Annotated in this window: 54 protein-coding genes (2 of these 54 only partly in view); 20 read left to right on the top strand and 34 right to left on the bottom strand. The window is 69.5% G+C overall.

Features of this window, described 5'->3' with window-relative positions; all coding sequences use genetic code 11:
- The 7 genes from AC07RV_RS06210 to hmpA form a co-directional block, all read left to right on the top strand.
- Positions 1-417 carry the 3' end of a branched-chain amino acid ABC transporter permease gene (locus AC07RV_RS06210; protein ID WP_296786529.1) on the top strand. Its footprint begins 531 nt before the window's first position, so 417 of the gene's 948 nt are visible here — the last part of the coding sequence; the start codon falls outside the window, past its left edge; it ends in the stop codon at positions 415-417.
- Entirely contained in the window at positions 417-1,064 is a 648-nt protein-coding gene (locus tag AC07RV_RS06205; RefSeq protein WP_296786526.1) for a TetR/AcrR family transcriptional regulator, read from the top strand. The genes AC07RV_RS06210 and AC07RV_RS06205 overlap by 1 nt, the downstream gene beginning before the upstream one ends.
- Complete coding sequence (locus AC07RV_RS06200; RefSeq protein WP_296786523.1) at positions 1,061-2,269, top strand: ABC transporter substrate-binding protein; 1,209 nt, start codon at positions 1,061-1,063, stop codon at positions 2,267-2,269. Before AC07RV_RS06205 ends, AC07RV_RS06200 begins: the two co-directional genes overlap by 4 nt.
- Entirely contained in the window at positions 2,266-3,087 is an 822-nt protein-coding gene (locus tag AC07RV_RS06195; RefSeq protein ID WP_296786521.1) for an SDR family oxidoreductase, read from the top strand. Before AC07RV_RS06200 ends, AC07RV_RS06195 begins: the two co-directional genes overlap by 4 nt.
- On the top strand, positions 3,084-4,631 hold the full coding sequence (locus AC07RV_RS06190) for an AMP-binding protein (protein ID WP_296786518.1): 1,548 nt from the start codon (positions 3,084-3,086) through the stop codon (positions 4,629-4,631). The genes AC07RV_RS06195 and AC07RV_RS06190 overlap by 4 nt, the downstream gene beginning before the upstream one ends.
- Before the next feature lie 109 nt (positions 4,632-4,740).
- Positions 4,741-5,721 (top strand): NAD(P)H-dependent flavin oxidoreductase, encoded by a 981-nt coding sequence (locus AC07RV_RS06185; RefSeq protein ID WP_296786516.1) that lies wholly within the window; start codon positions 4,741-4,743, stop codon positions 5,719-5,721.
- Positions 5,722-5,925: 204 nt separating this feature from the next.
- Entirely contained in the window at positions 5,926-7,122 is a 1,197-nt protein-coding gene (gene hmpA, locus AC07RV_RS06180) for an NO-inducible flavohemoprotein (protein ID WP_296786513.1), read from the top strand.
- 12 nt (positions 7,123-7,134) lie between these two features.
- On the opposite strand, the gene norR is transcribed toward hmpA, so the two are convergent.
- Positions 7,135-8,703, bottom strand: coding sequence for a nitric oxide reductase transcriptional regulator NorR (norR, locus tag AC07RV_RS06175; protein ID WP_296786511.1), 1,569 nt, complete (start codon positions 8,701-8,703; stop codon positions 7,135-7,137).
- Between the two features lie 71 nt (positions 8,704-8,774).
- Between norR and pdxR the strand changes: the two genes are divergently transcribed.
- The 3 genes from pdxR (at position 8,775) to AC07RV_RS06160 (ending at position 11,574) form a co-directional block, all read left to right on the top strand.
- Complete coding sequence (gene pdxR, locus AC07RV_RS06170; protein WP_296786508.1) at positions 8,775-10,178, top strand: MocR-like pyridoxine biosynthesis transcription factor PdxR; 1,404 nt, start codon at positions 8,775-8,777, stop codon at positions 10,176-10,178.
- A 119-nt stretch (positions 10,179-10,297) separates the two neighbouring features.
- Positions 10,298-11,041, top strand: a complete 744-nt coding sequence (locus tag AC07RV_RS06165; protein WP_296786504.1) for an NAD-dependent epimerase/dehydratase family protein — start codon at positions 10,298-10,300, stop codon at positions 11,039-11,041.
- A complete protein-coding gene (locus AC07RV_RS06160; protein ID WP_296786502.1) occupies positions 11,038-11,574 on the top strand; it encodes a cupin domain-containing protein in 537 nt (178 codons plus the stop codon). Before AC07RV_RS06165 ends, AC07RV_RS06160 begins: the two co-directional genes overlap by 4 nt.
- Here the strand turns inward: AC07RV_RS06160 and AC07RV_RS06155 are convergent.
- From AC07RV_RS06155 to AC07RV_RS06135, 5 genes are read right to left on the bottom strand one after another with little or no spacing between them, the layout of a single operon-like run.
- The gene (locus AC07RV_RS06155) at positions 11,531-12,454 is read right to left on the bottom strand and encodes an EamA family transporter (protein ID WP_296786500.1); all 924 of its coding nucleotides are present in this window, start codon (positions 12,452-12,454) and stop codon (positions 11,531-11,533) included. The two genes, AC07RV_RS06160 and AC07RV_RS06155, sit on opposite strands and share 44 nt — an antisense overlap.
- Complete coding sequence (locus AC07RV_RS06150) at positions 12,451-13,068, bottom strand: nitroreductase family protein (RefSeq protein WP_296786496.1); 618 nt, start codon at positions 13,066-13,068, stop codon at positions 12,451-12,453. Before AC07RV_RS06150 ends, AC07RV_RS06155 begins: the two co-directional genes overlap by 4 nt.
- Before the next feature lie 31 nt (positions 13,069-13,099).
- Positions 13,100-13,573, bottom strand: a complete 474-nt coding sequence (locus AC07RV_RS06145; protein WP_296786494.1) for an SRPBCC family protein — start codon at positions 13,571-13,573, stop codon at positions 13,100-13,102.
- The gene (locus tag AC07RV_RS06140; RefSeq protein WP_296786492.1) at positions 13,570-14,127 is read right to left on the bottom strand and encodes an SgcJ/EcaC family oxidoreductase; all 558 of its coding nucleotides are present in this window, start codon (positions 14,125-14,127) and stop codon (positions 13,570-13,572) included. The genes AC07RV_RS06145 and AC07RV_RS06140 overlap by 4 nt, the downstream gene beginning before the upstream one ends.
- Positions 14,124-14,705 (bottom strand): DUF6506 family protein, encoded by a 582-nt coding sequence (locus AC07RV_RS06135; protein ID WP_296786490.1) that lies wholly within the window; start codon positions 14,703-14,705, stop codon positions 14,124-14,126. The genes AC07RV_RS06140 and AC07RV_RS06135 overlap by 4 nt, the downstream gene beginning before the upstream one ends.
- Positions 14,706-14,807: 102 nt before the next feature.
- Between AC07RV_RS06135 and AC07RV_RS06130 the strand changes: the two genes are divergently transcribed.
- Positions 14,808-15,713, top strand: a complete 906-nt coding sequence (locus tag AC07RV_RS06130; protein WP_296786487.1) for a LysR family transcriptional regulator — start codon at positions 14,808-14,810, stop codon at positions 15,711-15,713.
- Between the two features lie 13 nt (positions 15,714-15,726).
- On the opposite strand, the gene AC07RV_RS06125 is transcribed toward AC07RV_RS06130, so the two are convergent.
- Entirely contained in the window at positions 15,727-16,284 is a 558-nt protein-coding gene (locus AC07RV_RS06125) for a DUF308 domain-containing protein (RefSeq protein ID WP_296786484.1), read from the bottom strand.
- Between the two features lie 126 nt (positions 16,285-16,410).
- On the opposite strand from AC07RV_RS06125, the gene AC07RV_RS06120 reads away from it, so the two are divergent.
- A complete protein-coding gene (locus AC07RV_RS06120; protein WP_296786481.1) occupies positions 16,411-17,886 on the top strand; it encodes an HD domain-containing phosphohydrolase in 1,476 nt (491 codons plus the stop codon).
- Between the two features lie 18 nt (positions 17,887-17,904).
- Here AC07RV_RS06120 and AC07RV_RS06115 read toward each other — a convergent pair whose 3' ends face one another.
- The 9 genes from AC07RV_RS06115 to hydA form a co-directional block, all read right to left on the bottom strand.
- On the bottom strand, positions 17,905-18,666 hold the full coding sequence (locus tag AC07RV_RS06115; protein ID WP_296786478.1) for an SDR family NAD(P)-dependent oxidoreductase: 762 nt from the start codon (positions 18,664-18,666) through the stop codon (positions 17,905-17,907).
- On the bottom strand, positions 18,663-19,580 hold the full coding sequence (locus AC07RV_RS06110; protein ID WP_296787044.1) for an allantoinase PuuE: 918 nt from the start codon (positions 19,578-19,580) through the stop codon (positions 18,663-18,665). The genes AC07RV_RS06115 and AC07RV_RS06110 overlap by 4 nt, the downstream gene beginning before the upstream one ends.
- 5 nt (positions 19,581-19,585) lie before the next feature.
- Positions 19,586-20,077: an ureidoglycolate lyase gene (locus tag AC07RV_RS06105; protein WP_296786475.1), complete on the bottom strand. Its 492-nt coding sequence runs from the start codon at positions 20,075-20,077 to the stop codon at positions 19,586-19,588.
- Positions 20,074-21,015 (bottom strand): NAD-dependent epimerase/dehydratase family protein, encoded by a 942-nt coding sequence (locus AC07RV_RS06100; protein ID WP_296786472.1) that lies wholly within the window; start codon positions 21,013-21,015, stop codon positions 20,074-20,076. The genes AC07RV_RS06105 and AC07RV_RS06100 overlap by 4 nt, the downstream gene beginning before the upstream one ends.
- Positions 21,012-22,676 carry an ATP-binding cassette domain-containing protein gene (locus tag AC07RV_RS06095; protein WP_296786469.1) on the bottom strand — a complete coding sequence of 555 codons (1,665 nt, stop codon included), beginning with the start codon at positions 22,674-22,676 and terminating at the stop codon, positions 21,012-21,014. Before AC07RV_RS06095 ends, AC07RV_RS06100 begins: the two co-directional genes overlap by 4 nt.
- Positions 22,673-23,518, bottom strand: a complete 846-nt coding sequence (locus AC07RV_RS06090) for an ABC transporter permease (RefSeq protein WP_208510769.1) — start codon at positions 23,516-23,518, stop codon at positions 22,673-22,675. Before AC07RV_RS06090 ends, AC07RV_RS06095 begins: the two co-directional genes overlap by 4 nt.
- On the bottom strand, positions 23,515-24,555 hold the full coding sequence (locus AC07RV_RS06085) for an ABC transporter permease (RefSeq protein WP_203206714.1): 1,041 nt from the start codon (positions 24,553-24,555) through the stop codon (positions 23,515-23,517). The genes AC07RV_RS06090 and AC07RV_RS06085 overlap by 4 nt, the downstream gene beginning before the upstream one ends.
- Before the next feature lie 73 nt (positions 24,556-24,628).
- On the bottom strand, positions 24,629-26,245 hold the full coding sequence (locus AC07RV_RS06080; protein WP_296786464.1) for an ABC transporter substrate-binding protein: 1,617 nt from the start codon (positions 26,243-26,245) through the stop codon (positions 24,629-24,631).
- Between the two features lie 62 nt (positions 26,246-26,307).
- Positions 26,308-27,741 (bottom strand): dihydropyrimidinase, encoded by a 1,434-nt coding sequence (hydA, locus tag AC07RV_RS06075; protein WP_296786461.1) that lies wholly within the window; start codon positions 27,739-27,741, stop codon positions 26,308-26,310.
- A gap of 353 nt (positions 27,742-28,094) precedes the next feature.
- Here hydA and AC07RV_RS06070 point away from each other — a divergent pair, with 353 nt between their 5' ends.
- Positions 28,095-28,802 (top strand): GntR family transcriptional regulator, encoded by a 708-nt coding sequence (locus AC07RV_RS06070; RefSeq protein ID WP_093346649.1) that lies wholly within the window; start codon positions 28,095-28,097, stop codon positions 28,800-28,802.
- 25 nt (positions 28,803-28,827) lie between these two features.
- Here AC07RV_RS06070 and AC07RV_RS06065 read toward each other — a convergent pair whose 3' ends face one another.
- The 4 genes from AC07RV_RS06065 to AC07RV_RS06050 all read right to left on the bottom strand — a co-directional run bounded on the left by AC07RV_RS06065 (position 28,828) and on the right by AC07RV_RS06050 (position 32,829).
- The gene (locus AC07RV_RS06065; protein WP_296786457.1) at positions 28,828-30,042 is read right to left on the bottom strand and encodes a GAF domain-containing sensor histidine kinase; all 1,215 of its coding nucleotides are present in this window, start codon (positions 30,040-30,042) and stop codon (positions 28,828-28,830) included.
- Positions 30,043-30,223: 181 nt separating this feature from the next.
- Positions 30,224-31,279, bottom strand: a complete 1,056-nt coding sequence (locus AC07RV_RS06060) for a serine hydrolase domain-containing protein (protein ID WP_296786456.1) — start codon at positions 31,277-31,279, stop codon at positions 30,224-30,226.
- Entirely contained in the window at positions 31,280-32,371 is a 1,092-nt protein-coding gene (locus AC07RV_RS06055; RefSeq protein ID WP_296786455.1) for an extracellular catalytic domain type 1 short-chain-length polyhydroxyalkanoate depolymerase, read from the bottom strand. It abuts the gene before it with no gap.
- Positions 32,372-32,403: 32 nt separating this feature from the next.
- Positions 32,404-32,829, bottom strand: coding sequence for a CopG family transcriptional regulator (locus tag AC07RV_RS06050; RefSeq protein ID WP_296786453.1), 426 nt, complete (start codon positions 32,827-32,829; stop codon positions 32,404-32,406).
- Between the two features lie 253 nt (positions 32,830-33,082).
- On the opposite strand from AC07RV_RS06050, the gene AC07RV_RS06045 reads away from it, so the two are divergent.
- Positions 33,083-33,643: a hypothetical protein gene (locus tag AC07RV_RS06045; RefSeq protein ID WP_296786450.1), complete on the top strand. Its 561-nt coding sequence runs from the start codon at positions 33,083-33,085 to the stop codon at positions 33,641-33,643.
- 69 nt (positions 33,644-33,712) lie between these two features.
- On the opposite strand, the gene AC07RV_RS06040 is transcribed toward AC07RV_RS06045, so the two are convergent.
- The 10 genes from AC07RV_RS06040 to AC07RV_RS05995 form a co-directional block, all read right to left on the bottom strand.
- Positions 33,713-34,354 carry a glutathione S-transferase family protein gene (locus tag AC07RV_RS06040; RefSeq protein WP_296786447.1) on the bottom strand — a complete coding sequence of 214 codons (642 nt, stop codon included), beginning with the start codon at positions 34,352-34,354 and terminating at the stop codon, positions 33,713-33,715.
- A 22-nt stretch (positions 34,355-34,376) separates the two neighbouring features.
- Entirely contained in the window at positions 34,377-35,294 is a 918-nt protein-coding gene (locus AC07RV_RS06035; RefSeq protein ID WP_296786442.1) for a helix-turn-helix transcriptional regulator, read from the bottom strand.
- 90 nt (positions 35,295-35,384) lie between these two features.
- On the bottom strand, positions 35,385-35,888 hold the full coding sequence (rraA, locus tag AC07RV_RS06030; RefSeq protein ID WP_296786439.1) for a ribonuclease E activity regulator RraA: 504 nt from the start codon (positions 35,886-35,888) through the stop codon (positions 35,385-35,387).
- Complete coding sequence (locus AC07RV_RS06025; RefSeq protein ID WP_296786436.1) at positions 35,885-36,724, bottom strand: SDR family NAD(P)-dependent oxidoreductase; 840 nt, start codon at positions 36,722-36,724, stop codon at positions 35,885-35,887. Before AC07RV_RS06025 ends, rraA begins: the two co-directional genes overlap by 4 nt.
- Positions 36,721-37,503, bottom strand: coding sequence for an SDR family NAD(P)-dependent oxidoreductase (locus tag AC07RV_RS06020; protein WP_296786433.1), 783 nt, complete (start codon positions 37,501-37,503; stop codon positions 36,721-36,723). Before AC07RV_RS06020 ends, AC07RV_RS06025 begins: the two co-directional genes overlap by 4 nt.
- Positions 37,500-39,134, bottom strand: coding sequence for an AMP-binding protein (locus AC07RV_RS06015; RefSeq protein WP_296786429.1), 1,635 nt, complete (start codon positions 39,132-39,134; stop codon positions 37,500-37,502). The genes AC07RV_RS06020 and AC07RV_RS06015 overlap by 4 nt, the downstream gene beginning before the upstream one ends.
- 3 nt (positions 39,135-39,137) lie before the next feature.
- On the bottom strand, positions 39,138-40,373 hold the full coding sequence (locus AC07RV_RS06010) for a thiolase family protein (protein WP_296786426.1): 1,236 nt from the start codon (positions 40,371-40,373) through the stop codon (positions 39,138-39,140).
- Between the two features lie 55 nt (positions 40,374-40,428).
- On the bottom strand, positions 40,429-41,427 hold the full coding sequence (locus AC07RV_RS06005) for a tripartite tricarboxylate transporter substrate binding protein (RefSeq protein ID WP_296786424.1): 999 nt from the start codon (positions 41,425-41,427) through the stop codon (positions 40,429-40,431).
- A gap of 56 nt (positions 41,428-41,483) precedes the next feature.
- Positions 41,484-42,188 (bottom strand): TetR/AcrR family transcriptional regulator, encoded by a 705-nt coding sequence (locus AC07RV_RS06000; RefSeq protein ID WP_296786422.1) that lies wholly within the window; start codon positions 42,186-42,188, stop codon positions 41,484-41,486.
- 329 nt (positions 42,189-42,517) lie between these two features.
- The gene (locus AC07RV_RS05995) at positions 42,518-43,477 is read right to left on the bottom strand and encodes a hypothetical protein (RefSeq protein WP_296786419.1); all 960 of its coding nucleotides are present in this window, start codon (positions 43,475-43,477) and stop codon (positions 42,518-42,520) included.
- A 144-nt stretch (positions 43,478-43,621) separates the two neighbouring features.
- Here AC07RV_RS05995 and AC07RV_RS05990 point away from each other — a divergent pair, with 144 nt between their 5' ends.
- The 3 genes from AC07RV_RS05990 (at position 43,622) to AC07RV_RS05980 (ending at position 47,052) form a co-directional block, all read left to right on the top strand.
- Positions 43,622-44,530, top strand: a complete 909-nt coding sequence (locus AC07RV_RS05990; RefSeq protein WP_296786415.1) for a LysR family transcriptional regulator — start codon at positions 43,622-43,624, stop codon at positions 44,528-44,530.
- A gap of 78 nt (positions 44,531-44,608) precedes the next feature.
- Entirely contained in the window at positions 44,609-45,967 is a 1,359-nt protein-coding gene (locus AC07RV_RS05985) for an MFS transporter (protein ID WP_296786412.1), read from the top strand.
- Complete coding sequence (locus tag AC07RV_RS05980) at positions 45,964-47,052, top strand: M14 family metallopeptidase (protein ID WP_296786409.1); 1,089 nt, start codon at positions 45,964-45,966, stop codon at positions 47,050-47,052. Before AC07RV_RS05985 ends, AC07RV_RS05980 begins: the two co-directional genes overlap by 4 nt.
- 24 nt (positions 47,053-47,076) lie before the next feature.
- Here AC07RV_RS05980 and AC07RV_RS05975 read toward each other — a convergent pair whose 3' ends face one another.
- The gene (locus AC07RV_RS05975; RefSeq protein ID WP_296786406.1) at positions 47,077-47,784 is read right to left on the bottom strand and encodes a Crp/Fnr family transcriptional regulator; all 708 of its coding nucleotides are present in this window, start codon (positions 47,782-47,784) and stop codon (positions 47,077-47,079) included.
- Positions 47,785-47,853: 69 nt separating this feature from the next.
- Here AC07RV_RS05975 and AC07RV_RS05970 point away from each other — a divergent pair, with 69 nt between their 5' ends.
- A complete protein-coding gene (locus AC07RV_RS05970; RefSeq protein WP_296786404.1) occupies positions 47,854-48,669 on the top strand; it encodes a crotonase/enoyl-CoA hydratase family protein in 816 nt (271 codons plus the stop codon).
- Here AC07RV_RS05970 and AC07RV_RS05965 read toward each other — a convergent pair whose 3' ends face one another.
- Together AC07RV_RS05965 and AC07RV_RS05960 are read right to left on the bottom strand one after the other, a co-directional pair.
- Positions 48,670-51,051 carry a DNA polymerase II gene (locus AC07RV_RS05965; RefSeq protein ID WP_296786401.1) on the bottom strand — a complete coding sequence of 794 codons (2,382 nt, stop codon included), beginning with the start codon at positions 51,049-51,051 and terminating at the stop codon, positions 48,670-48,672.
- Between the two features lie 41 nt (positions 51,052-51,092).
- Positions 51,093-52,535 carry an aminotransferase-like domain-containing protein gene (locus tag AC07RV_RS05960; RefSeq protein ID WP_444813664.1) on the bottom strand — a complete coding sequence of 481 codons (1,443 nt, stop codon included), beginning with the start codon at positions 52,533-52,535 and terminating at the stop codon, positions 51,093-51,095.
- A 109-nt stretch (positions 52,536-52,644) separates the two neighbouring features.
- Between AC07RV_RS05960 and AC07RV_RS05955 the strand changes: the two genes are divergently transcribed.
- Together AC07RV_RS05955 and AC07RV_RS05950 are read left to right on the top strand one after the other, a co-directional pair.
- Complete coding sequence (locus AC07RV_RS05955) at positions 52,645-53,520, top strand: DMT family transporter (RefSeq protein WP_296786395.1); 876 nt, start codon at positions 52,645-52,647, stop codon at positions 53,518-53,520.
- A 7-nt stretch (positions 53,521-53,527) separates the two neighbouring features.
- Positions 53,528-54,607: an ABC transporter substrate-binding protein gene (locus AC07RV_RS05950; RefSeq protein ID WP_296786392.1), complete on the top strand. Its 1,080-nt coding sequence runs from the start codon at positions 53,528-53,530 to the stop codon at positions 54,605-54,607.
- A 6-nt stretch (positions 54,608-54,613) separates the two neighbouring features.
- Here AC07RV_RS05950 and AC07RV_RS05945 read toward each other — a convergent pair whose 3' ends face one another.
- On the bottom strand, positions 54,614-55,152 hold the 3' portion of the coding sequence (locus AC07RV_RS05945; protein WP_296786389.1) for an alpha/beta fold hydrolase. The gene runs 328 nt beyond the window's last position; the window shows 539 of its 867 coding nt (coding positions 329-867); its start codon lies off the right edge, out of view — the gene reads right to left on this strand; its stop codon occupies positions 54,614-54,616.

Raw genomic sequence — 55,152 nt, 5'->3', positions numbered from 1 at the left:
GCGCGCGGTCGGCTGGGGCTGGAGCTGCGCGCGCTCAGCGACCACACGGTGGCGGCGGCCGCCTGCGGCATCGACGTGTCGCGCAGCAAGGCGCTGGCCTTCGTGCTGAGCGCGGCCTGCGCCTGCGCGGGGGGCGGGCTGTACGCGCTCAACGTCCAGCTGGTCGCGCCCGACAGCTTCACCCTGTTCCTGTCGCTGACCATGGTGGCCGGACTGGTCGTGGGCGGGCTCGGCACGGTGCTCGGCCCCTGGATCGGCGCCCTGTTCGTGCAGTTCGTTCCGTCCCTGGCCGACCGCGTCTCCACCGCGGCGCCCTGGGCCGTCTTCGGCGTGGCGATCCTGCTCGTCGTGTTTCTTCAACCGCGCGGCATCGCCGGGATGCTGCGCCTCGTCCAACGTGCCAAGGGAGGTTTCTGATGCCACGCGCCAAGACACCAGAGGAGCGCCAGGAGATCCGCGATCTCATCTGCCAGGTCGGCGAACGCATGTTCGTCGAGCGCGGCGTGAACGGCGTGAGCATGCGCGACCTGACCGCCGAGCTGGGCCTGAGCCCGATGGCGCCGTACCGCTACTTCAAGGACAAGGCCGAGATCCTGGCCACCGTGCGGGCCGCGGCCTTCTCGCGCTTTTCCGACGCGGTCGAGGCGGCATTCGCCAGCGGCAAGACGCCGGCCGCGCGTGCCCGCGCCATCGGCACGGCCTACCTGGGCTTCGCGCTGGCCGAGCCCAATGCCTATCGCCTGATCTTCGACCTCACGCAGCCTCACGAGGAGCAATACCCGGAGCTGGCGTTCCAGAGCGCGCGCGCCAAGGAGATCCTGTCACGCCAGTCGAAGGACCTGATCGATGCCGGCCTCGCGCCCGACGACGTCGAGGAGGTGACGCATTCGCTGTGGTCGGCCGCCCATGGCGTGTGCGTGCTCTACATGGCCGGCAAGTTTCCCAGCGCGGACAGGGCGCGCGACGCCTACCGCAACACGATGCGCTGGCTCTTCATGGGGCTGCATGCCGAAGCGCAGAAGGCCCCCCGTTCCACTTCCAAATCCGCCAAGGAGTCCCGATGAAACTGAACCGACGCACGGTCGTGCTGGGCGCGCTCGCCTCAATGGCGGCACCGTTGCCCGCCCTGGCGCAGAAGCGCCATGGGCCGGGTGTGAGCGACAGCGAGATCAGGATCGGCTCGACCATGCCGTTCAGCGGCCCGGTGTCGATCCTGGGCACGCTGGGCAAGACCTCGCTGGCCTACTTCAACCAACTCAACGCCGCGGGCGGCATCAACGGGCGGCGCATCAAGCTGATCCAGTACGACGACGGCTACAACCCCGGCAAGGCACTGGAACTGACGCGGCGGCTCGTCGAGCAGGACGAGGTTTCGCTGATCTTCGAGACGGTGGGGACGGCGACCAACAACGCGATCTATCGCTACCTCAACGGCAAGAAGGTGCCGCAGCTTCTGATCTTCAGCGGCGCGAACAAGTGGAACGACGTGGCCAACGCGCCTTTCACGATCTCGGGCATGCCCACCTACAACGCCGAAGGACGCATCTACGCGCGCTGGATCCTTGAGAACATGCCCGGCGCCAGGATCGCCATCCTGATGCAGAACGACGACTTCGGCCGTGACTACCTGACCGGCATCAAGGCCGGCCTCGGCGACAAGGCCAAGGACATGATCGTCGCGCAGAGCACCTACGAGACGACCGACGCATCGGTCGACTCGCAGGTGGTGAGCCTCAAGGGCAGCGGCGCGAACGTGTTCATCTCGCTGTCCAACGGCAAGTTCACCGTGCAGTCGATGAAGAAGGCGCACGACATCGGCTGGAAGCCGCAGGTCATCCTGCCGCTCGGCAGCTCCTCGCTCTCGGCGATCATGCGGCCCGCTGGCGCCGAGGCGGGCAAGGGCGCCATCACGGGCGTCTACAACAAGCCCGTGTCCGACCCGCAGTTCGACAAGGACCCCGGCGTGGTCGGGTTGCGCGAGTTCCTCAAGAAATGGCTGCCCGAAGCGGATCCGAGCGATTCGCTGGTCGGCGGTGGCTACACGGCCGCGCAGGTGCTGGAGAACATCCTGCGCCGCTGCGGCGACGACCTGACGCGCGAGAACATCATGAAGCAGGCCAGCAGCCTCTCGGGCCTCACGACGCCGCTGCTGATGCCGGGCATCACGCTGAGCACGAGCGAGAAGGACCACGAGCTGTATGGCCACCTGTGGCTGCAGCGCTTCGACGGCAACGCCTGGATCCCCTTCGGAAAGGCTCTCTCGGTATGAACGATCCGGCACTCAATGTCTTCGTTGCCGGCGGCACGAGCGGCATCAACCTGGCCATCGCCGAGTCCTTCGCCAGGGCCGGCGCGAATGTCGGCGTGCTGTCGCGCGACAGCGCGAAGGTCGATGCGGCGGTGGCGCGACTCGGGGCGCTCAACGGGCAGCGCGCCGCGGGGTGGCCGGCCGATGTGCGCGAGTTCGAGGCCGTGAAGGCCGCACTGGAAGGATTCCACACGCGCTTCGGCGCCATCGACGTGCTGGTCTCGGGCGCGGCGGGCAACTTCCGCGCGCCTGCGCTCGGCATGTCGCCCAAGGGTTTTCGCACCGTGATCGACATCGACCTGATCGGCACCTTCCACGTGCTTCAGGCCGCGCACGAGTTCCTGCGCAAGCCCGGTGCATCGATCATCAACATCTCGGCCTCCCAGGCCTACGTGCCGATGATGATGCAGAGCCATGTCTGCGCGGCCAAGGCCGGCATCGACATGCTGACGCGCACCCTGGCCCTGGAGTGGGCGGCCGACGGCATCCGCATCAACTCGATCGCGCCGGGGCCGGTGTCGGACACAGAGGGCATGGTCCGTCTCGCGCCGACACCGCAGGCGGCCAAGGAACTGACCGATCTCGTTCCGCTGGGCCGCTGGACGCGCAAGGACGAAGTCGCCGCCGTCGCGCAGTTCCTGGCCTCGCCGGGAGCCGCGATGGTGACCGGCCAGGTGATCCCGCTGGATGGCGGGCTCAACCTCGGGCGCTATTCGCCCAAGCTGGTGGTCGAGGCCGACGCCATGATCGAGGCCCACGGGGCGAGGGCCGCGGCATGAGCTACCCGACCCTGGCTTTCGACGACACGGAGATCCCGGCCAGCGTCGTGCGCGAGTGGGCGCTGAAGGCGGCTTCGGGCCTCGCGGCGCTCGGCGTGGCGGAGGGTGACGTGGTCGCCGTCATGATGCGCAACGAGCCCGAGGCGGTCGTTGCCATCCTGGCCGCCGGCCACCTGGGCGCCTACTGGTGCGGCCTGAACTGGCACTTCAAGCAGGAAGAGGCAGCCTGGGTGCTGCGCGATGCGCGCGCCAAGGTGCTCTTCATCCACGCCGATCTGATTCCCCAGATCGCGGCCGGCATTCCATCCGAGGTCGCGGTGATCGCGGTGCAGCCACGGGCCATGACGCGCGAGATGTATGGCCTGGACGTCCCCCCGGGCTTGCCCGCCGGTGCGCTCGAATGGGAGGACTGGCTGCGCCGGTATCCGGAAAGCACCGCGGCGCCCAAGCGTCCCAAGGGACTGCTGCCCTACACCTCCGGGGTCAGTGGCCGTCCCAAGGGCGTGGTGCGCATCGCGCTGCCGGAAGAGCAGGCCGCGCGGCAGGCGGCCGCCAGCGCCGAGCTCAGCACGCGGGTGCTCGGGGTGACCTCGCAGTCGCGCTGCCTGCTCGCGGCACCGCTGTACCACAGCGCGCCGGGCAACTATGCGGCGGCATGCGCTCGCGTGGGTGCCTGGCTGCGCCTGGAGCCGAGGTTCGATGCGCAGCGGATCCTGCAGCGGGTGAGCGAGGAACGCATCACGCACCTCTACCTGGTGCCGACCATGTATCAACGTCTGCTGAGCCTGCCGTCCGAGCTGCGCAGCCGGTACGACCTGAACTCGGTGCAGTTCGTCGCCTCGACGGGATCGCCCTGTCCGGCCGGCGTCAAGCGCGCCATGATCGACTGGTGGGGGCCTGTCGTCCACGAGGCCTATGCATCGAGCGAGACCGGCTACCTCGCGTTCATCACGGCCGAGGAGTGGTTGCGCAAGCCCGGCTCGGTGGGGCGCGCCGCGGGAGACGCCGTGCTCAGGATCCTCGGTGAAGACGGGCGGACGCTCGGTGCGGGCGAGATCGGCGTCATCTACGGCCGGCAGCCGGCGTCGCCCGACTTCACCTACATCAACAACGCCGAGGCTCGCGCCAGGATCGAGCGAGATGGCCTGGTGACCGTAGGCGACATGGGCTACCTCGACGAGGACGGCTATCTCTTCATCTCGGGCCGGCAGTCGGACATGGTCATCTCCGGTGGCGTGAACATCTATCCCGCCGAGATCGAGGCCGTGCTGTGCCGGATGCCCGGCGTGGCCGATTGCGCGGTGTTCGGCGTGCCCGACGACGAATGGGGAGAAGCCCTGGTGGCCGCCGTGCAGCCCGCAGCCGGCGAGTCCATCGACGAGAAGGCCGTGCGCGAGTTCGTGCGCGAACGCATGGCCGGCTACAAGGTGCCGAAGTTCGTCACGCTCGAGTCCAGCCTTCCGCGCGAGGACACGGGCAAGGTCTACAAGCGGCGCGTACGCGAAGCCTTTCTCGCGCGCAGCGGCACGACCGCCACGCGCTGACATCCGCGCCGGCGCATCGACGAAACGCGGCACCAGGGACGCGTGGCCCTGGCGCGCTCGAACGCTCGGGGCCATCCCGATCTTTTCATCCTTCCAACCCGATCCATCCATGAAGACACGTATCACCGAACTGCTCGGCATCGAGCATCCCATCGTCCAGGGCGGCATGCACTGCGTGGGCCTCGCGCCCCTGGCCGCCGCCGTATCCAATGCCGGCGGCCTCGGCATGATCACGGCGCTGACCCTGCCCACGGCCGACAAGCTGGCCGAGGAAATCCGGCGCTGCCGCGAAATGACCGACAAGCCCTTCGGCGTCAATCTCACCTTCCTTCCGAGCGTGCGGCAGCCGGACTATCCCGGCTATGTGCGCGCCATCATCGAGGGCGGCATCAAGGCCGTGGAGACGGCCGGCAACAACCCCGAGCGGGTGCTGCCCGCGCTGCAGGCCGCGGGCGTGAAGGTCATCCACAAGTGCACCTCGATCCGGCATGCGCTCAAGGCCGAGCGCATCGGCTGCGACGCGGTGAGCGTCGACGGCTTCGAATGCGGAGGCCATCCCGGCGAGGACGACGTGCCCAATTTCATCCTGCTGCCGCTGGCGGCGCAGGCGCTGAAGATTCCGTTTATCGCATCGGGTGGCATGGCCGATGGCCGTTCGCTGGTGGCGGCGCTGGCGCTGGGCGCGGATGGCATCAACATGGGCACGCGCTTCCTGGCCACCGAGGAGGCGCCGGTCCATCCGAACGTGAAGGACGCGATCCTTCATGCGTCTGAACTGGACACGCGCCTCGTGCTGCGCCCGCTTCGCAACACCGAGCGGGTTCTCACCAACGCCGCGGTGGAGCGCCTGCTCGAAAAGGAGCGCGCGCTGGGCGAGAAGATCCAGTTCGCCGACATCGCGCCCGAGGTCGCCGGTGTGTATCCCAAGGTCATGTACGAAGGACAGATGGATGCCGGTGCGTGGAGCTGCGGCATGGTCGCCGGATTGATCGACGACATTCCGCCCGTGGGCGAACTGGTCGAACGGATCATGGGGCAGGCGAACTCGATCATCCAGGAGCGGCTCTCGGGGTTGGTGAGTCGGGTGTGAATGGTCCGTCATGACACGCGAGCGCGACGTGCCGGGCCGCGCTGCGACGGACCGAGTCGATTCGACATGGAAAGTCGAATCGACTGGAAAAACCAGGATGTCGATTCGACATCCAATGGCCTAACCCGTTGATTTGAAAGGCCCTTGCGCATGGCACACCGGTTGCGTTGAAAGCCCCGTCTTTCAACACCCACCCGAGGTCCCATGCTCACCGCCACCCAGCGCGCCATCGTTTCGTCCACCGTGCCCCTGCTCGAACAGGGCGGCGAGGCGCTCACCACCCACTTCTACCGGATGCTGCTGGCCGAGCATCCCGAGGTGCGGCCCTTCTTCAACGAGACCCACCAGGCCAGGGGCGACCAGCCGCGCGCGCTGGCCAACGGCGTGCTGATGTACGCGAAGAACATCGACCGCCTCGAGGCCATGGGCCCGCTCGCGACGCAGATCGTCAACAAGCACGTGGCGCTGCAGGTGATGCCCGAGCACTACCCGATCGTCGGCGGCTGCCTGCTGCGCGCGATCCGCGACGTGCTCGGCGCCGAGGTCGCGACCGACGCGGTGATCGATGCCTGGGCCGCCGCCTACGGGCAGCTCGCCGACATCCTCATCGGCGCCGAGAAGCAGCTCTACGACGCGCAGGCCGCGGCGCCGGGCGGCTGGCGCGGCATGCGCGCGTTCACGGTGGCGCGCAAGCAGGCCGAGAGCGCCGAGATCGTCTCGTTCCACCTGGCGCCGGCCGATGGCGGCGCGCTGATGGACTTCGCGCCGGGCCAGTACATCGGCCTGTGCCTGCGGGTCGAGGGCAAGGACATCCGCCGCAACTATTCGCTGTCGGCCGCGCCGAATGGCCGCAGCTATCGCATCAGCGTGAAGCGCGAGCCCGGCGGCGTGGCCTCGAGCCATCTGCACGACCAGGTGCACGAGGGCGACACGCTGCAGCTGCTGCCGCCCTCGGGCGAGTTCACGCTGGCCGACAGCGCGCGGCCGCTGGTGCTGATCAGCGGCGGCGTGGGCATCACGCCCACGCTCGCGATGCTCGAGCAGGCACTGGCCACGCAGCGCGAGGTGGTGTTCATCCACTGCGCGCGCAATGGCGCGGTGCATGCGTTCCGCGAGCACATCGACGGCATGGCGGCGCGGCATCCGGGGTTGAGCCGCTTCTATTGCTACGACGAGAGCGATGCGAGCGATGCGAGCGATGCCGCGCGCCCGCACGCGGTCGGCCGGCTCGACCGCGAGAAGCTCGCGGCCTGGCTGCCTGCGCACACGCGCGACGTCGATGCCTATTTCCTCGGGCCCAAGCCCTTCATGCAGCAGGTGCGGCGCGAGTTGCGCGCCTGGGGCGTGCCCGATGCGCAGTCGCGCTTCGAGTTCTTCGGGCCGGCCTCGGCGCTCGAGTGAATCGCCCCGCGGTCAGCGGCGCGCGACGCCCAGCCGCTTGGCGGTGCGCGCGAGGTTGGCCGGGTCGACCTGCAAGGCTCGCGCCGCGGCGGCCCAGCTGAAGCCGTGGCGCTCGAGCGCCTGCTCCACCATCGTCCGTTCGAACTGTGCCACGGCCTCGCGCAGGCCGGCCTGTGCGCCGGCCGCATCGCCGCCGGGGCTCGCGGCCGCGGGCTCGATCTTCGGCGCGGCCGCGGCCGGGCTGGCGAGCCCGAGGTCCTCGGCGCTCAGCGTGAGGATGCGCGGGCGCTGCGCGTGCCGGCCCAGCGCCTTGAGCACGCTGCGGCCCAGCAGGTGTTCGAGCTCGCGCACGTTGCCGGGCCAGTCGTAGGCCAGCAGCGCGGCCTGCGCGCCCGCGTCGAGCCGCACGCCGCCCAGGCCCATGCGCACGCGCGCCTCCTCGAGGAAGAAGCCGCCGATCGGCAGCACGTCGCGCCCGCGCTCGCGCAGCGGCGGCACCTGCAGCGGATAGACGCTGAGCCGGTGGTAGAAGTCGGCGCGCAGGCGGCCCGCGCGCACTTCTTCAGCCAGGTTGCGGTTGCTCGCGGCGATCACGCGCACGTCCACGCGATGCTCGCGGTCGGAGCCCAGGCGCTGGATCTGGCCGTTCTGCAGCGCGCGCAGCAGCTTGGCCTGCACGGGCAGCGGCAGCTCGGCCACCTCGTCGAGGAACAGCGTGCCGCCGTCGGCGAGCTCGAACTTGCCGCGACGATCGGTCACCGCGCCGGTGAAGGCGCCGCGCACATGGCCGAAGAGCTCGCTCTCGACCAGGTTGTCGGGCAGCGCCGCGCAGTTGATGCTGACCAGCGGCCGCTTCGCGCGCGGCGAGGCCGCATGCAGCGCCTGCGCCACCAGTTCCTTGCCCACGCCGGTCTCGCCCTGGATCAGCACGCAGAGTTCGCTCGGGCCCGCGAGCGCGATCTCCCTGAGCAGCCGCTTGTGCGCGGCGCCATGGCCGATCAGCTGGCGCGGCGCCTGGCCGCCCGCGCGCGCATAGCTGTCGGCGCGCAGCCGTTCGTCTTCCACGCGCGCCGCCAGGCCGTCCATGCGCGCGGCCACCACCACGGTGGCGGCCGCGAGGCTCGCGAAGGCCTGCAGCACATCGAGCTCGACACGCGAGAAGCGGCCGACCTCGAGCGCGTCGAGCGTGAGCAGCCCCCAGGGCCGGCCGTCGACGCGCAGCGCGCAGCCCATGCAGTCGTGCACCGGCAGATGGCCCTGCACGCCCTCGACCAGTCCGTCGAAGGGATCGGGCAGGCCGCAGTCGGCCGCGAAGCGCACGGGGCCGGGTGCCTCGAGCAGCTGGGCGAAGCGCGGATGCTCGCCCGCGCGAAAGCGCCGGCCCAGCGTGTCGCGGCTCAGGCCGTCGACGGCCAGCGGCACCAGCCACTCGCCCTCGAGCCGCAGCATCGCGGTGGCGTCGCAGGGCAGCAGGGCGCGCAGGGTCTGGAGCAGGCGGCGATGGCGTTCGGCCTCGGGCAGGTCCTGGGCCAGGTCGGCCATCAGGGGCAGCAGGGCGGTGAGCAGGCTGGGAGGCGTCATGAGGTGGCGGCCATTGTCGTGGCGCGTCGATGCACGCAGCGGCCGCAAGGCCACCTGCTTAACATCCGCCCATGTCGAAGTTGCAGATACGAATCGACCGCGCGGCGCACGAGCCGGTCAGCGAACAGATCGCCGCGGGCCTGCGCGCGGCCATCCGAGAAGGCCGCCTCGCGCCGCGCGCGCGGCTGCCGTCGTGGCGCGACCTGGCCTCGCAGCTCGGCGTGGCGCGCGGCACGGTGAGCGCGGCCTACGAGCGGCTGCTCGATGCGCAGCTGATCGTCTCGCTGGGCGCGGCCGGCACCTTCGTCGCCGAGCACCTGCCGCCGTCGTCGCGTCCGCGCGAGGCCGTGGCGGTTCCATCTGCGCCTGTCGGCAGCATCCCGAGTTTTCCTGGCCGCTCGGGCATCTTCCAGATGGCGAACCCGGCGCAGGACCTGTTCCCGGCCAAGGTCTGGGCGCGGATCATGACCGGCGCGGTGCGCGCCACCTCGCATGCGCGGCAGATCAATCCCGATCCGCGCGGCGAGCTCGCGCTGCGCAGCGAGATCGCGGCCTACCTCTCGCTCGCGCGCGGGCTGCCGTGCACGGCAGCGCAGGTCTTCGTCACCACCGGCTATGCCGGTTCGCTCTCGCTCGCGGTGCAGGCGCTCGGGCTGCGCGGCAGCTCGGCCTGGACCGAGGACCCCGGCTATCCCACCACGCGCCGCTGCCTGCAGGCGCTCGGCGTGGAGCCGGTGCCGGTGCCGGTCGATGCCGAAGGCCTGGTGGTCGACGAGGGCGTGGCACGCGCGCCCGATGCGGCGCTGGCCGTGGTCACCGCGGGGCAGCAGGCACCGCTCGGCGTGGCGCTGTCGGCGCGGCGGCGGCAGGCGATCCTGGCCTGGGCCGAGCGCGCGCGGGCCTGGGTGGTCGAGGACGACTACCTCGGCGAGCTGCAGCTCGGCGCCCGCGCCGCGCCCTCGCTCGTGGCCGCGGGCGACGGCGCGCGCGTGCTGCACGTGGGCACCTTCAGCAAGACCATCAGCCCGATGCTGCGGCTCGGCTTCCTGGTCGTGCCGGCGGACCAGGTCGAGCGCTTCGCGCGCCATGCGGCGGTGGTACCGCCGGCGCCGGCGCCGCTGGTGCAACTGGCGGTGGCGGCCTTCCTGCGCGACGGCCATTTCCTGCGCCACCTGCGCCGCACCCGGCAGGTCTATGCGCAGCGGCGCGCGGCGCTGGTCGCCTGCCTCGATGCCGCATCGGCCACCTACATCGCCGCGGGCCTGACCGTGCTGCTGCGCCTCGCGCCGGGCGTGTCGGACCTGGCGCTGGCGCAATCGCTCGCGGCGCACGGCCTGACGCCGGTGCCGCTGTCGCCGTGGTTCGCGCAGCCCGGGCCCGAGAACACGGGGCTGCTGCTCGGCGTGGCGGACCTGCGCGTGGAGATCGCGGCCGAGACCTGCGCGCGGCTGCTGGCGCTGGTGCGGCAAGGCTGAGTGCGCCTCGTGGTGGGCCGCGATGGTCCATCCGATCCACCGATTCTTGGCACTGTGCGCCGGACCATCGGCTGCCTAAGCTGGAGGCTCCAAAGCATCCGTCTCCGAGAAAGAACGCCATGAGCGAAAGAATTTTCCTGGCCGGCGCCACCGGCGCCATCGGCTCGGCCCTGATCCCGCTGCTGCGCGAGGCCGGCTACGAAGTGCACGGCAGCACCCGCCAGCCCGAGCGCGCCGCGGCGCTCGAGGCCCAGGGCGTGACGCCGGTGCTGGTCGACGTGTTCGATGCGCAAGCGCTGAAGGCCGCGCTGGTGCGCATCGCGCCGCACGGCGTGATCCACCAGCTCACCGACCTGCCGCGCGGCCTCGATCCCGCGCGCATGGCCGAGGCCACGGCGCGCAACGCCCGCGTGCGCACCGAGGGCACGCGCAACCTGGTCGAGGCCGCGCGCGCCGCCGGCGCGGTGCGCATGGTGGCGCAGAGCATCGCCTGGGCCTACGCGCCGGGACCCAAGCCGCATGCGGAAGCGCAGCCGCTCGACACCGAGGCCGAAGGCGCGCGCCGCATCAGCGTGGGCGGCGTGGTGGCGCTCGAGCAGGCCGTGCTTCAGGCACCGGGCATCACCGGCACCGTGCTGCGCTACGGCCAGCTCTACGGCCCGGGCACCGGCGCCGACGAGCCCAAGGGTACGAGCCCCGTGCACGTGGAAGCGGCCGCCTGGGCCGCACTGCTGGCCTGGCGCCATTCGGCCGGTGGCGTCTTCAACATCGCCGAGGACAACCCCGAGGTCGACAGCGGCAAGGCGCGGCGCCTGCTGGGCTGGACCCCGTCGATGCGTCTGGGTGCGGAGGCGAGGTCGTGAGCATCGCGGTCCGGTCATGGCCGCGCGCGCCGCGGCATGCGGTCGCGCTGTCGCTCGCGGCGCTCGCCCTCGGCGCGGCCGCGTGGGCCCTGGTGCCGCATACGGGCAAGCAGGCCACCGTCGCATGGCTCGACGACCTCTGCAGCAGCGTGACGCGCCCGATGTTCGCCTCGGCACCCGCGCCCGAGGGCAGCGCCGCGCGACCGCAGACCACCGTGCGGCCGCTGTCGTGCGAGCCGCTGCCGAACGTGCCGGGCAAGTCCATCACCACCGCCATGGTCGAGTTTCCGCCGCTGGCCTACACCCCCGCGCACCGGCACCCGGGCTCGGTGCAGGCCGTGGTGGTCAGCGGCACCGTGCGCTCGCAGATGGCGGGCGGGCCCGCGGTCGACTACCAGGCCGGCCAGACCTGGTTCGAGCCGCCGCGTGCGCTGCATCTGTTCGCGGAGAACCCCGATCCGGTGAAGCCGGCGTCGCTGATCGCGACCTTCATTGCGGATTCGGATTGCGGGCCGTTGGTGTTGCCGCCTTGAGGTCCGTGGTGGTCCGGGCCACTGGAACGGCCCTGGCCTGCGCGCGCTGCGCGAACCAGATGCTGCAGATCACCAGGGCCAGGCCCGCGATCTGCGCCGGCGTCAGCGTCTGCCCCAGGAACGCCGCGCCGAGCACCACGGCCGTCAGCGGGCTGAGGAAGCCGAGCGAGGACACGACCGAACTGTCGAGCCGCGCGATGCCCCTGAACCACAGGATGTAGGTCAGCGCCGCGCCGACCAGGCCCAGCCAGGCCAGGCCGATCAGGTTGGCGGCCGTGAGCGTCGGCAGCGCCGGGTCGAGCGCCAGCGACAGCGGCACCAGCAGCAGGCCGCCCGCCGTCAATTGCCAGGCGGTGGCCGTGAGCAGCGGCACCGGCGGCTGCCAGCGGCGGCCCAGCACCGTGCCGCAGGCCATGGAGGCGGCGCCCGCGAAGCCGGCGGCGATGCCGATGGTGTCGAGGGCCGCATTCGGCGTCAGCACCATCAGCGCGACACCGCAGAGTCCGACCAGCGCCGCGAGCACTGCCAGGAGTCGGATCGGGCTGCCCAGCAGCACGCTGGCCAGCACGATCACCAGCAGCGGCTGCACCGCGCCCACCGTTGCCGCCACGCCGCCCGGAAGCCGGTAGGCGGAGACGAACAGCATCGCCCAGAAGAGCGAGAAGTTGAGCGCACCCAGCACGAAGATGCGCAGCCACCAGATGCCGCGGGGCAGTTGCCGCACGAAGAGCAGCAACAGCAGGCCGGCGGGGAGCGCACGCAGCACCGCGACCGTGAGCGGCGACAGGCCCGGCAGCAGCTCGGTCGTGACGATGTAGGTGCTGCCCCAGATGGCCGGTGCGATGGCGGTGAGCAGCAGGTCGCGGACGCGGGCCTTCACAGGATGTCGAGCACTTCGGCGAGCGGGCGGCGCGGCTTCTGCGGCCAGTTGCCGGGCGCGGCCCGTCCGACCGCCACCAGCAGCACCGGCACCTCGTTCGGCCGCAGTCCGAATTCGCGGCGCACGCCCTCGGGGTCGAACCCGACCATCGGACCCGACACCAGTCCCAGCGCCTCGGCGGCATGGATCAGCGTGGCCGCGCCGAAGGTGGCGCTGCGCACGGCTTCGTCGCGCGCGGTGGTGGGGTCCCGGTATTGCAGCCGCGCGCCTTCGCGCCAGCCGGCCACCGTGTGCGCCGACATGAGGCCGGTCTCGACGAAGGGCCCGAGCCTTTCGGCGAGCGTGTCGTGATCGGGCAGCAGGCCGCAGACGATGAAGGTGACGGCGGCCTCGGTGACCTTGGGCTGGTCCTGGGCGACACGCCGCAGCCGCGCCTTGGTCTGCGGCGTGCGCACGGCAATGAAGCGCCAGTTCTGCAGGTGATAGGCGGTCGGGGCTCGGGTGGCGAGCCGGACCAGTTCTTCGATCTCCGCGCCTTGCAGCACGTGCGCGGGATCGAAGCGATTGGCGGAGACGCGTTGTTCGATCAGGGCCAGGGTCGGGTGGTTCTTCATGGTGTCGGGGTCGATGTCTGATGGGAGCGGGTCAGGCGCCCGCGGCCTGGCCGTCGAGCTGCGCGGCCAGGGTGTCAAGCAGTTCGCGCCAGCCGCCTTCGCGATCGGCCGGGTCGTCGACGCCGTCGAGAAAGGCGCCGTGCTCGGTGTAGACGAGCCGCGTGCCCAGGCCCCGGGCTTCGAACTCGATGCAGACCAGCGACGCCGAGACGCGCTTGCCGCCGAGGGTCATCGTGTAGCCGAGCACGATGCGCTGGTTCGGCACGATCTCGTGATAGACGGTCTCGTTGCTCACGGGCGGCCCGTCGCCGAAACGCGAGCGGCTGCGTTCGCTGCCGCCTTCCACGAAGCGGGACGTGAACTCCTCGGTGGTCCAGCCCTCGGCGTCGATGAACCAGCGGCGCTTGATGGCCGGGTCGGCGAAGGCTTCGAAGACGCGTCGCGGAGGAGCGCGGTAGTCGCGCTCGATGACGAAGTGGGCGTGGTGGATGGATCGCTGGGTCATGAAAGGTCCTGGGTCTTGCCGTTGCGCGGGGCGTTGTCGTCGTTGTTGTTGTTGTTCCTGTTGTTGTCGTGGTTCTCGATCGCCTGTCTTTGCATCGCGATCTCGGTGTCCTGATGGAGGGTGTTCTGGCCGGCGGCAATCAGCCAGCCCTCGCCCTGCCTGCGCATCACGTAGAGAGGCCTGCCTTCCGTGCGCCCTTCGAGAAAGGCTCCGGCGGCGTCGACGGCGCGCTGGCGCACGTTGACGACCGCCACGTCGTCGCCGAGGAAGGTGATGTGCTGCGCCTCGTACACGGCGTATTCGCCGCCGGCCGCGAACAGCGGCAGCATGCTGGCCATGAAGGCATGGATCTGCGTCCAGCCGGTCAGCCGCCGTCCGAATGCGGTGACCCACACGGCTTCCGGTGCGATCAGGCGGGCGAAGCCTTCGGTATCGCAGCTGCGTTGCATCGCCTCGACCTGCGCGACGACGCCGACGATGGCCTCGATGTCCTGGCGGCGCTCGCGCGGCGATGCGCCGGCCTGGGCAATGGTTGGGTGGGCGTCGGGCCTCATGCCGCGTCCCCTGGCAGCGTGGCCTCGAGCGAGAAGCTGCCGATGCCGACCGGCGCGCGCCCCTGCACGGCGTCGATGACGGCCGCCGCGCCCGCGCTGCTGAAGCCGCCATAGAGCTCAATCAGCCCGATGCCATCGGCCGCCAGCGTTCGCGCGACGCGGGCCGCGGTCGCTTCGTCGGGCACCGGCACGAAATGCGTGCGCTGGCGCAGCACGTCCTTCGTGAAGCGGTCGCGGTCCGGATCCGCATCGGGCTCGAGCAGGATGAAGGCGGCCGGCGGTGGCGAGCCATCGGCGGAGGCCTCGGCGAAGCGCGCGGCCAGCGCCAGCGACTCGACGCCGAACATCACGGACCCGACCTGCACGCCCGGGCCCGCGGCTGCAGCGACCAGCGGGCGCCAGCGGGGCGAGACCCCGCCGCAGAGCTCGATGAGCCGCACGCCCTCGCGCGCCAGGTCCACGGCAACGTCGAGCAGTTCGCCGGGGTGGCCGACGGCCACGATGGCCATGTCTTTTCGATCGAAGCGATCCCGTGCGGGGTTCGCGCCGGCGGCTTCATAGACCAGGGCTTTCTTCATGGTCCTTGTCTTGGGGAGTGGATGCATGGCCGAGATGCTCCCGCAAGAGATTGATCTGCACAATTGATAAAATTCAGATCAAACCGATCATGTAAAGCGATCATGCTTGACGCCCTCACCCTCGATCAGCTGCGCGTCTTCGTCTCGATTGCCGACAAGGGATCGTTTCGCGCGGCCGCCAGGTCGCTGGGGCGCGCGCAGTCCGGCCTCAGCAGTGCCATCGCCAATCTCGAATCCGAATTGCGTCTGCCCGTGTTCGACCGGTCGCAGCACCGCCCGGTGCTCACCGAGGCCGGCAAGACGCTGCTCGGCGAGGCCCGGACGCTGCTGATCAAGGCCGATGCCTTTCGCGCCCGTGCCAACAGCTTCAGCCAGGGTGTAGAGGCTGAGCTCCGGGTGGCCTTCGATCCGTTGCTGCCGTTGCCGCGCGTGGCCGGCGTCATCCACCGCTTCCATGCCGAGTTCCAGAGCGTGCGGCTGGAACTCGAAACCACGCCCATGACGACGACGCTGGCCAAGGTCCTCGAGGGCGATTGCGATCTCGGGCTGACCGCGTCGGACGAACAGGACGCGCGCATTGCGTCCGAGGCGATCGGCGACATCGCGGGCATGGTGGCCGTGTGCCACCCGGACCATGCGCTGGCGCCGACGGAAGCAAAGACCCGGTGGACGACGGTCGATCTTTCCGATCACCTGCAGATCGTGGTTGCCGATCCCTCGATGCGTTCACAGGGACGGAACTTCGGCGTGCTGTCGCAGAAGACCTACCGGGTCAGCGACATCGCGACCAAGCATGCGCTGATCCTGGCCGGCGTCGGCTGGGGCAACCTGCCGCAATGGATGGTGAAGGACGACATCGCGGCGCGGCGGCTCGCACCGGTGCGCCTGGCCATGCACGGCGCGCAGAAGCCCAAGCCCTTGCCGATCTACCTGGTGCGGCGCATCGATCGGCAGTTCGGGCCCGCGGCTTCGGGGCTCAGCCGCTTGCTGTCGGAGGAGTTTCTCTGATCGCTCCGCCCGTTCAGCGCTTGCGCTCCCGCACCAGAATCACCACCCCCGAAATCAAAAAGTACACCGCCCCCACCGCCGCATACCCCGCCAGCGTCTGCGGAATCGGCGCATCGGTGCCTTGCCGCGAGATGAAGAGCCCGCCCGCCAGCGCGGATTGCGCGCCGCTGAGCATCATCACCCACTGGCCGCGTTCGGCCTTGCGGCGGCGGATGGCTGTGGCCAGTTGCAGCAGGCCCGACACGATGGCCCAGACGCCGAAGATCAGCAGCACGACCTGCCATCCGGCCACGAGCGAGGCCGCGACCGCGAGCGCGACCAGGGTGCTCATCCAGAGGTTGAGCATCTGCGTGGGGTTGGCCTGCGCGCCGCCGCTCATCCGGGCGTCCCACAGGTTGGCGAAGGCGTCCCAGGCGGGGTAGACGATCAGCAGCACGGTGGCCAGCGCGGGCGACTGCCTGGCGACGGTGAAGGCCAGCGCGACCCAGGCGAAGGAGAAGGCGGCGCGGGTGAAATAGAGCTTGCGCAGCCAGGCGGCGCGCGGGGATGGGTTTTGCAGGATGTCGGACATGAGGAAGAGGCGGTGGAGGCCGCGAGTGAAAAGGGACTGCCCATCGGGCGGTGGGGATGCCACGATTCTTCCGAGCCACCCCCGCGGCCGGTATCGGTCGAATGACGGACACGCGCAAAATGGGCCATGTCCGACGACACGACCATCCCCGTTTTCGACGCCGTCCGCGCGCTGGCCTTCATCGGCGACCTGAGCATGGGCCAGCCGATCGACCATTCGCTGCGCACGGCCTGGCTCGCGGGCAGGATCGCCGCGCGGGCCGGCTGCACCGCGCCGCAGATCGAGGCGGCGCGCCATGCCGCGCTGTTGCGCTGGTCGGGCTGCACGGCCAACGCGCAGGAGTTCGCCGACTTCCTCGACGACGACGTCGAGGGCCGCCGGGCCCTGCTCGCATCGTCGGCACCGCGCATGCGACAGCCCCACGACAGCGCGCCGGTGCCCGGTGCCGTGCTCGCCATGGCCGAGATCCACTGCGAGATCGCGGGCGACATCGCCCACACGCTGGGGCTGAGCCACGACACCGAAGCCACGCTGCGCGCGGTGTTCGAGGCCTACGACGGCAGCGGCGTGCCGGGCCTGCTGCGCGGCGAGGCGGTGCCGTTCTCGACCTACGTGGTGGCATTGGCCAGCGACCTCGAGATCTTCGGTCGCCTGTACGGCATCGAGCAGGCGCTCGCGCTGGTGCGCGGCCGTGCCGACAGCCTCTATCCGGCCGCGCTGCTCGACGCCAGCGCGTCCGATCTCGCGGCCTGGATGCAGGCGCTCGATGCACCCGCCGCGCCATGGGCCGAGGCGGCGGAACAGCCGGACTCGATGCGCCGGCCCATGGGGCTGGAACTGGTCGGCGACGTGATCGACCTCAAGCTGCCGTGGATGACGGGCTACTCACGCCGCGTGGCCAGCCTGGCGCGCGACTGCGGGGCGCGCATGGGGCTGGATGAAGCCGGCTGTGGCCGTGCCTACAAGGCGGGGCTGATCCACGGCATCGGACGCGCCTCGGTGCCCAATGCGATCTGGAACGCGCCCGGGCCGCTGCAGGCCTCGGCGCTGGAGCGCGTGCGACTCGTGCCGTACTGGACCTCGCGCGCCGCCGGGCAGATCGACGGCCTCGCGGCCGAGGCGGAGATCGCGTCCTTCGCCTTCGAGCGGCGCGATGGCTCGGGCCATTTCCGTGGCCGCTCGGGTGCGGCCATGCCGCTGGAAGGGCAGGTCGTCGCAGCGGCCGAACAGTGGTGGTCGCATTGCACGCGCCGGCCGTGGCGCGATGCGCTGACGCGGGAACAGGCGACCGAGCGCATGAAGGAAGACGCCGCGGCCGGCCGCTTCGACGCGGCCGTGGTCGAGGCACTGTGCGCCAGCACGCTGCCGGGCGCGGTGCCGCCGAAGCCCGCGGCGCCGGCGCAGGACGATGCATCGCTGTCCCAGCGCGAGCTCGAGGTGCTGCGCTGCATCAGCCAGGGCGACAACACCAAGGAGGTGGCGCGCGCGCTGGGCATCAGTCCCAGCACGGTGCGCACGCACGTGGAGCGCGTATTCCAGAAGCTGGGATGCACGACGCGCGCGGCCGCGACGCTGAAGGCGGCGACGCGGGGGCTGATCTAGCGACGGATCGTCCGGTCCTCAGAGCATGACGTCGCCCCCGTTCGGCGACAAGGTCTGCCCCACGTAGAACGCGCCCGCTTCCGACGCCAGCAGCAGCGCGGTCGGTGCGATCTCGTCCACCTCGCCGAACCGGCCGACCGGCAGCTGGCTCTTCTTGAATGCCAGCCATTGCTCGCTGTGATTGCGCAACAGATCGGTGTCCACGGGACCCGGCGCGATGGCATTGACCAGCACGCCGCGCGGGGCGCCCTCATAGGCCAGCGCACGCGTGAACCCGACGACGCCGGCCTTGGCCGCGCAGTAGTGCGCGAGGCCGGGCGCGCCCTTGTAGGCGAGCTGCGAGGCGACATTGATCACGCGTCCCCATTGGCGCGAGGTCATGCCCGCGAAAAAGGCCCGCGTCACCAGCATCGTGCCGCGCAGGTTCACGCCCACGGTCAGGTCCCAGTCGCGCTCGTCGGTCGACTCGAAGGGCCGGTCGCCGCCGCCGACGCCCGCAGAATTGACGACGATGTCGACCTGTCCGAGCCGCTGCGTGACCCATTCGGCGAACCGGTCGACGGCAGCGGGATTGGAGACATCGCATTCGGTGCAATGAAGCGTGTGTCCCCTGGCCGCCATCCGCTCGCGCAGCGAGCCGGCATTGGCCTCATCGCCCAGATGGCAGATGGCGACCTCGGCACCATGTTCGAGGAACAGCTCGGCGATGGCTCCGCCGATGCCGCGGCTGCCTCCTGTGACGACGGCCTTGCGGCCGGAAAGATCGAACGGGCTCTTCACGATTCGGCTCCCTGGGTTGCAGGCGCCGGATGCACGTGGCGCCAGTGCCTGGCGATGTCGATGCGCCGCGTCACCCAGACGTCGGGGAACTGGCGGATGTAGTCGAGGAACCGTTCCAAAGCCGCGGCGCGCGCGGGATGGCCGACGAGCCTCATGTGCAGGCCGACGGACATCATCTTGGGCTGGGTCCGGCCTTCCTTGTAGAGCATGTCGAAGGCATCCTTGAGGAAGCCGTACCAGTCGTTGCCGGTGCTGACGCCCGCTGCGAACTGGCCGTCGTTGTTGGTCAGCGAGTAGGGAACCACCAGGTGCGGCTTGCCGTCGACCCGCGTCCAGAACGGCAGCTCGTCGCCGTAGTAGTCCGAGTCGTAGAGAAAGCCGCCTTCCTCGACCAGAAGCTGGCGCGTATGGACGCTCGGTGCGTAGCGGCAGTACCAGCCCTGCGGGCGCTCGCCGATCGAATGGGTCAGGGACTCGACGGCGCGACGGATGTGCTCGCGCTCTTCGTCCTGCGACAACCGATAGTGCTGGATCCAGCGCCATCCGTGCGAGCACACGTCGAAGCCCGACGCCTTGATGGCATCGCAGGCCTCGGGATTGCGTTCGAGCGCCAGCGCGCAACCGAAGATCGTGGCGGGCAGCGAACGCTCCTGCAGCAGCCGCATGACCCGCCAGAAACCCACCCGGCTCCCGTACTCGAAGAGCCCCTCGGCGGCGAGGTCTCGCCCCTCGAGGTTGGCCAGGCCGTGGCTTTCGGTGAACCAGGTCTCGGTGAGGCCTTCGCCGTCGTGGACGGAGGGCTCGGACCCTTCCTCGTAGTTGAGGACGAAGTTGAGGGCGAGCCGGGCGCCGCCTGGCCACTTCGGATCGGGAGGATTGCGGCCATAGCCGACGAAGTCTCTTTGAAGGTGGATCACGATCAAGCCTCTTTCAGGATCTTGGACAAATCGATGGTCGTCGGCTCGACGTCGACGAAGGTCTCGTCGCCTTCGGTCCCGTCGCGCCACATGAAGATGGCATGCGTCGATCGCCTGTCGAGCACATGCAGACCGAGGTGCCAGACGCCCGGACGGAAGGTGATGCCCTGCGACGGGCCGGCGATGAAGGCGAGCGCCTGCTGCATGTCGGGGCGGCCGAGCGCGTCGGGCGCCACGACCACCAGCCAGCGGCCGGCGCTCATGGGGATGAACGACTGGGACGAGTGCGGGTGGCATTCGAGGCTGCTGAATGCGAGCACGCTCTCGCGCACCGGATCGTTCGTGACCAGGGACAGCGAAGCGTTCGCGTGCGATCGACGAGAGGCCAGTTCCGCGTCGAAATAGTCCCGCCGAGGCAGGGCAGGCGCCTCGATGACGCGTCCGAAGGGCGCGAACTCGGCTTGCGAGAGAGGGCGCGGCTCGATCTCGATCATGGCCGGCCACTCCGGCGTGCCTCGATCCACTCGGCGTACGAGCGGATGCCCTGTTCGAGCGAGACCCGGGGCTCGTAGCCGAGGTCGCGCCGTGCGGCCTCGATGCTGAACTGCTCCTGGAACTCGTCCACCGGGTCCGGCCCGGGCTGCAACACGATGTCGGCTGTCGGAAAGACATGGCGCACCAGCTGCGCGAGCTCGCCCAGCGTCACGCGCGTGTCGCCCGTGACGTTGTAGGTCGTCCTGGGCAGGGATTCGGCATCGAGCGCCTGGAGCAGGCCGTCCACGGCGTCGTCGACATGGATGAATTGCCGGGGGAAGTCCGCGCCGAACGCCATGCGCGTGGGCCGCGCGGCGAGCGCGTCCTCGATCATGGTGCGGACCACGCAGTCCGTCGTCCTGCCAGGTCCATACACCCACGAGAGGCGGACGCTGGCCGCGGACAGGCCGTACTGCTGCGCATAGGAGGTCGTGATGTATTCGGACGCGACCTTGCTCGCGCCATACAGGCTCGCGGGTTGCAGCAGGCAATCCTCAGCGATCGGGCCTGGCGATCGAACGACGCCATAGGCGCTGGTCGACGAGCAGTAGACGAAGCGCCGGGCCTCGTGAACGCGCGCCAGCTCGAGCATGTTGGCGGTGCCGACGATGTTCACCTGCACCATCGCGTGTGGCGTATCGCGGGCCACCATGGGCCCGGAGAACGCCCCGCAATGAACGACCGAGTCGATCCCCTCCCGCGTGAGCGCGTACATGCGGTGCACGTCGACTAGATCGCAGCCGACGATCTCGATGCCGTCCTCGGTGACCGACGCGGTTCGGTCCAGCGCGATGAAGGCGCGTTGCCGGTCGGCCAGTCGGCGCGCGAGCGTGCGGCCGACCAGGCCCGCGGCGCCGGTGACCAGCACCGGCTTGGTGGTTGTTCGATCGAATGTCATGGGGCCTCGGCAGTCTCCAGGGTCAGGGTGGCAACCGGTTCCTTCGCCTCGATGGGAAGCTCGGCTTCCAGCAGCTTGCGCGTGTAGGCCTCCTTCGGATGCGAGAAGATCTGTTCGGTCGGGCCTTGCTCGACGATCTTCCCGTGGCGCATCACGGCGACGTAGTGGGCCAGCGAGCGCACGGAGTTCAGGTCATGGGTGATGAACAGCGCGGACAGCCCCATGCGCTTTTGCAGATCGCGCACCAGGTCGATGATCTGGGCGCGAACGCGAATGTCCAGCGCGGTCGTCGGTTCGTCGAAGATGACGAAATCGGGCCGCACGGCCAGTGCGCGCGCGATGCCGACGCGCTTCTGCTCGCCGGCCGTCAGTTCGTGCGGGTAGGCGTTCGCCTTCGCGCTGGCGATGCCGACCAGGTCGAGCAACTCCATCACGCGGGCGTCGCGCCCGGTTCGCGACAGGGCCTCCCCGAGCTTCAGCGGCTCCGCCACCAGTTCGCGCACGCGCCATCGCGGGTTCAAGGCGACGTAGGGCTCCTGGAACACCATCTGCATGCGCCGGCGAACCGTTCGGAACGCCTTGTCCGAGAGCGCCAGCGTTTCCTGGCCGTCGAAGCGGATCGAGCCCGAGTCGGAGGCCAGCAGCCGGACCAGGCATTGGCCCATCGTCGTCTTGCCGGAGCCGCTCTCGCCCACGAGGGCGAGGGTCTCGCCGCGCGCGATGGTCAGCGACACATGGTCGACGGCGCGCACCACGTCGGAGGAACCGTCGACATGGAAGGTCTTGACCAGGTCCGTGACCTCGAGCAGGGGCTGCCCGCTGCGCGAGCCCGCGCTCGCGGAAGCGTCGGGAACCATCGGAAGCGGACGCACCTTGGCCGCTTCGAGCAGCTCGCGGCTGTAGGGATGCCGCGGACCCTGCGTGAGGAACGAGTGCACGCTCTCGAGTTCGAGCAGCTCGCCGGACTTCATGATGCCCACGCGGTCGCAGTACGCGGCGACCATGCCCAGGTCATGGGTGATGAGCACCACGGCGAGACCGAGCTCGCGGCCCTTCTGGACCAGCAGGTCGAGCACCTGCAGCTGGATCGTGGCATCGAGCCCCAGCGTGGCGTCGTCCGCGAGCAGGACCTTCGGTTGCGCGATCAGTGCCATCGCGATGACGACCCGCTGCGCCATGCCGCCCGACAGCTCATGCGGGTAGGCATGGGCGCGGCGCTCCGGATTGACGATGCCGACCTGCTCGAACAGGGCGATGGCCTCGCGCCAGGCCTGCGCCTTGTCGATGCCGCGGTGGGCGCGAAGCACGCGGGCGATCTGCTCTCCCACCTTGACGACGGGGTCGAGCAGCGACTTCGCGTTCGTGCCGATCAGGGCGACTTCGCCACCGCGGAGTCCGCGCTTCTGCGCCTCCGTCATGCGGGAGACCGATTGGCCGCGAACGAGGACCTCGCCGTCGAGGATGCGGCCGTCGCCCGGCAGCATGTCGATGATGGCGCGTGCCAGCAGCGACTTTCCCGCGCCCGTTTCTCCGACGATGCCGAGGATCTCTCCCGGCCGCAAGCTGAAGCTCACGCCGCGCAGGGCAGGGGAGGCCTGTGCATCGGAGAAACCGACGCTGAGGTTGCGAACCTCGAGCAACGCGTCTGCGACCTGGTTCATGGAGCGCTCCTCGTCTGGGGATCGAACATCTGCTTGGCTGCATCGCCCAGCAGCGCGAATGTCAGCACGGAAAAGACGATGGCCAGGCCCGGGAAGAGCGCGACCCACCACACGCCGAGGATCATCTGCTGCGCGCCGTTGCTCACCATGAGCCCCCATTCGGGCGTGGGCATCCGCACGCCCGCGCCGACGAAGGACAGCCCGGCGGTCAGCAGGATCGCCATCCCGATGCTGATGGAGATCTGGACGATGGCCGGGGTCAGGGCGTTCGGCAGGATGTGCTGGAACATGATGGCGCCGTCGGTCGCGCCGCTGCAGCGCGCCGCGGCGATGAAGGGCCGGTCGCGCAGCGAAAGAACCTCGGCGCGGATCAGGCGCGCGAACACCGGCGTGAAGAGCACGGCCAGGACGATGGCGACGTTCCAGATCTCCTGGCCCATGACCGAGACCAGCACCATCCCCAGCACGAAGACGGGAAAGGACTGGACGAAGTCGAAGATGCGCATCGCGAAGGAACTCGCCCAGCCCTTGTAGTAGCCGATGGCCAGCCCGATCGGCACCCCGATGACGAAGGCGATGGCCACCGCGGTCACGCTGATGAGCAGGTTGATGCGCGTCGCGAAGATCACGCGCGAGAAGATGTCCATGCCGGACACGTCGGTGCCGAACAGGTGCGCGAAGGACGGCGACTTCAAGGCATTGATCGGGTCCGCGTCGACCGGGGAATACGGCGCGATCCAGGGGGCGAACACGATCGCGAGGAACTGCATGGCCAGCAGCGAGAGTCCGATGGCCAGGGTCAGCTTCGCGCCACGCCGGTGGGCGGCAGCCATGATCTTCATACTTCGATCCTCGGGTCGGCGATGCCGTAGAGAACGTCCACCACGGTGTAGACGATCAGGATGAATGCGGCGGCGACGAGCACGAAGCCCTGGAGCGCCGGGTAGTCGCTGTTCATGACCGCGGAGACGGCGTACTGGCCGAGTCCGCCCCACGCGAAGATGGTTTCGACCAGGACGGCGGCTCCGAGCAGGAAGCCGAACAGGAAGCCGACCATCGTGATGATCGGCGGCAGGCTGTTGCGCAGTGCGCTCTTGATGAGCTGTCGCTCCGACAGGCCGCTCGCGCGCGCATGGCGGATGTATTCGCTGCGGTAGTTGTCGGCGAACACGATCTGGGTCATCTTCATCAGCGCCCCGGCATTCACGATCGCGAGGGTCAGCACCGGCAGGCACAGGCGCCCCACGGCCGAGGCGAAGGCCGCCGTGTCGCCGGCCAGCAGGGTGTCGATCGTCAGGAAGCCGGTGACCGCGGGCGGCGCCGACATGATGGCGTCGATGCGTCCGAACGGCGCGGGTGCGATGCCGGCGACATAGAACAGAAAGTAGATCAGCAGCAGGCCGACCCAGAAGTCCGGCACCGCGCCCGCGGCCAGGCCATAGACCTTGCTGAAGCGGCTCACGAATCCCCGGGGCTTGACGACCGAGACGACCGCCAGCGACAGGCTGACGACGATGGTCAGCAGCATGGCGTAGGTGATCAGCTCCAGCGTGGCGGGCACGCGATCGAGCAGGTCCACCGCCACGGGATTGGCGGTGAACATGGACGTGCCCAGGTCGCCGTGCACCACGGTGGAGAGATAGCTCGTGAACTGCGACCACAGGCTGCCGTTCAGGCCCAGCCTTTCGCGCAGGTTGGCGATCTGCTCGGGCGTCGCCATGTTGCCGAGCATCAGCAGGGCCGGGTCGCCCGGCAGCAGCCGGATGAGCAGGAAGGTGGCAAGCAGCACGCCGAACATCTGCGGAATCAGAATGCTCAGCCTGGCCAGGACGATTCGAAGCGGTCGCGGTAGCGATCGCAGCGACGTGCGTAGCGTCATGTCTTTCCTTGTTGGATGGCTCGCGTGTGCCAGGGCGCCCGCGCGAGCCGCGGATCGCCCGGCACGGCGGGGTTCACTTCTTCGAGAAGTCGGACCAGTTGTTGCTGTTCGGCGTGTACCAGCTGTAGCCCGTCACATTGGCGCGCGTGGCGAGCTGGTAGCCCGGGTTCATGAGAAAGACCCACGGTGCCTGGTCCATCACGATCTGCTGCACGCGCTTCATACCGGCTTCACGCTTGGCTTCGTCGGTGCTCGACAGCCCTTCGTTGATCAGCTTGTCGACTTCCGCGTTCTTGAACTTGGGATAGTTGATCAGCGAGGCGCTGTTGAGCCACAGGTTGGCGACATAGGCGGCGTCCGGAACGATGGCCATGTCGCGGAAGAAATACATCGGGATCGTGCCCTTGGAGTAGCGCTCGACCAGCGTCGACGCGGGCAGCTTGACGAGCTCCGCTTCCACGCCGGCACGCGCGAAGGCGGTCTTCAGGATGACGGCGATCTCTTCCTCGATCTGGTCACCGGTGCGGTAACCGAGTTGCGTCTTGAAGCCCGACGGCTGGCCAGCCTCCTTGAGCAGGGCCTTGGCCTTCTCGACATCGAGCGTGTACTTGAAGTACTGGTCGGTGTAGGACGGATAGATCTCGGAGATCGGGCTTTTGGTCGGCCGGGCCTTGCCGTAGTACACGGCCTTCAGGATGTCCTCGCGGGGCACCAGGTAGTTCAGCGCTTGGCGGACCTTGGGGTTGTCGAACGGCGGCGTGGTGTTGTTCATCTCCACGCGGTGGATGTAGTTGCCGAAGACCTGCCACACCTTCAGCTGGGGGTTCTTCTCCAGGGTGGCGAGTTCGCGCGGCGAGAGCCATTCGGCCACGTCGACCGCGCCGGCCTGCAGTGCCGCCAGCCGGTTGGCGGAGGTGGGCATCTCGCGGAAGATCACTTTCTTGATCTGCGGCGCGCCACGGTAGTAGTTCGGGTTGGCCTCGTAGACCACCTCCTGGCCCGACTGGAACTTCGTGACCTGATACGGCGCGAACGATGCCGAATGCGTCGCCAGCCAGCGCGATGCCCAGGCGTCGTCGGCGGTGGCGTTCTTCTTCGCCGCGGTTGCGTCCAGGATGCCGAGGTCGTTGTTGACCCAGAGGCGCTCGATGAGCGGCGAGGTCTTCGGCAGCGTCACCTTGACCGACATGTCGTCGATCTTCTTGAACGCGTCCTCGTACTTGCTGATGCCGAGGATCTGGTTCATGTACCAGCGGAAGTTGGCGTTCTTGTTCCAGCCTCGCTCGAACGACCACATCACGTCGTCGGCGCGCAGCTCGTTGCCGGCCGCGCTCTTCACGCCCTTGCGCAGGAAGAAGGTGATGGAGGTCTTGTCCGCGGAGACCTCCCATCGTTCGGCGAGCGCACCGACGAGCTTGTCGAAGTTCTCGACCTTGACGCCGTCGACCGTCTTCGTGTCGTAGGCCAGCAGGCGCTCGTAGATGTTGCGCTTCGCTTCATGCGTCGCCTCGGTCGGCGGGTACTCCTGGTCGAGGGACTCGGGTGTCCGGGGACCGGCCACCACGAGGATCGATTTCGCATCCTGCGCAAACGCGGCGGGCACGAGGACCGCGCCGAGCAGCGATGCCGCGAAGAGAGCCCGGGCGGCAGGCCCTGCGAGCGATTGCACGACGTCGGTCTTGATGTTCATTGCTGGCTTTCCAAGTTTCTGAGGGTGGTTGAAATGAGAAGGGCGCACGGGGAGGCCGGGCTTCAGGCCGCGGCGAGATGAGCGGGCGGCAGGATCGACGGGCGACCGGCGGCGATGAAGCGGCCCTGGTTCCTCGGGCCGACGCAGGAGCTGCCGTCCCACAGCACCTCGCCGCGCAGCAGCGTGCAGGCCGGCCAGGCGCCGAGCTGCATGCCTTCGTAGGGGGTGTAGTCGACCGCGTGGTGCAGCGCGCTGTTGCGGATGGTGAGCTCGCGCTCGTCCCAGATCACCAGGTCCGCATCGGCGCCGATGCAGATGGCGCCCTTGCGCGGATGGATCCCGTAGGTCTTCGCGGGGCCGGTGGCGGTGAGTTCGACGAACTTCTCGAGGCTGATGCGGCCCTTGAGCACGCCCTCGGAATAGAGCAGGGGCATGCGCGTCTCGAGCCCGGGAATGCCGTTGGGGATGTGGCGGAAGGCCACCTCTTCGCCGTTCGGGTGCTTGCCGCCAGGGCCATCGAACTTGAAGGGCGCATGGTCGGACGAGAACACGCTGAAGAGGCCCTCCCTCAGGCCGTTCCAGATGACCTCCTGGTTGGCCTTGTCGCGCGGCGGCGGGCTGCAGACGCACTTCGCGCCGTGATAGCTGTCGTCGAGGCCCAGGTCTTCCGCGGTCAGGAACAGGTACTGCGGGCAGGTCTCCGCGAAGATGTTCAATCCATGGGCGCGGCCCCAGCGGATCTGCTCGATGGCTTCCCGGCCCGAGACATGAACGATGAGGATCGGCACGTCCACGAGTTCGGCGAGCGCGATGGCGCGGTGCGTCGCTTCGCGCTCCACCAGCATGGGGCGCGAGTGTGCATGAAAGCGCGGCGCGCTGCGGCCCATGGCCTCGAGCCGCTGGGTGAGCCATTCGATGCAGTCCGAGTTCTCGGCATGCAGCATCGCGATCGCGCCATGGCGTTTCGCGACATCGAGCACGTCGAGGATCTGCCCGTCGTCGAGCTTCAGGTCGTCGTAGGTCATGTAGGCCTTGAACGACGTGTAGCCCTCGCGGATCAACGCGGGCAGTTCGGCATTCAGCACCTCGGGCGTCGGATCGCTGACGATGAGGTGGAACGCATAGTCGACATGGGCGATGCCGTCCGCGCGCCGGTGGTAGTCCTCGACGGCGGCGCGCAGGCTGCCGCCTTTTTGCTGTGCCGCGAACGGGATGACGGTGGTGGTGCCGCCGCAGACGGCGGAAAGGGTCCCGGTGTCGAAGTCGTCGGCCATCCTGACCGGCGGCGGCGAGGGCTGGTCCAGGTGGCAATGGGCGTCGACGCCGCCGGGGGTGACGACGCGGCCCCGCGCGTCGATCTCGCGGCTGCCTCGTGGAAGGTCCAGTCCGAGCTGGACGATCCGCCCGTCCTTGATGCCGATGTCGGTGTCGAACACGTCCGAAGCCGTCGCCGCGCGGGCATTGCGGATCACTAGATCAAAAAGGGATGCACTCACTTGGGTTCTCTCGCACCAAAAATGTTCAACAAAATGAGCTTTCTTTGACTTCAGTAGACTGGCTTTGAGTGTTTGCAAAACATATGCCACATTGTCTAAAAGATTGTTGACATAACTTTAGCCGGTCGATGGGCAGCGGGAAGGGAGGGCAAACCCTCGAAGGAGACGCGCAAGGATCTGATGGCCGGAGGCGCCGGTGCCGGCGGTGCGGCTATCCTCATCGGGCCCTTTCGCAGGGAAGCAAGGGTCGTCCGGGCGTCGAGCGAGGCGCCCGCGGGAGCGCGGCCTCGGTGTTAGACTTTCTACAATCTTCTAAAAAATTGTTGGCACCTGAAGAACCGATGCCTGGAAACATGTCTACGCCTTCCACCGCCATTCCCGCGCCGCGCCGTGAGCGCGACAGCAGCGAAGAGATCTACGAAAAGATCTACGTCGCGATCCAGGAGCACCGGCTGCTGCCGGGGACCAAGCTGGCCGAAGAGCGCCTGGCCGAAATCTTCAAGGTGAGCCGGCCCCGCATACGGGAAGTGCTGACCCGGTTTGCCTATGAGCAGATCGTCGAGCTCATCCCGAACAAGGGGGCGTTCGTCGCCCGGCCGACGATCGAGCAGGCGCGCGATGTGTTCGAGGCGCGCCGCGTCATCGAGCCGGCGATCATGCGGCGGCTCGCGCAACGGGCCACGCCGGAAGTGGTCGACGCCCTGCTCACGCACGTGGACCAGGAGATGGGCGCGCGCACGCGTGGCGACAAGCGGGCCGTCATCCGCCTGTCGGGCGAGTTCCACAACCTGTGCGCCGACCTGGCCGGCAACACGACGCTCGCGCGCACGCAGCGCGAGCTGTCGACGCTGACCTGCCTGATCATCCTGGTGTACGACGCGCCCCCGGCGGAAAGCTGCCGGGCCGATGAGCACTCACTGATCGTGGAGGCGATCAAGTCGAAGGACGCGGAGCGCGCCGCGCAGCTGATGCTGCATCACCTCGACCACATCGAGAAGAGCGTGAACCTCCATCAGGAGCCTGAAGAGGTCAACCTCGAGGACATCTTCGGGGCCAGCTAGTCCTGGCGCGCCGCCGCGCGGACGCCTAGGCGACGGCCGCGACCCCCGGCCGCACCGGAATGCGCGCCACGAAGCTCGTGCCGTGCTCCGCCGTCGAGGTCACCTGCAGCGTGCCGCCGTGCGACTTCACGATCAGCGAGCAGATGTGCAGCCCCAGGCCCAGCCCGCCATGGCCGCGGCTCTCGGCCGGTCGCCAGTAGGGCTGGAAGATCTTCTGCAGGTTGCCGGGCGAAATGGGCTCGCCCTGGTTCTTCACGCTCAGCACGAACCAGCCGTCGCGGGTCCAGGCCGCCACGTCGATGGGGCTGTCGGGCGCGCCGTGCGAGACGGCATTGCCCAGCAGGTTCGACAGCACCTGCTGCAGGCGGCCGCGGCTGCCGTGCACGATGTCGGTCACGTGGATGTCGGCGGCGATGGTGCGCGCGGGATGCGCGGCGCGCATCTCGGCCACCACGTCGTCGAGCGCGAGGCCCAGGTCGGGAATCTGCTCGCGCGCGACGTCGAGGCCGTTGCCCATGCGCCCGCGCGCGAAGTCCATCACGTCCTCGATCAGCGAGGCCATCCGCTTCGTGGTGGCGCGGATGCGCAGGCCCGCGCGCGTGCTGTCGGGGTCGGCCGCGCGGCGGGCCAGCAGCTCGCCGATGGCGCTCAGCGAGGCCAGCGGATTGCGCAGGTCATGGCCGAGCACGGCGATGAACTGGTCGCGCAGCTCGGCGGTGGCCTCGGCATCGAACAGGGCGACCTCGGTGGCGCTCTGCCGGTCCTCGAGTTCCAGCGTGTGGCCGATCAGGTCGGCGAAGCCCTGGAACATCGCGATGGTGCGGGCGTTGTCGACGCCGTGCGGCGTCGGGTCGATCGCGCAGAGGTTGCCGAAGTAGCTGCCGTCGCCCTTGACGATCGGCACCGAGATGTAGCTCTCGATGCCGTAGATGCGCGGCGTGTGGTGCGTGCGGAAGACCGGGTGCGTGCTGGCGTGGTCGAAGGCGATGGGCTGGCGCGCCGCGCGCGACTCGACGCACAGCGTCGTGTGCAGCTCGAGCTGGCCGCCGGGCTTGAGGCCGAAGTTGATCCGGTCGAGCACCGCGCAGGCGGTCCAGCTGTCGCCGTCGACGCGCGCGACGGCGGCGAAGCCCATGCCCGTCTGTTCGCAGATCAGCCGCAGCATGGAGGGCACCGCGCTGATCCGGCCGATGGCTTCGACGTCGCGCCGGATGTGGTCGGCCAGTTCCAGGGATTCCATTCGGGGTCGTCCTGACTCGGGGTGACCGGACGCATCCGGTCTGTCGTTCGATGATCGATGGGGCCCGTACGTCAGGCAAAAGGCCCAGTCCGCGGCCATTGTCGAGCAAGAAACCGAATGCACCTATGGCAAAAGACACTGTGGCAGCGCAGCTTCAGCGCGCATGTCCCGGGGCGTCCCCTCAACCGGCCAGCGCCACGGCCTGGACCACGAGTGCCATGATCGCCGTCGTCTGTGCCTGCAGCTCCCGGGGCCCGGGATCGGTGGCCGCGGTCGCGATGGCCAGCCGCAGCGCCGGTGCCGTGAAGGCGAACTGGCCGCCATAGCCCCAGGCCCACGCGACCGGGGTGCCGTGAAGTTGCCCGGTGAACCACAGGTAGCCATACGCGGTCGGCCCGATGGGCGGGATCGACCAGGCGCCCGGCGTGTGCGCACGCGTGCTGTCCTCGATCCAGCGCGACGGCACGACGGCCTGGTCGTTCCATCGACCGCCATCCGCGACCAGCCATGCCACCTTCGCGAGGTCGGCGGTGCGAAGGGACAGGCCCCGGTGCGCGAACGCGCGACCGGTCCTGTCGCGTTGCCACGTGGAGTGCGCGATCCCCAGCGCGTCGAACAGATCGCGCTGGGCCAGGGCGGCCAGGCCCAGGCCCTGAACGCGCTCGAGGATCGGGCTCAGCAGCGCGATGGCGGCGTCGTTGTAGGACCAATGGCCCGGTGGACGGGCGTCGGCCTCGAGGCCCATCGCATAGATCGCCGGGTCGGGGGAGATCGAGAGCGCGCGGGCTTGAAGCCGGTAGTCGTAGGCGAGGCCGGTCGTTCCCGAAAGAATCTGCCGCAGCGTCAGGCCGTTGGCCGCGGCGTCGGGAAAGCGGGCGGCCAGGTCCGGCAGCAGCTCGGCCACGGTCTGTGAGAGGTCGCTCTTCAGCTTGCCCTGCGCCACGGCCTGGCCGACCAGCAGCGAGATGATGCTCTTGGTCGCCGAGTGGATGGGCAGCAGATCGTCGGGCCGGGTGCCTGCGTAGTGGCGCTCGCCGACGAGATGGCCGTTTCGGACCACGACCAGGCTGCGCAGCGCGGGGACCAGGCTTCCCGTTTCGAACAGGCGGTCGAGCGCGCCGGCTGCAAAGCCTTGCGTCTCGGGTCCTGCTTTCATCCAGGACGCCGCTGCCGCCGGCACGCCGATGCCGGACGCCAGCGCCGATGCACCCAGCACGAAGGCGCGCCGCGAGCCCATTCAAGGCGCCCGCTGCGGCTCGCTGGCGAGCGTCGATCGATGGGCGAGGAAGAAACGCAGCATCTCGCGGCTGGCATCGACGCCATCGGGTTGCGTATAGCTGCCCGCGGTGCTGCCGCCCGACCATGCATGGCCCGCGCCATGGAGCAGCCAGTGCTCGGCATCGCCTCGGCCCGGCGATGCGGGATGCACGGTGCGGGTGTAGCGCCGGCCCGCCGCGGAGCGGCCTTCGCTGACCGTGCCGGGCAGCGCGCCCGCGACGATCGCGCGGCCGTTGCCCGGATGCACCGTCGGGTCCGCGTCGCCGTGGAAGACGATGGTCGGCGGCGATCCCTTCGCTGCACCGGCGCGCATCTCGGGCGCCCCGGTGCGCATGACGTTCAACGCGCTCATCATGTCGTTCGCCGCGCCGTGCGGCAGCCCCGAATGCACGCCGACCGCGGCGTAGAGATCGGGATAGCAATGGCCCAGCACGTCGGCCATGGCACCGCCGGCCGAGAGGCCCGCCACGTAAACGCGCGAACGGTCCGCCTGCTGCTGCGCGACGATGTGCTCGGTCAGCGCGGCGAGCAGCGCGGGTTCTCCGCGTCCGCGTTGCTGATGCTGGGTCTTGAACCAGTTCCAGCACTTCTGGCCATGGGCGCGCTTCGCCTGCTCGGGGTAGAGCACGATGCAGCCGTTCTCGCGCGCATGTTCGTTCATGCGCGTGCCCGCCGCGAAATCCGCCGCGCCTTGGGTGCAGCCGTGGAGCATCAGCACCAGGGGCCGGGCGGCCGCCGGTTGCGCCGAGGCCGACGCGGGCACGAAGAGCATGTAGTCGACGCTGCGGCCCTGGTGCGTGAAGCTGCCCGGGGTCCAGGCGTCGGCCGCTTCGGACCCGCGCGGCTCGGGCGTTGGATGCACCTCGACCACGCGCACCTGCGCTTCGATCACGTCGTCTTCCACCATCGCTCGAGACGTCGTGGTGGGCGCCTCGGCGGGCGACGTGTCGCCCCGCAAGGCGCGCTGAATGAGCTGCGTGGCATCCACGAGGCGGCCAGTGCGCGTGAGTTGGGCAGCATCGCGCATCAGGCCCGAGAAAAGTGTGTTCATGGATGAGAGTCCGTTGGATGCCGACCGGAAGGTCAGCGAATGCGGTCCGCCAGCGCGCTCTTGACGGCGGGCGACGCGTGGAGGGCACCGAGCACGGTGAGCGAAGCGATGGTGGCCTTGGCGAGCGCGGGGCTCACGTCGGGGGCGATGACGGCCAGGCCGAGCACGCGGATCTGCAGCGTCTCGCCGGCCGCGCGAACGGCCTCGAGGTCGGCCGTGGAAAAGCGCTGCAGGCCCAGCACCAGCATGTTGCGCGACACCGCCTGGCGCAGCGCGTCGGCATGCGTCGCGAGGTGCGTGCGTATCGCCGTGCGGATGAAGTCCGTGCGGTTCGAATAGAAGCCCTCGGCCACCAGCAGATCGACCTGCCCGAGGTCGACGAAGCCCATGTTGATGGTGATCTTCTCGGATTCGGGGGCGCGGGTGACGACGGGGGCGGGGCGGGTTTTGGTCGGCATGGGCCATCCTAGCACCATCTGTATGGATGGTGATGGGATGGAATATGCTGTTACGCACTCCACTGACGATGGCAAGGCCTTCGTTGCGAGGCCGGGAAACGCAGCTCTGGACGTACGTCTTCCGCCATACCCTGTCCGGGAGAAGACGAGACGCGGAGACCGCGACAAGATTCCTTTCTCGCGGCGATGGCGCAAGGCCGTTTGCACCCGCGACGGCCGTGCCTCCCCTCCAAACAACAGCAGGAGCTCCATCGTGAACTTGGCCACCCAGTTCGAGACCCTCGGAAGAAAGCAGCTCGCGATCCAGGACGGCATCCAGTTGCTGACGCAGGTACGCAGCGACCTCGCGCGCACGCGATCGGCGGCCGATGCATGGGGAACGATCGCGGTGTTGTCCAACATCACGCTGATTCCACTGAATGTGGTTCTCAATGCCTTCGAGCTGAAGAGCGCGAACACGATGTACCAGGTGCTCGTGCAGCAGCTGTACGGAAAGCTCGCCAGGAGCGGCACCCGCCTCGACGGCGCCTGGAAGCCCGTGCTGTCGCTGCTCAAGCAGGCGATCGTCGAGGAACTGGAGCGCAAGGCCCTCACGGCGTTCATTCCCGGCGTCAACATCCTCGTCGGGCTGTCGGAGGATTCATTGGCCGCATGGCAAGCCATCCGGCTGGTCGAGTCGGGAAACCGCGAGATCGCCGGGCACCTCGTCAAGCTCGAGAGAACGATCGAGGAAGCGAAGCGCCAACTGGTGGAATTCGGTATTCGACGAGCGGAGATCCTCGGCCTGATGCAGAGTCAGGCGCGCACCGCTTGAGGGACCAGAGCCGGTGACGAGAACGATGGCCGCCCGGCGCTCTGAAGCCGCGCGGGCGGCCCGGGCGCATCAGGACAACAGCGGCACGAGATCGGGGTCCCCCTTCGCCATGGCACGCCGGTAGGCCGGCCGCTCGCCGACGCGCTGCAGGTAGGCGCGAATGCCCGGATACGGCGCGAGGTCGACCGGGATGAACAGGCGCATCGTCGTGAGCGAGAACACGTTCATGATGTCCGCGGCGCTGAAGTCCTCGCCCGCGAGCCAGGGCACATCGGCGAGCCGCGCTTCCATCAGCGCCATCAGGCGCGCGAAGCGATCGCGCGTGGCCGCGAGAACGGGATGGTCCGATCCAGCGACGGCCCGTCCGACCGCCATGAGCCGCAGCAGCGTGGGCTGCAGATTGCCGTTGGCGAAGTGGAACCAGTAGAGGAAGGCCCCGTAGTCGGAATGCTCGGGGCCGGGCTTCAGGCGCCCGGCGCCATGCCGGCCGATCAGGTACTCCACGATCGCGGCGGATTCGGCCAGCAGCAGGTCGCCGTCCTCGAGCACGGGCGCGGCACCCAGCGGATGCAGGGCGAGCAGCTCGGGCGGCGAGAGACGCGTCACCGGGTCGCGCGTGTAGTGCTGCAGTCGATAGGGCAGGCCGAGCTCTTCGCACAGCCAGAGGATGCGTTCCGATTGCGAATGCCCGAGATGGTGGATCGTGATCATGGATGCCTTGGAGTGAGAGCTGTCATGGGTTGCGTTCGTGGCCGCGCACCGCGGTGGGCGCGAAGCCGAAGCGGTGGCGAAAGCGCACCGCGAAACGCGAGGGAGATTCGTAGCCGACCGTGAGCGCCACCTGGGCGACGGGCTGGGTCGTGGCCTGCAACAGGCTCAGCGCGGTCGCCATGCGCGCGTCGGTCAGCAACTGCGTGAGCGAGGTGCCCTCCGCCGCGAGGCGCCGGCGCAAGGTGGCTTGCGACTGCGCCAGTTCGCGCGCCACGCGATCGGCCGGCCATGCATCGGCCAGATGCCCGGCGATCAATGCGCGCACGCGTGTCGACGCGTCGGCACGCACGGGTGGGTTGCGCAGCGCGATGCCGTGTTCCAGCAGCCAATGCATGACTTCGAGCAGGCGAAGCCGGACGATGGCATCGGGCATTCGCTCCGAGAGCGGCAGCGCCCGCGTCGCGGCGTCGAAGGCGCGCGCCAGCGCCTCGCCGGGATGGGCGAGCACGCGGGCCGGTGCCGAGGCGGCGCCCGCGCGCTCCATCGCGTCGGCGCGGCCGCGATAGTGCGCGTCCTCGAGCAGGGCGGCGTCGAAGACCAGCCAGCGAGCTTCGTACTGCGCGCCCTCGGGAATGTCGTTGTGGAAGTCGACGGTCTGGTGGCCCGCGAGCACGAGCGCCTGGCCCGGGAGCGCACGCACCGTGCGACCTTGCGCCGTGCGCACGGTCTTGATGCCCCGGGCCACGAAGACCAGCGCGGCCTGCTCGACGTGCATGCGCAAGGCCGCGAGGCCGCGCCCCTGGATCACATGCGCCGCGACGCCGACGCCGGCGCGCGCATGCAGCTGCCGGGCCAATGGCGCGCCATCGGCGGAAGGTGGAAGGTCGGGTGCCGCGGACCGGGAAGGGCGGCGGTCCGCGGCGCGAAGGCGTGCTTGCATGGCCGCAGTCTAGGGCGGCACGCGCGCGGCATCGATGCCGCGCCGATCGACTTCGGTGCCGATTCGATCGGAAGCCGCGCGGCCCGGGCCTCAGCCCGGATAGACGAACGGGGCCGGCCTGTATTCGGTGTCCCGCACCAGGATGCCGTCGGCATCGGCGTAGACCCAGTCGCCGGGCTCGAAGGTCACGCCCCCGAAGCGCACGGCGATGTCGCGTGCGAAAGGCGCGGCCACGGTCGCGCTGCGCGGCGTCGTGCACAGGGCCTTCACGCCGAGCTCACAGGTGGCCATCTCCCGCGCATCGCGGATCGCTCCGAAAACGATCGCGCCCGCCCATCCGTTGCGCACGGCGATCGATGCCATGGTGCCGCCGAACAGCGCGATGCCGCGCGAGCCGTGGCCGTCGATGACCAGCACCTTCCCATGGCCCGGTTCGAGGCAGATCGGGATGCCCGCGCGGTGATCGTCGCGGACCCGCAGCGTGACCGCCTGGCCCCAGAACGTGCGTCGCTGCCCGAAGTCGAGCAAGCCGGCGTCGCACCACCTGCTGGCGTCGGGATCGTCGTCGGAGATGTCGGCGGTGGCGAAGGTCATGCGGGGGCCCGGGTGCCTGCCGTGCTCGCGGGAACCGGCGCGGTCACCTGGTTGTGCAGGCCGCCGTCCACGAAGATGTCGGTGCCCGTGATGTAGCGCGCCGCGTCGCTGGCCAGGAAGGCGGCCGCGTCGGCGGCGTCCCAGGGCGACCCCATGGCACCGGTCGGGCAGGTGGCATTGCGCGTGGCCAGCAGATGGTCGAGGCCTTGCGGATGGGCCACGGCCAGTTGCTGACGGACCAGCGCGGTGTCCATCAGGCCCAGCAGGATGTTGTTGCAGCGGATGCCGCGTCCCGCGTACTGCATCGCGACGCTCGCGCCGAGGGCGTTCAGCGCGGCCTTGCTCGCGTGATAGGCGCACAGCGCGGCCGAACCCGCGCGCGCGGCCGCGATCGACGACACCTGCACCACGGCCCCGCGCCCGGCCTTGTCCATCAGCGGCAGCACATGCTTCAGCGCGAGGAACGCCGAGCGCGTGTTCAGCGCGAAGGAGCGGTCCCAGTCTTCCACCGCCAGTTCCGCCGGCCCGCCGTGCATGACGACGCCGACGTTGTTGACCAGGATGTCGACGTTGCCGTTGATCGCCTGCGCGATCCGCACCGCGTCGCGGATCGAGGACTCGACGCACACGTCCGCCTCGATCGCTTCGCAGCGTGCGCCGCTCTCCTGCGCCAGGCGCTGGGTTCGCCGCGCGGCCTCGAGGTCCTTGTCGGCCACGAACACGAGCGCGCCGTGCTGCGCCATGCGGATCGCGATCGCCGCGCCGTTGCCCGGGCCCGCCGCGGACGCGCCCGCGCCGAAGACCAGCGCGGTCTTGGATTGAAGGGGGAAGTTCATCGTGGATTCATCCTCAAGGCGCCGTCGATGCGCACGCACTCGCCATTCATGTAGCCGTTGGTCAGCAGGAACTCGACCAGCCGGGCGTATTCGTCGGGATCGCCGACGCGGCTCGGAAACGGCACCGACGATTCCAGTGCCCGCCGAACATGTTCGGGCCCGGCGCGCAGCATCGGGGTGTCGAAGACACCGGGCTTGATCGTGTTGACGCGGATGCCCTCGTTGGCGAAGTCGCGCGCGATCGGCAGCGTCATGCCCGCCACGCCGGCCTTCGATGCCGCATACGCCGCCTGCCCCATCTGGCCCTCGTCGGCGCTGATCGACGCGGTGTTGACGATCGCGCCGCGCTCGCCATCCGGCAGGCGGTCGAGCGCCAGCATGCCGGCGCTCGACCTGGCGATGCAGCGGAAGGTGCCGAGCAGGTTGATCGCGATCACGCGTTCGTAGTCGGCCATCGGATGGTGGCGGATCGCGCCCGTCGCGCGGTCCCGCGCCGCGGTCTTGTGGGCATGCACGATCCCCGCGCAATTGACGAGGATGCGTTCCTGGCCATGCGCCTGGCGGGCCCGCGCGAAGGCTTCGTCCACACTGGCCTCGGAGGCCACGTCGGCGTGGCAGAACACGCCGCCGATGCGCCGGGCCAGCGCCGCGCCGGCCTCGGCGTCGAGATCGAACAGCGCGACCTTCACGCCGCGCGCGGCGAGCCGGATCGCGGTGGCCGCTCCGAGTCCCCTGGCGCCGCCGGTGACGACGGCCGAGAGCTGGTCGTCGAGCTTCATGCCGCGGCTCCCGTTCCGGCACGGCGGGCGCCTTCCTCTTCGTGCACGCCCAGCGGTTCGCGGGTCAGGGCCTCGATCAGCAGGCGCTCCAGCGGCTTCTCGGAAGCGGTCTTGGGAATCTCCGGGACCACCTGGACGAAGCTCGGCACGAAGTTGGGCTCCAGCGCCGCGCGGCAGCAGCGGAACAGCGCCTGCACATCGAGCGTCGAGCCGTCGAGCGGCACCACCGCCGCCACCACATCCTTCTCTCCCGGTGCGCCCGAGGCGGCCGGCACGCCGTACACGAAGACGTCGCGGACCAGGCCCGATTCGGCGATCGACTTCTCGACGTAGGCGGTGTTGATGAAGTCGCCGTTGCGGCGCAGGCCGCCGCCCTGGCGGTATTCGAAGAACAGCCAGCCGTCGCCGTCTTCGCGCACGACGTCGCCCATGTGCAGCCAGCCGCCCGCGCACTTGCGCGCGGAGGCCTCGGGATTGCCGACGTACTCGACGCGAAACGGCGAACCGTCGGCCGGCCGCAGCCACAGCTCGCCGGGAACGCCGCGCGGCAGCTCGGCGCCCGTGTCGTCCACGATGCGGTAGCTGAAGTGCGGCGCGACCCGCCCGATGCTGCCGATGGGTCCCGCGTCCAGCGGCTTGATCGCGAGGCCGCCCTCGGCCGAGCCGTAGAACTCCAGCACCTTGACGCCGAAGCGTTGTTCGAACTGCGCCCAGATCGCGGCCGGCATGCCCGCCGACACGACGAAGCGCACCGGGTTCCGCGCATCGTCCGCGCGCGGCGGCTCGGCATACAAAGTGGTCGTCATGCCGCCCAGCAGCGTGAAGGTCGTGCACCGGTACTTGCGCGTGAGGGCCCACAGCCGCGAGCGCGTGAAGCGGCGCGAGAACACCACGGGCAGCCCGCCGAGCAGCGCCGGCGCGAGCGTGACCTGCAGCGCGTTGGCATGGGTCAGCGAGAGGCCGGAATACAGCCGGTCGTCGGGCCGGTAGCCGAAGCCCTTCAAGGCCGCGGCGGCGGTGTCGCAGAAGCGCCGATGCGTCATGACGATGCCCTTGGGATCGCCGGTGGTGCCCGAGGTGTGGAGGATCAGCATCGCCTCCTCGCCGTTGTCCGCCGGCACCGGCAGGTCGTCGCCGTCCACGAGCCGCAGCACGGCGTAGTCCTCCACGCGCGGGCTCCACATCGCGCGCCCCGGGCCTTCGTCGGTGGCGAGCGCGGCGATCCATTCGATGCCCGCGTCGTCCTCGAGCAGTTCCTCGGCGCCGGGCAGCGCGTAGTCGGCGGCGACCAGGCCGGTCGCCCTCGAGTTCGCGATCATGAAGCGCAGCTTCTCGCCCCGGGTGCGAGGGTCGATCGGCACCAGCACCACGCGCAGCAGCGCGGCCGCGATCATCAGCTCGACGAACTCGGCATGGTTCGCCATCAGGACCGCGATCACGCTGCCGGGCCCGGCGCCGCGCCGGCACAGGCCGCGTGCCAGCGCCTGCGCGTTGCGCCACAGCTGGCCGTAGCTGCGCGCGATATCGGGCACCGCAGGGCCTCCTTCGAACAGCAGGGACTCGCGCGCCGGCTCGGCGTGCGCGAAGGAATGGACGATCGAGGCGAGATTGACGTGAGAGCGCTCGGCCATGGCTCAGTCCTTCTGCAGCACGCTGACGACGATGGCCGCGGCGTCTTCCCCGATCCAGCCGCCGCCGTTCTCGGCGAGCGCGGTGCGGGCACCGTGAACCTGGCGTGCCGCGCAGCGGCCGCGCAATTGATCGCTCAGCTCGACCAGCTGCGCGCAGCCCGAGGCACCGATTGGATGGCCCTTGCGCAGCAGCCCGCCCGACGGGTTGACGGGCACCCGGCCGCCGAGCCGGGTGGCGCCGCTGTCGAGCAGCGCCACGGCCTCGCCCGGCGCGGCGAGTCCCAGGTGCTCGTAGTAGATCAATTCGGCCGGGGCGCCGGCATCGTGCAGCTCGACCACGTCGAGTTCGGCCGGCCCGACGCCCGCGGCCTCGTAGGCCTGCGCGGCGACGGTCGGCGCCAGCCGCGCCGGATCGCCGGCCTCGTAGTCCCAGCCCGAAGCCAGCACCGACGACAGCACGCGCACCCTGCCGCGCAGGCCCAGCCGCGCCGCCGCCTGCGCGGACACCAGCACCAGGGCCGCGGCGCCATCGCCGATCGGCGCGCACATCGGGCGCGTCATGGGGTCGACGATCAAGGGCGCGGCCAGCACCTGCTCGATGCTCAGCACCTCCTGGAACTGCGCTTTCGGATTCAGGCTGCCGTGGAACGAGTTCTTCGCCGCCACCGCGGCGAAGTCGCGCTGCGTCACGCCATGCGTCGCCATGAAGTCGCGCGCCATGCCGGCGTACAGGTCCATGAAGAGCGAGCGCGATTTGCCCGCCTCGGAGATGTCCGCTTCGGCGCCGGAGCGCGCGAGGTTGCGCGCCAGCCCCGCGAGCACGTCGTCGATCGCCTCGAGGTCGACGGCGCCGTGGAACACCGAGAAGGTGCGGGCCTTGTCCTCGCTGTAGAGCTTCTCGAAGCCGGCCACGAGCACGATGTCGTAGGCCTGCAGCGCGATCATCTGCACCGCCTGCTGGAAGGCGGTGGCCGAGGTGGCGCAGGCGTTCTCGACATTGACGACCGGGATGCGTCCGATGCCCAGGCCGCGCAGCACGACCTGGCCGGGGATCAGCACCTGGCCGGTCATCACGCCGGCGGCCGCATTGCCCATGTAGGCCGCCTGCAGCTGCGAGGCTTCGATGCCGGCATCGGCCAGCGCTTCGCCGATGGCTTCGGCGGCCAGCGACTTGAGTCCACGGTCGAGAAATTTGCCGAAACGGGTCATGCCCGTTCCCGCGATGAAGACGGGTTGCATTGGAAGAAGCGTCGGGTTCGGAAAGGAGCGCGGAGACGGTCGGCTGGGCGCTCGTCTATTCGGGCGTGAAGTTGATCGAGCGCAGCACCTCGCCGACCTTGTCGTAGTCGGTGCGCAGCGTCCTGGTCAGTTCCTCCGAGGTGCGCGGCTGGCCGACGGCGAGGCCGATCTCCTGCAGGCGCTCGCGCACGGCGGGCTGTTCGAGGATCTTCAAGGTGGCCTGGCGCAGCCGCGCCTGCGCCGCGGCCGGCACGTCGGGCGTGGTCCAGACGCCGATCCAGACGACGGTCTCGAGGTCCGGGAAGCCGAGTTCGCGGAAGGTGGGCACGTCGGGCAGCATCGGCGAGCGCTGCGGCAGGCTGACCGCGAAGGCCTTGAGCTTGCCCGCCTTGATCAGGGGCAATGCGGTCGACATGCCGTCGATCATCAGCGGCACATGCCCACCCATCACGTCCGTGAGCCCCGGCATCGATCCCTTGTAGCCGACGTGCGTCATGTCGAGGCCCGCGGCCTGGTTGAGCTTCAGGCCGGTCACGTGCGCGATCGTGCCCGCGCTGTAGGAGGCGTAGCTGACCTTGCCCGGATTGGCCTTGATGTAGGCGATCAGTTCGCCCATCGTCTTCGCCGGCACCGAGGGATGGCCGACCATCACCAGGCCGAAGCGCGCGAACTCGGCGATCGGCTTGATCTCCTTGGCCATGTCGATGCGCAGCTTGACGATGTGCGGGACCTCGGAGACCAGGCCGCTGATTCCCACCAGCGCGGTGGCGCCGTCGTGCGGCACCTGCATCAGGTCGTTGACCGCGAGCGCGCCGCCCGCGCCCGGCTTCGGATCGACGACGACCGCCTGGCCCAGTTCCTTCTGCAGGCCGTCGCCGAGCATGCGCGCGACGATGTCGGAGGCGCCGCCGGCGGGGCCCGCGACGATGAGGCGCAAGGGCTTGGCCGATGCGGGCTGTGCCTGCGCGCCGGGAGCGGCGAGGGCGGCGAGCGTTGCCGCGGCGGCGGTGCAGAGGAGGCGGCGCAGCGAGTCCGTGCGCGTTCGGTCGGTCATGTTGTCTCCGGTCTTGGGGGCTGTTGCGAAATCGGGCAGCGGGACGCTTCGAGGCGTCACTTCGCCGTTCTGTTGCGGGGCGCGGCCGGTTTTTTTGCCGCCGTTGCTTCGGGCTCGCGCGCCTTGTGGGGCGTGATGCCGTTCCACAGGATCGACATCAGCGGGGCGGCCTGCGCCGCGAGCGAATAGCTGCGGCGGCGGTACTCCCACATCAGGAAGGCCCGGTTGAAGATGGCGTTGAAGGTGTCGAGGATGAGCCGGCTGTCCACGTCGCAGCGCAGTTCGCCTTGCTGCTGTGCTTCGGTGATGGCGTGGAGCAGGCGCCGCATCATCTCGTGCTGCGCGTAGCTCGGATCGCGCATCCATCGCTCGAGCGGAACGGTCATGAAGATGATGCGCCCGACGTTGGGATTCCTCTCGTAGAACTCGAGGTGCAGCGTGAGCACCGCGAGCAGCTTGGACTTCAGGTCGCCCGTGTCGTCGAAGGGCTTGAGCGCCGCCGGATAGAGGCCGCCGAGCCAGTGCTGAATGAACCAGAACAGCAGCGCTTCCTTGTCGCCGAAGTAGCGATAGATGGTGCGAAAGCTCATGCCGGCTTCGCGCGCGATGGTGCGCATGTCGGCGCGATGGAAGTCGCCGGCGGCGTAGGTTTCCATCACGACGGGCGAGAGCCGGTCGCGCAGGTTCGCGGGAATGCTCTGCGTTCCGGAAGGGGTCGGGAGAGGCTCGGGCGCCGCCGCCGGTGCGTTGCTCTTGGGCATGGACGATGTCGCGGGTGGTGAAGTCGGCCGCGAAGGTAACATCGTTACCCATTGGCTCGTTCAAGGGAAAACCCGGGGCCTTCGCGCGGGCCGGACCTCCCATGAAGAAGGCCCGCGAAGGTCGTCACCTTGGCGGGCCGGGGCGCGGCGCATGCGCGAATGCGCGCACGCGGCATCGAATCGAAAACGGCGTCGCCCCTTGCGCGGAGCGGCGCGAAGATGCCTAGTGGAAGAACAGCGCGATCAGGATGATCACCGGGATCGGCACGCCGAGAAACAGAAGCAGAAGCGAGCGCATGGGAGGTCTCCTCGAAGTGGTGGAAGTGGGTTCAGAGATCGCGGCGACGGCCGCCGTAGGTGGCCGCGAGACTCGCAAAGAAGGCACCGACGAGCAGCGAGACCACGAGCCACATCGCGGCATAGGCCGAGGCCTTGCGGGCCGTGTCGGCCGCTTCCTTGGCCTTGGCCTGCACGTCGCGTAACGCGGCCTGCGCCTTGGCATAGACCTCGTTCACGCGCTTCTCGGCGTCCTGCTGGCTCATGCCGGTGCGCTGCGCGACCACCTGGCCGACATACTTGCCGTCCTCGGGCGGCAGCGCGCCGGTGCGGATGCTGTTGAGGAAGATGCGTGTCACCTCGGCGTTCGCGCCGGCCGCGTCGCGCGCAGGCGGCTGCGACACCGCGAGGGTGCCGGCATCGCCGGCGGGCGGCGGCGTGGCACCGGCGTCCTGGCGGAACAGCGAATCGACGAAGTAGCTCATCGGGCCCGCGCCGCTGTCCGAGCCGGACTGCGATGCCGCGGAACCGGCGCCCGCCGCGCCGGCCACCGTGGCGGCACTCGCCGCACCGCCGGCCACCGTGGCACCGGCCTGCGCACCCGCGCCGAGCACCGAGCCCACGGCGGAGCTCAACAGCGCGGCCGTGAGCAGCGTCGCGACGGCCCAGGCGAGAAAGCCATGGGCCGTGTCGCGGAAGTAGACCTCGTCGGTATGGATGCCGGCCCACTTGGTGCGCAGCCGGCCCGCCAGATAGCCGCCCAGTCCCGAGGCAGCGAGTTGCGTGAAGCTGAGCCAGAGGATGGTCGCGATGCCGATCGCGCCCGCGCTCGCGCCGCGGCTGGCCCAGGGGCTCACCGCGGACATCCCGAGGCCCGTGCCGAGCAGCAGCAGGACCAGCGACAGCGAGGCCGCGCCCGCGGCGCCCGCGAAGATCGCGCCCCAGGAAACGCCGCTTTCGCCGCGTGGCCCTTCGATGACGTCGACCGGTGAATTGATGCCGTACTGGGCCATGGCTGCTCCTTGTTGTAGAGCATCGACTCTGGACTTCGCGCGACCCGTTGCAGTCGGTTCCCGGCGCGCGAGCGGGTAGGCAACGATCCCGTCGCGACCGCCATACGTACACTGCAAAACCCCGATCCATCGAGCCCGACCGCCATGAAACTGAGTCAACTCCGCTCGTTCCTCAGCGTCGCCGAGCATGGGAGCATCCGGGCCGCGGCGCGCGCGCTCGGCATGTCGCAGCCGGCCGTGACCCAGGCGATGCGCGAGCTGGAGCTGTCGGTCGATGCACCTCTGTTGCAGCGCGGCACGGCCGGTGTCGAGCTCACCGTGTACGGCCGCTCGCTGGTGCGCCGGGCCAGCGTGATCCAGCGCGAGATGGAGCGCGCGGTGGCGGAGATCGAGGAGATCCGCGACGGCAGCTCGGGCCTGATCTCGATCGCGATCTCCACCGCCGTCGCCTTCGAGATCCTGCCGAAGGCCTTCGCTGCGTTCCGCGCCCGCTTCCCGCATGTCGAGGTCCGTTTCAACGAAGCCTCGATCCCGCACACGCTGCCGCGCATCCTCGACGGCACGGTGGACTTCATGGTCGCGCACATGCTGCCCGGCTCGCTGGCCGACTGGGAGGTCAAGCGCCTGTACCGCACCGCCATGGTGGCTGTGGCCCGAGCGGGCCATCCGATCCTGGACGCGGCGAACACGGACCGCTTCGCCGAGTGGGAGTGGCTGCTGCCCTACGACGACGAGAGCGCGCCCGAGCTGGTGCGCCAGCTGTTCGCGCAGAAGCGCATCGCGCCACCGACGCAGGTGGTGCGCTGCACCTCGACGGCGATCGGCCTGAAGCTCGTGGGCGCGAGCGACCTGGTCGGGGTGTTCGTCGACACGATGACGCGCGAGGAGTTTCCGCACTACGGGCTGGTCAAGGTGCCCTTGTGCGACCCGCTCGCGGCGCTCGACGTCAGCGTGATCTCGCGGCCTGGTTCGGTGCTGAGCCCGGCGGCGCAGAACTTCCTCGATTGCCTGCGCCATGAGGCGGCGATGAAAGGCAACGCCTATCACCCCTGAAGAGTGCTTGTCTTCCGGCCGCGGATCGCTGCTCCTAGCATCCGCCATCGCAACAAAAGGCAAGGCCAGGAGACAACGATGGGTACCGAGACAAGTGGCGTCGCGCCACCGCTATCGAAGCGCAAGGCGGTGACGGCGATCACGGTCGGCAACGCGCTGGAGTTCTACGACTTCACCGTCTACGGCTTCATGACGAGCATCATCGGCCGGATCTTCTTTCCGTCCCTGAGTCCCTACGCGCAGCTGCTGCTGGCGGTGGCCAGCTTCGGCGTCGGCTTCCTCGCGCGGCCGCTGGGCGGCGTGGTGATCGGGGCCTATGCCGACCGCCATGGCCGCAAGAAGGCGATGGGGCTGACCATCGGCCTCATGGCACTGGGCTGCGCCATGATCGCGGCGGCACCCACGCCCGCGCAGATCGGCCTGGCGGCGCCGGCGATCATCGTGCTGGCGCGGTTGATCCAGGGCTTCTCGGCGGGCGGCGAGGTCGGTGCATCGACGGCCATGCTGGTGGAGTACGCCGGCCGCAACGAGCGTGCCTTCATGGCCAGCTGGCAGGTCGCGAGCCAGGGCCTGGGCGTGATGTTCGGCGCGCTCGTCTCGAGCACCGTGATCTCGGTGCTGGCCCCGGCCGATCTCGAGAGCTGGGGCTGGCGGCTGCCCTTCGTGCTCGGCATCCTGATCGCGCCGGTGGGCATGTACATCCGCACGCGCCTGCACGAGACCCATGTCGATGCGCCGAAGCCATCGGCCTCCGAAGAATCTGGCGGCAAGATCGGCCTGCTGCTGCGCCACCACTGGAAGCAACTGATCCAGGCCAGCCTGCTGTTCCTTTCGTGCACGGTCGGCATCTACGTGGTCGCGTTCTACATGCCCACCTATGCGGCCCGGGAGCTCGGGCTGCCGGTGCAGGTCGGCATCTGGGCCGGCGTGGTATTCGGCATCGTGAACCTGCTCGTCGCGCCGCTGTCGGGCCTGCTGGCCGACTGGCTGCGGCGCAAGCCCGTGATCTTCTGGTCGCGCGTGGTGTTGCTGCTGCTGGTGTTCCCGTGCTTCCACTGGCTGCTCGCCGCGCCCTCGCCGGGGCGCCTGTATGTGGTCGTCGCGCTGCTCAGCGTGTGCCTGACCTCGCAGTTCCCGGCGCTGCTGGTGATGCTCACCGAGATCTTCCCGAAGCATGTGCGTGCCAGCGGGCTGTCGACCGTCTACAGCGTGGTGGTCGCGGTCTTCAGCGGCTTCTCGCCCTTTGTGCTGACCTGGCTGGTGCACGAGACCGCCGACAAGCTGGCCCCTGCCTGGTACCTGGTGGTCGTGACCGTGGTCTCGACCCTCGTCATGCCCTGGCTCGTGGACCGCACCGGCGAGGACCTCGATGCGCAGAGCCCGAAGGAAGCGCCGCCACGCGTTCGCGGCGCGATGCCGGTGGGGAGCTTCAAGTGAAACCCACGAGCCATTTCGCGGCCAGCTATGCCGCGGCACGCGAGCGCTTTCTCGCGAGCGCGGACGCGGCGGGGCTCGCCGTGACCTCGCATGCGATCGACGGCGTGCGCGGCGCGCAGGGCGAGGAGCTCGCGATGGACGTCGTGCGATTCGGCGATCCGCAGGCCGACAGGCTGCTGGTGCTGACCTCCGCGATCCATGGCGTCGAGGGCTTCTGCGGCTCGGGCTGCCAGTCGGCGATGCTCGTGGACGAGCCGCTGCTGGCCACGGCCGAGCGCATGGGCGTCGGCCTGCTGTTCGTGCACGCGGTCAATCCTTTCGGCTTCTCGCACCTGCGCCGGGTCAACGAAGACAACGTGGACGTGAACCGCAATTTCGTGCGCTTCGACGAGGCGCGTTCGCCGAACCGCGGCTACGCCGAGCTGGAGCCCCTGCTGCTTCCGCCCGCATGGCCTCCGGGCCCCGCGGAGGCCGCGCGGCTCGATGCCTGGATCGGTGCGCACGGCGTCGAAGCCTATGGGCAGTCCGTGTTCCAGGGCCAGTACGACTCGCCCACCGGCATGTTCTACGGCGGCAGCCGAGCGACCTGGAGCAACAGGACGATCCGGCAGGTTCTTCGGCAGGAGGGCGCCGCGGCGAAGCAGGTGGGCTGGATCGACCTCCACACCGGGCTCGGCCCGCGGGGCCACTGCGAGAAGGTCTTCATCGGCAGGCGCGGCGAGATCGACCGGGCCCGGACCTGGTGGGGCGCGGATGTCATCTCGACCGAGCGCGACGACTCGGTGATGTACGAGATCAACGGCCCGATGGTGACGATCCTCGCGGAGGAATGCCCCAACGCGCTGGGCACCACGATCGCGCTCGAGTTCGGCACCGTGCCGCTGCTGCGGATGATCGATGCGCTGCGCGCCGACCACTTCTGTTGGCGGGCCGAACCGCCCGTCGCGCCACAGCTCAAGGCCGAGGCCGGGCAGGAGCTGAAGGCCTGCTTCTATGTCGACGATGCCGACTGGCAGGGCATGGTCTTCGGCCAGGCGCGCACGGCGGTCGTGCAGGCCTTGTGCGGGCTCGGCGCTTCGGCGTGACCGGGTGCGCGGCGCGGCGGATGGCTAGGCGGCACGCCCGCTTTTCCTGCGGCCGCCGGCCTTCGCGCCATGGCTCGCCAATCCAGCGAAGTCCACGATCCTGATCCTCGGTCCGTCGAGCTGCACCAGCCCGTCGGCTCTCAGCGCGCGCAGCGCCATGTTGGTCCGCTGGCGCGACAACCCGCACAGGTTGGCGAGCTGGTGCTGCGGCAGGGCCAGCGCGTCGCCATCGTCGCCCTGGGCCAGCAGCGACAGGCAGCGCGCGACGCGCATGTCGGGCGCCAGCATGCGCGAGGCTTCGAGCAAGGCCGTGACCGTGCCCATGCGCTGGTTGAGGTTGTTGAGCAGGAAGTTGTTGAACGGCACGCTCTGCGCGAGCAGCAGTTCGAAGGTGGGTGCGGGCAGCAGGCAGACGCGGCTCGCGCGCACCGCGATCACGTCGTAGCGCCGCTGCTCGCGCTTGAGCATCGAGCCTTCGCCGCCCCACTCGCCTTCGCGCAGGAAATGCAGCGTGGTTTCGCTGCCATCGGCGGCGGTCACCGACATCTGCAGGAAGCCGCTGTCCACGCCGATCCAGTGCGCGGCGGCCTCGCCCACCCGGGCGACGCATTCGCCGATCGCGGCATCCTTTTCGACCAGGGTGGCCCGCACCAGTGCCCGCTGCGCCGGCTCCAGCGTGGCGAACCAGGCGGTGCGGTCGAGCAGGGAGGCGGGCGGTGTGGCGGGCTTCATGGATGTCGTTGCAACGACAGCGCGATGCGCGTGTCTTCACGATAGTAAGCACTTCAACAGGAGACGCCAATGACCGTGAGAACCGAGAAGGATGGTGCGGTGTGGACCGTGATCCACAGCCGCTTCGACGCAGCGCGCAACGCGATGGACCCCGACAGCGCCGACGCGCTGGTCGAGCAGCTGCGGGCCTTCGACCGCGATCCGCAGGCGCGCGTCGCGGTGCTGTGGGGCGAGGGCGGCGCCTTCTGCGCCGGCTGGGACCTCAAGTACGCGAGCACGCTGGCGGACCGCGAGCGCTTCGACCAGGACATCGTGCGCGGCCTGGCGTTTCCGATGGGCGCGAACGCGGCGCCGCGGGGACCGCTGGGGCCGACGCGGCTGGAGCTGTCGAAGCCCGTGATCGCGGCGGTGGAAGGCCCCGCGGTGGCGGGCGGCATGGAGCTCGCGCTGTGGTGCGACATCCGCGTGATGGCCGAGAGCGCCTACTTCGGCGTCTATTGCCGCCGCTGGGGCATCCCCCTGCTCGATGGCGGCGCGGTGCGCCTGCCGCGGCTGGTGGGGCAGGGCCGCGCGATGGAGATCATCCTCACCGGCCGCAAGGTGCCGGCCGAGGAGGCGTTGCGCATCGGCATGTGCGAGCAACTGGTGCCGCATGGCGAGGCGCGGCAGGCGGCCGAGGCGATGGCCAGGGAGATCGCGCGCTTTCCGCAGGCCGCCGTGCGGGCCGACCGCCGCACGGTCCACGAGAGCCACGGGCTGCCGCTGCGCGATGCGATGCGCGTGGAGTGGGCCAACGGCGTGGAAGCGCATCACCAGGAAGGCGCCGATGGCGCGGGCCGCTTTGCGTCGGGACTGGGGCGCGGCGGCGACTTCGGCCGCATCTGATCACTCTTCGAACAGGCGCGACTGCGACGAGGTCAGCGCCGAGAAGCTCTCGCCCATCGGCTGCAGGATCGCGTCCGCGATCGGCCGCAGCTGCTTCGCGAGGTAGTGCTCGTAGTCGATGCGCGACTGGCGCGCTTCCAGCGGCTCGGGCCCGTTGCGCGTCATCACGTACTGGATCCAGCCGCCGTTCTGGTACTGGCGCGGCCGCTGGGCCCGATCGTTGAACGCGTCGGCGATGCGCGCCGCGCGCACCTGCGGCGGCACGTTGACCTGGTAGTCGTCGAGCCGATGGCGCAGGCGCTTGCGGTAGATCAGCAGCTCGTCCTTGGCGCCCGCCAGCATCGAGCGCGTGTAGTCGGTGACGAAGTCGCGGTAGGGCTCGTCGTGGAAGATGCGCGACAGCAGTCCTTCCTGGAACTGGCGCGCCAGCGGCGTCCAGTCGCTGCGCGCCATCTCGAGGCCGCGATAGACCATTTCCTCCTTGCCCCCGGCATCGACGCTCAGGCCCGCGTAGCGCTTCTTGCTGCCGATCTCCGAGCCGCGGATGGTCGGCATGAAGAACTTCTTGTAATGGGTGTCGAACTCGATCTCGAGGAAGTTGCGCAGCCCCTGTTCGTCGTGCAGGGTCCGGGTCCACCAGGCGTTGATCTCGGTGGTGAGCGCCGCGGCGATGGCGTGCGCGTCCTCGCTGGAATGCGCGCGCTTGAGCCAGATGAAGATCGAGTCGGTGTCGCCGTAGATGACCTCGTAGCCGCGCTCCTCCACGAAGTCGCGCGTGAGCCGCATCATCTCGTGGCCGCGCAGCGTGATGGCGGACACCAGGTCGGGGTTGAAGAAGCGGCAGTCCGATGCACCCAGCACGCCCGCGAAGGAGTTCATGAGCAGCTTCAGCGCCTGCGACAGCGGTTCGTTCTTCGCGCGCTTGGCCTCGTCGCGCGCATGCCAGAAGGTGCTGACGATCTCGGGCAGGCAGTGCTTGTCGCGCGAGAACAGGGTGCCGTTCGGCCCCTTGACGCCCGCGGCCGGGTCCTGCGCCCGCATGCCTTCCACCAGGCCCACGGGGTCGACGAGGAAGGTGCGGATGATCGATGGATAGAGGCTCTTGTAGTCGAGCACCACGACCGAGTCGTAGAAGCCGGGCTTGGAGTCCATCACGTAGCCGCCCGGATAGGCCTTGCTGAGGATCTCGCCGACGTTGGGCGCCACGTAGCCCAGCCGGTGCATGCGCGGCAGGTAGTGGTGGCTGAACGCGGCGATGGAGCCGCCGAAGTGGTCGGCCTGCAGGCCCGTGGTCTGCGCGCGCTCCAGCACGAAGCTCAGCAGCTTCGTCTTCTCGAAGATGCGCAGCACCAGCTCACAGTCGCGGATGTTGTAGGTGGCGAGCGCCGGCTTGTCCTGCTGGTAGCGGCGCTCGATCTCGGCCATCTTGTCGTACTCGTCGCCGATGGCCTTGCCTTCGCCGAGCAGCGCCTGCGACACCGACTCGAGGCTGAACGACGGAAAGCTCCACATGCCGGAGCGCAGCGCCTCGATGCCGTCGATGATCACGCGGCCCGCGGTGGTCGCGAACAGGTAGCCCTGCTTGCCCGGATGCGTGCGCCATTCGAAGGGCCGGCGTTCGCGGCCGGGCAGCAGCGGCGCGCCGGCGGTGTCGGCCGTCTTCTGCAGCACCCGCAGGTCGAACTGGATCACGCTCCAGCCGACGATGACGTCGGGGTCGTTGTGTTCGAACCAGTCGTTGAGGCGCTCGATCATCGCCTTGCGGCTCGCGCAGTAGACGAGCGAGAAGCCCAGCGGCTCGCTCGCCGCCTGCGCCGGCGGCTCGCCCAGCATGTAGACCACGCGCTCGCCCGTGCCGTCGAGCGCGATAGAGTAGAGCTCTTCGTGCTGGCTGGTCTCGATGTCGAGCGACACCACCTTGAGCCGCGGCCGGTAGGCGGGCGCGGGCTTGAGCCTCACATCGACGAGGGCGGCGCCCTCGGACCTGCCGCCTTCCACGAGCGCGCCCGCCGTGATGAAGCGCTCCATCAGGTAGCGGTCGTGCGGCCGGATGTCGGCCTCGAGCAGTGGAATGCCCTTCGCCTCGAGCAGCCGCACCAGCCGCTTGAGCTGGCGGAAATGCGTGACATAGACGCCGACGACCGGCTCCTGCCCGAAGGTCTTGAGCGCGAGTTCGCGCAGCTGCAGGCCCGGCAGCTCCGGGGCGTGGGCTTCCACCGCCTGCCTGTGCTTCGCCGCCACGAAGGCGACCGAGGTCTGCGCGTTGAGCAGCACCTTGCGCGGGCCCTCGTCGGTGGCGAGCCAGAACTCGATCTCGGTGCCGCCGGGCGCATCGCGCCAGCGCCGGGTGAGGATGAATCCCTGGAGTTCGGAGGACGGCACGGGAGGCTGGAGATCGGGTGGGGCGGGAGCGTGGTCGATTTTCACAGGGCCGCGCTTTGCTTGCGCCGGGCCGTCGCCTGGCGCGGCGGCATGCTGTCCTTCATGGCCTCCTTGAGGATGCCGAACACGCGCCGGTCGCCGAGTTGCGCGACATTGAAGCGCGCGAACGAGCCCGCCGTCTGCGAGACGCTGAAGACATTGCCGGGCGCGAGCACGACCTTCTGTTCCATGCAGCGCCGCGCCAGCACCGCGGAGTCGAGCCCATCGGGCAGCCGGCACCAGAGGTAGAAGCCGCCGCGCGGCGCGAGCCAGGGCTCGATCCCCAACGCCGCCAGGCGCTCGGTGGCGTCCTTGCGCGCGCGCGTGAGGCGCTGGCGCACCTCGTCCATGTGCTTGCGGTAGCTGCCGCCGGCCAGCACGCCGGCGATCAGCTCGGTGGCCACCGGGCTCGGGCCGCCGAACTGGGTCGCCACCTGCAGGTCGACCAACCCGTCGATCCAGTCCCGGCGCGCGGCGATGTAGCCGCAGCGCACCGAGGCCGAGAGCGTCTTGGAGAAGCTGCCGATGCGGATCACGCGCTGGAGGCCGTCGAGCACGGCCAGCCGCGGCGAGGGCGAGGGCTCGAAGTCGGCGAAGACCTCGTCCTCGACGATCGTCATGCCCTGCGCCGCGGCCGCGCCGAGCACGCGGTGCGCGGTCTGCGGCGAGATGGTGGCGCCGGTGGGGTTGTGCAGCGCCGAGTTGGTGATGTAGAGCCGCGGGTTCTGCGCCAGCGCCTGCGTGAAGGCCGCGACGTCGGGGCCGGTGGGCGTGAACGGCACGCCGACGATCCTGGCCTGGTGGGCGCGCAGCAGTGCCTGGAAGTTGAAGTAGCAGGGATCGTCGACCAGCACGGTGTCGCCGGGCCGCAGCAGCAGGCGGCAGATCAGGTCGATGGCCTGCGTGCCCGAGGTGGTCAGCAGCAGCTGTTCGGGCGTCGCGGCGATGCCCTCGTCGGCCAGGCGCGCCAGCAGCAGGCGGCGCAGCGCGAGCGCACCGCGCGTGCTGCCGTAGTCGGCCAGCAGCGCATCGTCGGCGCGGCTCAGCGCGCGCAGGCCCTTGCGCAGGGCGGCATGCGGCATCCAGTCGGCCGGCAGCCAGCCGCAGCCCGGCATGAGGAAGGAACCGTCGGCATCCAACGACTGGCGCGAGACCCAGAAGGGATCGACGTCGCGCTCGCGCGGCGCGCCCATCTCGGCGAGCGCCATCGGCGGCAGGTTGGCGCCGGTCACGTAGAAGCCCGAGCCGCGGCGCGCGCGGATCACGCCCTCGGCCTCGAGGCGGTCGTAGGCCTCGACCACGGTGGAGGGCGAGACGCCCATGGTCTCGGCGAAGCTGCGTACCGAGGGCAGGCGATCGCCTTCCACCAGCGCGCGGTTCGCGATCTTGGCGCGCACCGCCTCCATCAGCGCATCGGTCCGCATCGTTGCCTTCACACCGCTCATCCTCGTCGCCTTCCCGGGTGACTGTGTGGCCGGGATGAGCCATACAGTTTGCGGAAATTGTATGCCTCTGTGCCTTCCCGCCAGGGCCCCGCCCCGCTACGCTGGGCGGATGACAAGCGAAGGTTCTCGACGACATTCCGCCGGCTGGGGCAGCGGCCTGCTGGGCGTGCTCATCTTCAGCGGCTCGCTGCCCGCCACGCGCGTGGCCGTGGCCGATTTTTCGCCGTTGTTCCTGACGGGTGCGCGCGCGGTGATCGCCGCCTTGCTGGGCGCGGTGTTCCTGTTCGCGCTGCGCGAGGCGCGGCCCAAGCGGGCCGACCTCGTGCCGCTGACCCTGGTGGCGATCGGCGTGGTCGTCGGCTTTCCGCTGCTGACCGCGCTCGCGCTGCAGCACATCGATGCCGCGCATTCGGTGGTCTTCGTCGGATTGCTGCCGCTGTCGACCGCGATCTTCGGCGTGCTGCGCGGCGGCGAGCGGCCCAGGCCCGCCTTCTGGCTGTTCTCGATCGTCGGCGCCGCAGTGGTGGCCGGCTTCGCGCTGCACGGCAGCCGCGGCGGCAGCCTGCAGGGCGACCTGCTGATGATCGCGGCCATCGTGGTGTGCGGACTCGGCTATGCCGAAGGCGCCACGCTCTCGCGCCGCCTCGGCGGCTGGCAGGTGATCTGCTGGGCGCTGCTGCTGTCGCTGCCGCTCATGGCCGCCATCGCGTTGTTCACCCTGCCGCATGCCTGGGATCGCATCGGCGCCCCGGCCTGGGCCGGCCTCGCCTACGTGTCGGTCTTCAGCATGATGATCGGCTTCGTCTTCTGGTACCGCGGCCTCGCGCTCGGCGGCATCGCGGGCGTGGGCCAGCTGCAGTTGCTGCAGCCCTTCTTCGGCCTGCTGCTGGCCGGGATGCTGCTCGGCGAGCCCGTGGCCTGGACCATGATCGCCTCGACCGTGGTCGTGGTGTTCTGCGTGGCGGGCGCCAAGCGCTTCGCCTGAGCGGCTGATGAGTTCTTCCTCGATCGAGATCGGCGCGCTCGCGCCGCTGAGCCGGCCGGGCTGGGTCGAGGCGGGCGAGCATCTGCTGGCGGGCATGGAACTGGCCGTGCGCGAGATCAACGAGGCGGGCGGTGTCGCCGGCCGGCCGCTGCGCCTCGTGACGCGGGACACCGCGGCCGATCCCGCGAAAGCCGTGGCCGCCGTGGACGAACTGGCCCGCCTCGGCGTGGTGGCGCTGGCGGGCGAGTACCACAGCGTGGTTGCTCGCGCAGCGGCCGCGCGCGCGCATGCGCTCTGCCTGCCGTTCCTCTGCGCGTCGGCGGTACTCGATGCGCTGTGCGAACAGCCGACGCCCTGGGTGGCGCGGCTGGCGCCCGCGCAGTCGCATGGCTGGCGGATCTATGCGGACTTCCTGCTCGGCGAAGGCCATCGCCGCATCGCGGTCGCGGCCGATGCCAGCGTCTATTGGGCGGCGGGCACGGTCATCCTGCGCGAGCACCTGGCCGCGCGCGACGGTGTGTTGATCGAACTCGATGCGCGTGCGCTGTCGCCCGCGGCACTGTGCGACCAGCTGTTCGAGCAGCGCGCGACGGCCGTCCTGATGCTGGCCGGCCATCCCGAGCCGGCCGTGCCCATCGTGAAGGCCGTGCGCCATGACCCACGCCTTGCCGGCATGCGGATCGGCGCGCCGGCCGGGCAGCCCGAGTTCGCCGAATGGATGGCGGTGCTGGGCGTGGATGGCGCGGCGATTCCGTTCCTCCGCTATCTGCCCGAGCGCCTTGGTCCTTCTGCCATGCGCATCGAAGCGGCATTGCGCGAGCGACTGGGCGTGGCGCCTTCGTTCGTCGCCTTCGAGGGCTACGACACGATCACCGTGCTCGCCGAGGCGATGCGATCGCACGGTGCGCGGCGCGAGGATATCGCCGAGGCTTGGTCGCAAAGGACCTTCGAAAGCAGTCGCGGCCCGCTTCGGTTCTCGCGCGTGCCGGGCATCGATGTCCTGCAGTGGGCCTGGTCCCCGGTCCAGGTCGTCGAGCGCGATCCCTCGAAGCCCGATCGCTTCAAGGTGCTCCACACCGGCGCCTGATCCGGCTCAGGCGTGCACCCGGCCGAGAAAGTCGCGCATCAGGCCCGACACCTCGTCGAGGTGCGTCTCGAGCAGCCAGTGCCCGCCGTCGAGCAGATGCAGCTCGGCCTGCGGCAGGTCGCGCAGATAGGCGCGCGCCGACTTCTCGGGCATGTAGTGATCGTGCGGCCCCCAGACGATCAACGTCGGCGGCTTGTGGGTAGCGAGGTACTGGCGATGCGCCGGAAACCAGGCGCGGTTCTGCTTGAGGCCCGCGATCAGGTCGATCGCGATCTCCTTGCGTTTCGGCGTGACGAGCGACCAGTGCAGCTTCCACAGGTCCGGCGGAATCCGGTCGGCGCGCTCGTCGTCCAGTGCATTGAGGAACTCCTCCTTGAAGGTCTCCTCGTTGATGGCCTTCGCCAATTGGGCGCGCATCTCGGGTTCGGGCAAGGTCCAGGTCTCCTCGATCTCCGCGTACTTCGGGCCCAGCGCATCCTCGTAGGGGATGTCGCCGTTCTGGATGATCTGCGCCACGATGCGCTCGGGCGCCATGATGGCCAGCC

The organism is Variovorax sp. GW821-FHT09B01 (assembly GCF_059418345.1).
The sequence above is the reverse complement of the archived record's forward strand: the minus strand, read 5'-3'. Positions and strand labels throughout refer to the sequence as shown.

Coding starts and splice junctions, on each gene's coding strand:
- AC07RV_RS06080 (WP_296786464.1), bottom strand. CDS start 26,245: ATGAACATCAAGACCGACGTCGTGCAATCGCTCGCAGGGCCTGCCGCC.
- AC07RV_RS06010 (WP_296786426.1), bottom strand. CDS start 40,373: ATGCAACCCGTCTTCATCGCGGGAACGGGCATGACCCGTTTCGGCAAA.
- AC07RV_RS06150 (WP_296786496.1), bottom strand. CDS start 13,068: ATGAAGAACCACCCGACCCTGGCCCTGATCGAACAACGCGTCTCCGCC.
- AC07RV_RS06140 (WP_296786492.1), bottom strand. CDS start 14,127: ATGAGGCCCGACGCCCACCCAACCATTGCCCAGGCCGGCGCATCGCCG.
- AC07RV_RS06145 (WP_296786494.1), bottom strand. CDS start 13,573: ATGACCCAGCGATCCATCCACCACGCCCACTTCGTCATCGAGCGCGAC.
- AC07RV_RS06055 (WP_296786455.1), bottom strand. CDS start 32,371: ATGAACACACTTTTCTCGGGCCTGATGCGCGATGCTGCCCAACTCACG.
- AC07RV_RS06120 (WP_296786481.1), top strand. CDS start 16,411: ATGTCCGACGACACGACCATCCCCGTTTTCGACGCCGTCCGCGCGCTG.
- AC07RV_RS06195 (WP_296786521.1), top strand. CDS start 2,266: ATGAACGATCCGGCACTCAATGTCTTCGTTGCCGGCGGCACGAGCGGC.
- pdxR (WP_296786508.1), top strand. CDS start 8,775: ATGTCGAAGTTGCAGATACGAATCGACCGCGCGGCGCACGAGCCGGTC.
- AC07RV_RS06060 (WP_296786456.1), bottom strand. CDS start 31,279: ATGGGCTCGCGGCGCGCCTTCGTGCTGGGTGCATCGGCGCTGGCGTCC.
- AC07RV_RS05975 (WP_296786406.1), bottom strand. CDS start 47,784: ATGAAGCCCGCCACACCGCCCGCCTCCCTGCTCGACCGCACCGCCTGG.
- AC07RV_RS06050 (WP_296786453.1), bottom strand. CDS start 32,829: ATGCCGACCAAAACCCGCCCCGCCCCCGTCGTCACCCGCGCCCCCGAA.
- AC07RV_RS05950 (WP_296786392.1), top strand. CDS start 53,528: ATGAGTTCTTCCTCGATCGAGATCGGCGCGCTCGCGCCGCTGAGCCGG.
- AC07RV_RS05990 (WP_296786415.1), top strand. CDS start 43,622: ATGAAACTGAGTCAACTCCGCTCGTTCCTCAGCGTCGCCGAGCATGGG.
- AC07RV_RS05985 (WP_296786412.1), top strand. CDS start 44,609: ATGGGTACCGAGACAAGTGGCGTCGCGCCACCGCTATCGAAGCGCAAG.
- AC07RV_RS06125 (WP_296786484.1), bottom strand. CDS start 16,284: ATGTCCGACATCCTGCAAAACCCATCCCCGCGCGCCGCCTGGCTGCGC.
- AC07RV_RS06000 (WP_296786422.1), bottom strand. CDS start 42,188: ATGCCCAAGAGCAACGCACCGGCGGCGGCGCCCGAGCCTCTCCCGACC.
- AC07RV_RS06035 (WP_296786442.1), bottom strand. CDS start 35,294: ATGCAAGCACGCCTTCGCGCCGCGGACCGCCGCCCTTCCCGGTCCGCG.
- AC07RV_RS06085 (WP_203206714.1), bottom strand. CDS start 24,555: ATGACGCTACGCACGTCGCTGCGATCGCTACCGCGACCGCTTCGAATC.
- AC07RV_RS06025 (WP_296786436.1), bottom strand. CDS start 36,724: ATGAACTTCCCCCTTCAATCCAAGACCGCGCTGGTCTTCGGCGCGGGC.
- AC07RV_RS06200 (WP_296786523.1), top strand. CDS start 1,061: ATGAAACTGAACCGACGCACGGTCGTGCTGGGCGCGCTCGCCTCAATG.
- AC07RV_RS06130 (WP_296786487.1), top strand. CDS start 14,808: ATGCTTGACGCCCTCACCCTCGATCAGCTGCGCGTCTTCGTCTCGATT.
- AC07RV_RS06015 (WP_296786429.1), bottom strand. CDS start 39,134: ATGGCCGAGCGCTCTCACGTCAATCTCGCCTCGATCGTCCATTCCTTC.
- AC07RV_RS06105 (WP_296786475.1), bottom strand. CDS start 20,077: ATGATCGAGATCGAGCCGCGCCCTCTCTCGCAAGCCGAGTTCGCGCCC.
- AC07RV_RS06100 (WP_296786472.1), bottom strand. CDS start 21,015: ATGACATTCGATCGAACAACCACCAAGCCGGTGCTGGTCACCGGCGCC.
- AC07RV_RS05960 (WP_444813664.1), bottom strand. CDS start 52,535: ATGAGCGGTGTGAAGGCAACGATGCGGACCGATGCGCTGATGGAGGCG.
- AC07RV_RS06020 (WP_296786433.1), bottom strand. CDS start 37,503: ATGAAGCTCGACGACCAGCTCTCGGCCGTCGTCACCGGCGGCGCCAGG.
- AC07RV_RS06135 (WP_296786490.1), bottom strand. CDS start 14,705: ATGAAGAAAGCCCTGGTCTATGAAGCCGCCGGCGCGAACCCCGCACGG.
- AC07RV_RS06190 (WP_296786518.1), top strand. CDS start 3,084: ATGAGCTACCCGACCCTGGCTTTCGACGACACGGAGATCCCGGCCAGC.
- AC07RV_RS05955 (WP_296786395.1), top strand. CDS start 52,645: ATGACAAGCGAAGGTTCTCGACGACATTCCGCCGGCTGGGGCAGCGGC.
- AC07RV_RS06205 (WP_296786526.1), top strand. CDS start 417: ATGCCACGCGCCAAGACACCAGAGGAGCGCCAGGAGATCCGCGATCTC.
- AC07RV_RS06040 (WP_296786447.1), bottom strand. CDS start 34,354: ATGATCACGATCCACCATCTCGGGCATTCGCAATCGGAACGCATCCTC.
- hmpA (WP_296786513.1), top strand. CDS start 5,926: ATGCTCACCGCCACCCAGCGCGCCATCGTTTCGTCCACCGTGCCCCTG.
- AC07RV_RS06065 (WP_296786457.1), bottom strand. CDS start 30,042: ATGGAATCCCTGGAACTGGCCGACCACATCCGGCGCGACGTCGAAGCC.
- AC07RV_RS06070 (WP_093346649.1), top strand. CDS start 28,095: ATGTCTACGCCTTCCACCGCCATTCCCGCGCCGCGCCGTGAGCGCGAC.
- AC07RV_RS06185 (WP_296786516.1), top strand. CDS start 4,741: ATGAAGACACGTATCACCGAACTGCTCGGCATCGAGCATCCCATCGTC.
- norR (WP_296786511.1), bottom strand. CDS start 8,703: ATGACGCCTCCCAGCCTGCTCACCGCCCTGCTGCCCCTGATGGCCGAC.
- rraA (WP_296786439.1), bottom strand. CDS start 35,888: ATGACCTTCGCCACCGCCGACATCTCCGACGACGATCCCGACGCCAGC.
- AC07RV_RS06005 (WP_296786424.1), bottom strand. CDS start 41,427: ATGACCGACCGAACGCGCACGGACTCGCTGCGCCGCCTCCTCTGCACC.
- AC07RV_RS06090 (WP_208510769.1), bottom strand. CDS start 23,518: ATGAAGATCATGGCTGCCGCCCACCGGCGTGGCGCGAAGCTGACCCTG.
- AC07RV_RS06165 (WP_296786504.1), top strand. CDS start 10,298: ATGAGCGAAAGAATTTTCCTGGCCGGCGCCACCGGCGCCATCGGCTCG.
- AC07RV_RS05970 (WP_296786404.1), top strand. CDS start 47,854: ATGACCGTGAGAACCGAGAAGGATGGTGCGGTGTGGACCGTGATCCAC.
- AC07RV_RS06095 (WP_296786469.1), bottom strand. CDS start 22,676: ATGAACCAGGTCGCAGACGCGTTGCTCGAGGTTCGCAACCTCAGCGTC.
- AC07RV_RS05995 (WP_296786419.1), bottom strand. CDS start 43,477: ATGGCCCAGTACGGCATCAATTCACCGGTCGACGTCATCGAAGGGCCA.